The sequence below is a fragment of the Paenibacillus sp. J31R34 genome (genome assembly GCF_059383715.1).
The window spans coordinates 115343-173013 of record NZ_JBXENU010000001.1 but is presented as its reverse complement, the minus strand read 5'-3'; the positions used below and the strand labels follow the sequence as shown (position 1 = coordinate 173013).

The 57671-nt window shown below is 60.0% G+C and carries 9 protein-coding genes and 3 pseudogenes (2 of these 12 running past the window's edge); 1 reads left to right on the top strand and 11 read right to left on the bottom strand.

Translation table 11 applies throughout. The features are described from left to right. The 10 genes and pseudogenes from AC50YG_RS00670 to AC50YG_RS00625 form a co-directional block, all read right to left on the bottom strand. A protein-coding gene (locus AC50YG_RS00670; protein ID WP_494824027.1) for a PfaD family polyunsaturated fatty acid/polyketide biosynthesis protein crosses the window boundary here: on the bottom strand, positions 1-863 show its 5' portion. 11572 nt of this gene lie to the left of the window's left edge; 863 of the gene's 12435 nt are visible here — the first part of the coding sequence; its start codon is at positions 861-863; its stop codon lies off the left edge, out of view. A gap of 53 nt (positions 864-916) precedes the next feature. After that, positions 917-1666 (bottom strand): polyketide synthase, encoded by a 750-nt coding sequence (locus AC50YG_RS00665; protein WP_494824025.1) that lies wholly within the window; start codon positions 1664-1666, stop codon positions 917-919. Positions 1667-1688: 22 nt separating this feature from the next. Then, entirely contained in the window at positions 1689-2462 is a 774-nt protein-coding gene (locus AC50YG_RS00660) for an enoyl-CoA hydratase/isomerase (protein ID WP_494824024.1), read from the bottom strand. Further along, the gene (locus AC50YG_RS00655; RefSeq protein WP_494824023.1) at positions 2462-3721 is read right to left on the bottom strand and encodes a hydroxymethylglutaryl-CoA synthase family protein; all 1260 of its coding nucleotides are present in this window, start codon (positions 3719-3721) and stop codon (positions 2462-2464) included. Before AC50YG_RS00655 ends, AC50YG_RS00660 begins: the two co-directional genes overlap by 1 nt. Before the next feature lie 11 nt (positions 3722-3732). After that, complete coding sequence (locus AC50YG_RS00650) at positions 3733-4959, bottom strand: beta-ketoacyl synthase N-terminal-like domain-containing protein (protein WP_494824021.1); 1227 nt, start codon at positions 4957-4959, stop codon at positions 3733-3735. Further along, the gene (locus AC50YG_RS00645; protein WP_473757582.1) at positions 4937-5185 is read right to left on the bottom strand and encodes an acyl carrier protein; all 249 of its coding nucleotides are present in this window, start codon (positions 5183-5185) and stop codon (positions 4937-4939) included. The genes AC50YG_RS00650 and AC50YG_RS00645 overlap by 23 nt, the downstream gene beginning before the upstream one ends. Further along, positions 5182-21195 (bottom strand): SDR family NAD(P)-dependent oxidoreductase, encoded by a 16014-nt coding sequence (locus tag AC50YG_RS00640; protein ID WP_494824018.1) that lies wholly within the window; start codon positions 21193-21195, stop codon positions 5182-5184. Before AC50YG_RS00640 ends, AC50YG_RS00645 begins: the two co-directional genes overlap by 4 nt. 295 nt (positions 21196-21490) lie before the next feature. Next, on the bottom strand, positions 21491-29779 hold the full coding sequence (locus AC50YG_RS00635) for an SDR family NAD(P)-dependent oxidoreductase (RefSeq protein ID WP_494824017.1): 8289 nt from the start codon (positions 29777-29779) through the stop codon (positions 21491-21493). Positions 29780-29875: 96 nt separating this feature from the next. Further along, a pseudogene (locus AC50YG_RS00630) lies at positions 29876-45388 on the bottom strand (SDR family NAD(P)-dependent oxidoreductase); the annotation flags it as partial. A 1-nt stretch (position 45389) separates the two neighbouring features. After that, a pseudogene (locus AC50YG_RS00625) lies at positions 45390-56876 on the bottom strand (SDR family NAD(P)-dependent oxidoreductase); the annotation flags it as partial. A 182-nt stretch (positions 56877-57058) separates the two neighbouring features. Between AC50YG_RS00625 and AC50YG_RS00620 the strand changes: the two are divergent. After that, positions 57059-57262 (top strand): annotated as a pseudogene (locus tag AC50YG_RS00620) (IS110 family transposase); the annotation flags it as partial. A gap of 173 nt (positions 57263-57435) precedes the next feature. Here the strand turns inward: AC50YG_RS00620 and fabD are convergent. Beyond that, positions 57436-57671 carry the 3' portion of an ACP S-malonyltransferase gene (gene fabD / locus AC50YG_RS00615; RefSeq protein ID WP_494824016.1) on the bottom strand. The gene runs 3163 nt beyond the window's last position, so only the last 236 of its 3399 coding nucleotides appear in the window; its start codon lies beyond the right edge, outside the window; it ends in the stop codon at positions 57436-57438.

Sequence of the window (57671 nt, the reverse complement as noted above, 5' to 3'; positions counted from 1 at the left end):
TCCGGCGTGCCGATCCCTCCGCCGCAGCCGATGAGAATCTCCTCTTGGTAGCGATACTGCCGCTGGAGCTGGTCTTTAAGCGCGCGGATGGCGGGCAGGAGGGAGAACGATACGCCTTGGTTCGTGTGACCGCCCGAGTCCGCTTCGATCGCGAGGTCGTCGACCAGCGGAATCGTTTGCGACAGGGCGGCCTCCTCCTCGCTGATCAGGCCGTAGCGCAGCAGTTGCTGGACGAGCGGCTCCGGCGGCGGCGAGAGAAACACGCGCGCCGTGTCCAGATGCGAGCATTTGGCAATCAGACGGCGCGGGAAGATCAGCCGGCCGTTTTGACGGGACAGGCCCTTGAGGCGCAGATAGACCAGCGGGAGTGTCGGAGCGGAGAAGGCTGACACTTCGATCGCCTTCACGCCGTACTCGACATACAGTTCCGCTGTGCGCCGCTCTTCGTCCGGGTCGTTCAGGTTGGCGATTAAGCACATGCCATACGGCTTGTCCGAACCCAGCCGCGCCTGAATGCGCTGCAGCACGGGCTCCAGTTCATGCACCTGAAAACCGGCGCTGCCAAAAAAGGCCAGCAGACTAGCCTGCCCCATGCGCACCACCATCTCCTCAGATGCGATCCCTCGATACATCGAGCCGGCAAAGTAACTCCAAATGGTGCGGTATCTCGTTTGGAACAGAGGCTGGCCAAGCGATTCCGGCTGCAGGCGAACCGCCGGATCAACGAGCAGTTCGCGTACAGCATTCGCAAGGGGGACGGACATTTGCAACTCGTGGGATCGAGCCCGTGCTAGGGCCTGTTTGGCCTCTTCAGGGCTGATCTCTTTGGCTTCAAGCGTACGTAAGATCTCTTGTATCTTCATCTGAACCCCTCTTTTACAGCAAAATGTATGGTCGCAAGCACGGCGAGTGCTTGTTAATTTCCGAACAGGGAGATGATTCTGTCTTTCACTTCCGGCTCATGGAATGTCTTTTCATGCATGGCCATTTCTTGCTCAATCACGCGAGGCAGTTCCTCCCGGATCGGTCGGACCAGATGGTCCTTCAAGGTGATCAGCGACACTCTCGGTTTTTCTGCCAGTTGGCGTGCCAGCTGCAGAGCCCGGTTCATCACGTCTTCACGCGGAACGACGGGGAACGGCACGCCCCTTTTTTCCAAATCGGCGCCTCTGTAATTGTTGGCGCTCATCAGCATCTCTTCTCCGAGGGAAAAGCCCAACTTCTTCGGCACGATATAGGTAGCTCCCATGCCGGGTGTGAATCCAAATCGCATAAAATTGGTCGTGTACACGCTCTCACGGCTCAAGATCACAAAGTCGGCAAACAGCCCAACGACAAACCCGCCGCCGATCGCGTGTCCTTGCATCGCGGCGATCACCGGAACCTGGCACTCCAAGGCGAGCGCGTAGACGTTCGCATCGGTGAACCGGCCTCTTCCTTCATGAATCGCCAGCAGTCCTTCCATCGTGCCGCCGGAGCAAAAATAATTGCCATAGCCGGTGAGGATGACCGCCTTGCAGCGTTCATTCGCGGCGATCTCCTCGAACGCTTCGATCAGGCCGCGCACCAGCCCTTCGGTAAAAGTGTTCTTCTGTTCCCGATCCTGCAAGGTCACTTGCACGATCCCCTTCTCGATCTCTCTGCACTCCACCACTGGATTCGTCATGTTCTCCTCCACTCTCCGTGGATCAGCTCTCCCACGGGAATTGCCCCGTTTCGATATAACGGAAAATCAGCTCTTGGTTGCGTGGATCTGCAAACACTTCCCGGTTCGCTTCGAGCGCCAACGGCTTGGCGCGGTGCAGACCGTCCTGCAAGCTGTTCACCAAGCGCTTGTATCGCTCGATGCCGCGCCTCGGCACATAGCGCAGCCGCATGAGATGCTTGCGAAGCAAGGTCTCGCTCTCTGCATCGCAGGCATCGACAAGTCCCCACTCCACGGCTTGTCGGATGTTGACCGGCTGCGTCATCAGCGTCAGATAGTTCGCCTTCTGAAAACCGATTCGCCGGATCAAAAACGGCAGCACGCATGCCGGCAGAAGTCCGAAGAGCAATTCGGACAAGGAGAACTCCGCCGTTTCATCCGCCAGCACGATATCGCAGGCGGCGACAAACCCGACGCCGCCTGCGTTTACCTTGCCGCGAACGTGCGAGATGGTGATAAACGGGCCAGTCGCCAGATCGAGCCACAGGTCGTACAGCGGCTCCGGTGACGGGTCGAAGCTCTGCCCGCTCGCCTTTTTCTCATGCAGCTCTTGAAAATCGGCCCCGAAGCAGAACACGTCCGGCAACCCCTCCAGCACGAGGATCGAAGCCTGTTCCCGGCAGTGATCGATCACCTGGCGACACTCGTACACCAAGCGCTCGTTGATCGTGTTCTTCGCCTCGGGACGGTTGAACTGCAAAAAGCACACCGTGCCTTGCATCCGCACCCGGATCGTCTCGTAGGCGGCCGTGTTCATCAGCACCACCGGTATTCTCGATGGAATTCTGAGATCTCTTCCAGATACAGGCGCTGTCCGACTTGCCCGGAAGCGAGGGCGCCCGGGATCAGGTTCAAGTCCAGCTTGACATTGCGGGTGCCAAATTTGACGGTGCTGCTGCTGTGGAGAACCTTTTCATATTCGTCCATCGACAGTCGGTAGCGGTTGTTCAGTTGCTCCTGAAGCTTGAAGCCGCGCAGGACTTCTTGACTGCGAGAAGTGACGACGCCGCTGTAAAATTCGGAGCAGCAGCCCGAGCCATAGGAGAAGATCCCGATGCGCTTGTTCCCTTCAAACTGCCCGTTGTCGATCGTGCTCGCCAAGGAGAGCAGAACGGTAGCCCCCATGATGTTGCCCACGCGCTGGCAGTAGGTCAGACCCGGCACCACGCGCTGTTGGAAATCGGCTTCGATCTCCGGGCCTTTGACCTTGGCGATCTTGCGCATCATCGTGCGGTGCGCGCCTTTGACCATGCCGCCAAACGGCGTGTGGAAGGACAGGTACTGGAACGTGTCGCGGTAATCGACATCGGCGACGCGGCGCTGGTATTCCAGGAACGCATTCTCGCAGCAATCCAGATACGAGAGCAGGGAGAGGTCCGCGTCGCCCGCTTCGCTGTCGGCCACCGGGCGGCAGGTGTCCATCACCTCGTAGCCGTAATATCCGTTGGCTCCGACATCGACTTGGAACACATGCGGCTTGTCGCTGACCAGAAGCGCCACCGCGCCTGCGCCGCCGCTCGGTTCGGCGAACGACCAGTCTTCGCTGAGCGCATCTCCGCCTTCGACGGCCAGGAACCGGGAGATGTCCGTGGCGACTACGAGCGCTTTGGCTCCGGGCGAGACTTGGGAGAGGATGAAGTTGATCGCCATCTGTAATCCGGCTGTGCCTGAATAGCAGGCTTGCTTGATCTCGAACAGGCGGCAGGTACGGCTCAGTCCCAGATGATGATGCACGTAGGTGCTGAGCGACTTGCCGAAGTCGATCCCGGATTCCGTGCAGGTGATCAGCAGTTCGATGCGGTTTTTTTCTTCCTCGGACAGCGCATCGACCACCGGCTTGGCCGCGTTGACTGCAAATGTCACCGGGTCTTCAAACGGCAAGGCGACTGCCTTTTGCTTCATCAGCAAATTTTCAAATCTGGGGATGTCCAGATTTCGATGTCTGGCCAGATCCATGACATCGAGATACGCGGTCCCCCCGAACACATTCATCGCTTCGATACCGACGGCAACCATAGTCGTCCTCCTCATACTCGTTGTAAACAGATGGCGGTGTTAACGCCGCCAAATCCCATGCTCAGGCTCAGGGCTCTGTGCATGTCATGCAGCTCCGCTTCTCCACGCACCCAGTTGAACTCGACGTCCATCGGGTCCTCCAAGTTGCGGGTCGGATGCAGCTGAGACGCTTTCATCTGCAGCAGCGTGGCGACGATCTCCACAGCGCCGGCCGCCGTCAGCCCGTGGCCCGTGATCGACTTGGTGGCGTTGATGCGCGCCGCAAGCAGCCCGCATTCGCGCAGAGCCTGCAATTCGGTCTCATCGCCGATCCCCGATCCCGTTCCATGCGGGTTGATGTAGTCGATATCCTCGGGTGACAGGCCCGATCGTTCCAGCGCTTGTCGAATCACTCGAACCTCTCCCTCGCACGAAGGGTTCGGGTTGCGGTTGGCATCCATCGCCAGGCCCCAGCCGACCACGCTCGCGTAGGGTCGGACCTGCCGTTGGATCGCATGTTCGGCCCGTTCGATCACGATGACGCCGCATCCTTCCCCGTAAATGAACCCGTCGCGTCCCTTGTCAAACGGACGGCATGCCCGAGCTGGGTCGTCTGCATAGCGGTCACTTCCCATCGCGCCGAGTGCTCGTAATCCCTGAAGCTCCATGTAGGACAGATCCATCAAGCCTCCCATCGCGAGGCAGACATCAACTTGTCCCGAACGAACCGCTTCAGCGGCCTGCAAGACCGCCAACTGTCCGCTGGCCGAAGCCCCACCGATCGTGTAGCCGAACCCGCGTATGCCGAACTGTTCGGTACACAGACCGCTCAGGTCGCTGTCCAGAAAAGAGAGTCCGTAGGTCGGACGCAGAAAGTCGAGCTGGTCCCGGTAGGATTCATGCGTTTGCAGCAGTTCACGCTGCTGCAGGTTGGAGCCGCCTACCACAAGACCCATGCGGGACGGGTCGACCGTGCTGAGCTGCGCTTCGTCCCACGCCTCTTGCAAGGTGGCCAGCGCCACTTGCCCGGAAAAAGAGAGCGTGCGCAACAGCCGTTTGGTAAAACGCTCCGGAAGAGACAAGGAAGGAACCTCCGCTCCGAGAAAGGAGGTTCCTTTTTGTCTGCCTGGGCGTTGCATCACGCCGAACGCATGGCGGCCTGCCAGCAGAGCGGAGGTAAAATCCGACTTACCCTGCCCGATGGCCGAGGTGACGCCAAGGCCGGTGATGAGCAACTCAGGCGATCTGGAGCTTGCCATAGAGGACCTCGACCAGTTCACCGATGTTTTTCGCCGTGGACAGCTCGACGAGCGGGATCTTCAGGTCCAGCTCTTCGATGATGATCATGACGATCTCCGCGCGATCCACCGAATTCGCGCCAAGATTGGCCAGTTGGTCCGTCGGCTGGAAGGTGTAACCTTCCAGCTCCGGGAGCACTTCACGGGTATTGCGGACGACGACTTCAAAGATCTCTTGTTTGGTCATTTTACTTCCTCCTTGATTTTGAACTGCTGAAGCAATTGATCGGCTTGTTCGCTGTCGAGATTCCCTTCATACACCTGCAAGAGCAGATCGTCTACGGAGAGCTCCATTGCCGGCTGTTCCGCGATCGGATGCTTGTGCAGCTGCTTGCTCAAGTAGGCGGCGAATTCGCGTAGAGTCGGGTAGTCGTAGACTTTGGTCGCCGGGATGTCGGTGCCATGTTGCTGGTTGATTACGCGAATCCATTCCACTCCGACGATGGAATCCAGCCCCATGTCGACGAACTTTTTGTCGAGGTCGATGTCGGCCGCTTGCAGGAACAACGCGTCTGCGAGACTTGCGCGCAATTCTTCGTGTAGGGTGGCCGCCGAGACGGAAGGAGCCGCCTTGGGAGCTTCGATTTGCGGTGCAGGTGTTGGTGCAAGCGTCTGCGCTGGTATTGGTGCAGACGCTGGTGTCGGTGCAAGTGCCGCTCTTGGTGCGTTTTTGCTCAACACGTTTGCGATGTAGCCGGCAAACTCGCGGATGGTCGGGTAGTCATAGACTTTGGTTGCCGAGATGTCCGTGCCGTACTGTTGATTGACCACGCGAACCCATTCCACACCGACGATGGAGTCCAGCCCCATGTCCACGAATGCCTTGTTCACGTCGATGTCGCTCGGCTGCAAGAACAGCGCTTCGGCCAGGGTCGCTTGCAGCTCTTTTTGCAAAGACTCCGCCGGGATGGAAGCCGTAACATACGGTGCAGGCATCGCCACTTTGATCTCCACAGGGGCCGGTGCCGTCGTCGCTTGACCTACAGGTGACAGTTGGATCGGTCGACGGGGTGCTGACCGTTCCAAGGACGGCTCGCGGACAGCCGACAGCGGCAGCAGCGCGATCCCGTTCGTTCGGACGGAACGGTTCGACGACGCTTTGGCCGGTCCGATCGGCTTGAGTTCGCCCTCCGGTGCTGCCAGTGCTGCCGGTGCTACACGGATCGCCGGGAGCCAGATGCGTTGTTTGGCGAACGGGTACGACGGGAGACTGATCAGGCGGGGCTGGTGTGCACCATGCAGCTTTTTCCAATCTAAGGTCAATCCCTTGACCCACAAGGAAAGGAGTTTGCCGAACTTGCGCTTTGCAATCCACGCTTCAATCGTCAGCGCCATGTCTTCATCGGCGGCAAACAGCATCAGATCCTCATTGTTGCGTCTGAATTGCCCGCGATACAGGTCTTCTACACCCGTCTCGCCAGCTGCATAGCGCTTCAGCTTGTCAGTCATCTCTTGCAGAGAGCCAACGACCAGCGCCAGCCGCTCTTCCATCGGCTCGCGTCCCACCTGCAGCGTGTAGGCCGCATCGGACAGATTGGCCTCCTTGATTCGCCCGTCCTCGACGGCTACCAGCAGCTGCAGAGCCTGTTGGCGAAGCTGCTCTTCCTGGCGAGCCGACAGCACGATCACAGCCGGGTTCTGCGGCGTGACCCGCGCCTGCGTCCCAGGCGCTTGCTCAGGTCTGTACTCTTCGATGAGGATGTGCGCATTGGCACCCCCTGCACCAAACGAGGACAGACCTGCGATGCGCGGACCTTCCTGTTCTTTGCCGTCGATCTCTACCACCGGACGCTTCCAGTCGGTCAACTCCTGCTGCATCACAAACGGCGTTTTCCCAAACTGAATATTCGGGTTCAACTCTTGGGCATGCAGGCTCGGCGCAAGTTGTCCATGCTTCATCTGCATGACGATCTTCGCAAGTCCCGCGATGCCGGCTGCCGCTTCCAGATGTCCGATGTTCGACTTCACCGAGCCGATTGCGCAGAATCCGGTGTCCTTCGTATGGCGTCGGAAAGCTTGTGTCAGCCCAGTGATCTCGATCGGATCGCCGAGCTCTGTGCCCGTGCCGTGCGCTTCGATGTAGCTGACTTGGCGCGCGTTGAGTCCAGCCCGCTCCAAGGTCTCGAAGATCAGGTCGCCTTGCGCAGTCGGGTTGGGCACGGTGTACCCGTTGGTCTTGCCGCCGTGATTCACGCGGGAGGCTCGGATCAGCACATGAATCTGGTCGCCGTCCGCGAGCGCTTGCGACAACGGCTTGAGCAATACTGCGCCCACACCTTCGCCAGGCACGAATCCGTTGCCGTTCAACCCGAAGCTCTTGCACTGCCCGTCCGTCGAGAGCATGCGCTGCGCACTGAGGAACACGTAGGTGAAAGGATGCAGGTACAGGTTCACCCCGCCCGCGATCGCCATCTCGCAGTCCCCGCGATACAAGTGCTCGCAAGCCTCATGAATCGCGCTCAGCGAAGAGGAGCACATCGTATCTACCGGCATGCTCGGCCCGTTGAGGTTGAGGAAATACGACACGCGATTCGCAACGGAAGCAAAAGACGTGCGCGGGAAGATCTTCTCCCCTTGCTTCCACAGATCCGGCCCGTACAGCTCAAAGCCGGTTTTGGTCACGCCGACAAACACCCCGACACGGCCTTCGTGCTGGTCCGCGATGCGCTCCTTGGTATATCCGGCATCCTCCAGCGCCTTCCAGCTCTCTTCCAAGAAGAGGCGCTCCTGCGGGTCGATGTTGATCATCTCTCTGGGCGACAGGTTGAAGAACTGCGGATCGAAGTCTGCGAATCCGTCTACAAAACCGCCCCATTTGCTGTAGCTTTTGCCTTGTCTCATCGCTTCGTCTTGATTCGGATGGTAAAAATCATCCAGCGACCAGCGTTCGCTCGGAACCTCGGAGACGCAGTCTCGGCCCGCTTTTAGATTCTCCCAATAGTGCTGTAGCGAAGGCGACTTGGGATAGCGACCGGAGATTCCGATGATCGCAATCGGTTCGCGCTCGTTCGGTTTCGTCGGCAATGGCGCTATAGGCGCGATCCGTTCGACAGGTCTTGCCGGCGGTTGTGCAACAGTTGCATCCGCTGCGACGGGTGCTTCATACCCCGTCCAACGCTGGCAGGCCGTCCGTTCTTCCTCGACAAAATAGTCGGCCAACGCGCCCAGTGTGCGGTATTCAAAGAAGAGCGTCTTGGACAGATCGCCAAAGATCTCTGCGAGCTTCTGGTTGAGCTTGGAAATCATCAGCGAATCGATTCCGTAGCTCCCCAGCGGCTCTTCGGCATCCAACTGGTTCGCGCGGATGTCAGTGGTCTCGCTGAAGAGAACTTTTAGCGCATGCAAGGTTTTGGCGCGCAGTGCGTCGTCTTGCTCCTTGGCAGGCGTGACAACATCTTCGGCTTTGGCTGCGCGTGCCTCGATGCGTTCTAACACTTGACGAAGCGTGGTCTCATAGAGCGAAGCCGGCGTGAGTTCCAGCCCGTATTGACGGTTGATCTTCTGCGCCAGTTCGCTAAGCAGGTACGGATCGAAGCCGTATTCCGTCAGTTGGGCATCCGGATCAATCTCGTTCCCCTTCACGTTGAGCAACTCGGAAACCATGTGCAGCAGGGCTGCTTCCAGCGACGGCAGGACCGCCGTCGAGGAAGCGGACGTTGCGTGAACCGGTTCTGAGTGCAAGTTCTGCTTGATTTGTGCACGTTTGCCTTCCAACACCATCACCTGATCTTTGCCGGTTGCCAGACCGTGATACAAGGCCTGCAACCCGGTTTGAGTTCGCAGAGGGATCATCCCCATGCGTTGCAGCAGCAGCTTTTCCGTCTCTTCGTCAACGCGCATTCCGCCCTCTTGCCAGAGCGGCCAGTTGATGGACAAGATGCGTCCGCCGCGAGAGTTCGCAAAGGCATCCAGAAATGCGTTCGCCGTCGCGTAGTCGGCCTGTCCGAGATTGCCGAGGACGGCTGCGACGGAGGAGAAGAGCACGAAGAAGTCGAGGTTCAGGCCTTTGCTGGCCGCATCCAGATGCACCAGACCTGCAACCTTGGGAGCCAGCACCTCGGCCAGCTCCTCTTGCGTTTTCTTGAAAATGAAATGATCCCGGTTAACGCCCGCACCATGCAAGATGCCGTGCAGGGTGCCGTATTTTTCACAGATGCCTTCGATCAGGCGTGTAACCTCAGGAGCAGAGCTCACGTCGACTTGTCGATATTCCACGCATGCGCCCATGCCCCGTAGTTTCCGCAGACGGGCCTGACCAGCGTCCGACAGCGGGGATCGGCCCGCGAGAATCAGGGTCGGGTTGGCGGCCTGCCGTGCGATCTCCTCAGCGACGATCATCCCGATCCCGCCGGCGCCGCCCGTAAGCAGGTAGATGCCTCCTGAACGCCACGGAACCGGGGCTCGCTCTTGGTCGATCTCTACTTCGCGCCACCCGGCAACAAGACGGTTGCCGTTTTGATAGCGGACATGGTCTTCTTGCAGGGCGTGCAGGTTCTCTTGCAGTCTCGCTTCAAGCCCTGCGCCCGACTCCACTTCAATCACTTGCCCGATGAAGTTCGGGTTCTCCAACTGCGCCGTTCGCAACAGGCCGGACAGCGCGGTGAACAGCTGCGAATCCGCCTGTGACAGCACGGCGATCTGCATCAGCACCTTGCCCTTCGGCTTGTTCTGCAGAAGGGTCTGAATCTCCGTGAACACCTGTGCCGCATACGCTTGGAAGCGTTCTGCAAGCGCAGCGGAGCCGGCTTGCAGAACGCGATACTGCAACGAATCGAGCTTCGCCTCGACCTCGCAGAACAGCACAAGATGCTGCGCGAGAGTCGGCGGTGAAGATTGCGGGACCACTGCCTGCTCGGTCCAGATCGGTTCAAACAGCAGCGCTTCATAGACATCTCGCGCTTGCGAAATCCAGTGGCGCTCCTTCGCGAACGGATAGGTCGGCAGGCTGAGACGGCGCGGTCGGTTCTCGCCGTAGAGTTGGTTCCAGTCAGAAAACTGGCCCTTCACCCAGAGTTGGGCGATCTGTTCCGCCCCTCGCCATTCCGGATGAGCGGCCGCTTCGGCCGAGCTCGCCTTGCCGCGCTTGACCTGTCCTCGCCAGACACCGTTCAACCCGGTCTTCCCTTGCAAGAACGCCTGCAATCTGCGCTCGATCTCTTCAACCGACGTGACGACCAGCGCCAGGCGCTCTTCCATCGCATCGCGCCCAACTTGCAGCGTGTAAGCGAGGGATGCGAGGTCTTCGTCGGCAAACTCCTGCGCGACGAGGACGTTGCACAGTTGCCGTACCTGCTCCTGGAGGCGCTGTTCATTCTTGGCTGACAGCGCGATGACGACCGGGTTCTCAGTGGAGTTCTCCGTCTTCGATTTAGGCTGCTCCTTCGGCAGATACTCCTCGATCATGACATGCGCGTTGACGCCGCCGAACCCGAAGGAACTGACGCCCGCACGGCGCGGCAGGTCTTGGCCGGCTGCGTCTTGCAGAGCCTCCCATCGCTTCGCCTCCCGCACGAGATAGAACGGGCTGCCCTCCAGTTGGATGTAGGGATTGACCGTTTCGCAATGCAGCGTAGGTGCCAGCGTCCGGTGACGGAGCTGCAGCAGCACTTTGATCACGCCTGCGATGCCAGCCGCTAGTTCAAGGTGGCCGATGTTCGTTTTCACCGAACCCAGCCCGCAGTGAACGCTCTCGACCTCTTGCGTACCTGTTCTTCTGTACAACTCTTGGAATGCGCTCTTCAATCCGTTGATCTCAATCGGGTCGCCCAGTTCGGTGCCCGTTCCGTGCGCCTCGATGTAGGTGACTGTCCGCGGGTCGATGCCGGCTTTGTCGTACGCGTTGATCAACAGGTCCGCTTGGGCCTTTGGGTTGGGAGCCGTCAGCGAGTTCGCGCGTCCCCCGTGGTTGACCTCCGTCGAGCGAATCAAGCCGTAGATATGATCTCCGTCGCGCTCGGCAACCGACAGCTTTTTCAAAACGAGCATGCCGACCCCTTCGCCACGCACATAGCCGTTCGCTCCGTCCGAGAACGTCTTGCAGCGCCCGTCTTCAGATAGCATGCCAGCCTTATTGAAGCTGATGTGCGCCTCCGGGGTTACGATCGTGTTCACACCGCCGACGACCGCCATGTCGCAGTCGCCGTTTTGCATCGCGCTGACGGCGCGGTGGATGGCGACCAGCGAACTTGAACAAGCGGTCTCCACCGGCTCACTCGGGCCGTGAAGGTTCAGGACATAGCTCATGCGGTTCGGTCCGACCGACGGCACGACGCCCGTGGACGAGTACCCTTCAATCGGGAAGTTCGCCTGCGTGATCAGTCCGCTGTACCCGCTGCTTCCCGTTCCGACGAAAATCCCCGTCTTGCTGCCCGATAGGCTCTGTGCCGAATAGCCCGCATCCTCGATCGCCTTCCAGACATAGGTCATCAAAAGGCGCTGCTGAGGGTCCATCAGCTTGGCTTCAAGCGGCGAGATGCCGAAAAAGAGCGAATCGAACTTGTCGGTCTCGTCGAGAAAGCCGCCCCACTTGATGTTCGTTTTGTTGGCTTCCGTCTTCGGGTCGCCAAAATAGGCTCTCCAATCCCAGCGTTCCGGAGGAATCTCGGAGATACAGTCGATGCCTTCCACGAGGTTGTGCCAGTACTCCTGCATGTCGCGGGATTGCGGGAAGGCCCCGCTCATCCCCACGATGGCGATCGGCTCGGTCACCGCCGATTGTGCCTGTTGCACCACAGCGGTACCCGGGCGGCGCCTTTGTCTCGTCGCCCGGGTCGGAGTAGCTTCTTGCAGCAAGGCCGCTGCGACTTCCGCCCGTGTCGTTTCCGCTTGCACGGGGGCAGCCGGGGAGGAAGGAGCCGTCAAGCGCGAGGCGAACACATCTCGGAATTCGTCTGACAAATAACCAGCAAACTCATGCAGCGTCGGATGCTCGAAGAAGATCGTCGGCATCAGATCCAGCTTATACGCCTCATTTAGATCGTTGGCAAACTCGGTCAGCGTGATCGAATCAAAACCGTACTCGCTCAGCTCTGCATCCGCATCCAGCTCTTCTGCATCGACCTTGAGCAGACGGGAAACCATCTGAGTCAGCAGACCCAGCACACGCTCTCGCAGGTTCATGCTGTCCGCCTTGTCATCGACAGCAACAGCGACAGAGGACGGCGAGACGGAGACAGATGCCGGCAGCAGTTTCTTCTTGATGCGCTCCACTTTTCCTTCGATCACCAGCACTTGATCCAGATCCGATGCCAAGCCTTCGTAGAAGGCGCGAAGTCCGCTCTTGGTGCGCAGCGGGATCATGCCGAGGCTCTGCATCATCATCTTCTCGGTTTCCGGATCGACATGCATGCCGCCCTCTTTCCAGAGCGGCCAGTTGATCGACAGCGTCCGCCCAAGGCGCTCCCCGGCGGCCATCCGTCTGTTGCGATGCGCCGCGTACTGATCCATGAACGCATTAGCCGCCGCATAGTCGGCCTGCCCCGGATTGCCAAGACCGCTGGACAGCGAAGAGAACAAGACAAAGAAGTCCAAGGCCATGTCTTGGCTGGCGACATCAAGATTCACAAGCCCGCGCACCTTCGGTGCCAGCACTTGCGTCAGTTCCGCTGCTGTTTTCTTGATGATGAAGCTGTCTCGGATCACCCCGGCGCTGTGCAGGATGCCGTTCAGGGTACCATGATCCGCCCGCAGCTCTGCAAACAGCTTCTCGACTGCCGCTCGATCGGTCACATCCACCTGCTTGTACACCACGCGCGCCCCCAGAGACTCCAGTTCGGACAGGGCTTCTCGTTGAGGATCGTTCAGCACGGATCGACCTGTGAGCACCAGCGTTGCACCCGGCGTCTGTGTGACGATCTCCTTGGCAAACACCAGTCCAAGACCGCCCGCACCGCCGGTGAGAAGATAGATGCCACCCTCTTTCCACGGTGTCAAAAGGGCATCTGCATCTGCGGATGCGCGAACTTCGCGCCAGCCCGCCACTTGTCGCGAGCTTCCCTGATATCGAATGCGGTCTTCCTTCCCGCTGTTGCGATCTGCCAGCAGCTTCTCCTCAACCGCTTCGAGCTCATCGACTTCGATCAGCTGCCCGCTCAAGTTCGGATTTTCCATCTGGGCGGTTTTCAGCAGACCTGACAGCCCGGCGAGCAGAAGTTGTTCCTCATGGGCCGGCACGACGATCTGCACCAGCACCTTACCCTTGGGCTTGCCTTGCAAGATGCGCTGAATCTCCTCCAATGCCTGCATCGTGTACGCTTCAAAACGCACCTCGATGTCTCTCTCATCCGCTTGCAACGTCAGGCAGCGCGCCCCTTGCACGTCAGCTTCGAACTCGCAGGACAGCACGAGATGATCCGCATAGGCCGTCGCCTCTTGCTGTTCGTGCGCCTGTTCCGTCCAATGCGGTGCCAGCATGAGCGTTTCGAACGCCTTCGAGTCGGCCTGATTTTCCAGCACGCGAGAGGAAAATCCCTTCATGTGCGCACACACGTTGCCTTGCTCGTCACAAAGGCGAATGTCGAGCTTCTGCACGCTATCCCCCGGCTTGCACCCCTCGCTGTAGCGAACCTGCGCCCACATCGAAGACGTGCAAGGAGCATAGATGTCAAGCTCCTGCAACGCAAACGGAAGCGCCGGCTTCAGCGGTACCACGCCGAGCTGGAACCCGATCGCCGCCTGCAAGGCCGCGTCCATCAGGCTCGGGTGCAGGACGTATTGCAAATCGGTTCCCGTCACGCAAGGCGGCAGTGTCAAACCAGCCAGAATCTGCCCGTCGCCGACCTGTAACAGATCGAGCGCACGCTGCGCCGGACCATACTCCAAACCCATCGCGGCAAAGCTCTCATAGCACTCCGACACACTGATCTCACGCGTGCTGCAAGCTGCCTTCAACTCCTCAACAGGCAACTGCTCCACCTGTTTCTTGCCCATCACGACAGCACGCCCTTGGCTGTGTATGTTCGTGTCAACGCCGCTGAATATCTCGTAGGAGATCGTGCCATCTTCCTCTTCGCACAGTCCGATGTGTACCTCGACAGGCCGCTCGCCAACTGTGACAGGGTGCGTCCAGACCACATTTTGCAGACGAAGGAATTGCGTGTCCTCGTCGAGAGCTCCGGCCGCCAGTTCGACGGCGGCGCGCGCCATCTCCAGATAGGCGACACCCGGCAGAACGCGCTGTCCCTTCACCACATGATCGGCGAGGAAAAACTCCTGCCCCGTCAAGCTCGTGCTGTATCTCTGTTCGGAAAAATCGGACGTGTTCCGATGCAAAAGCGGATGAAGCGCAACCGTCGTCAAGCCTGCTCGAACGACGGACGGACGCTCAAGCTGTGGTGCCCAGCAACGCTGTTTGGCAAACGGATAGGTCGGCAGGCTGATGCGGTGCGGCAATTCCTCGCCCCACAGCTTGCTCCAATCGAGCGCCAGGCCCTTGACCCACAGGTCGGCCAGCTTGGCCAGCTTGCGGCGCTGAATCCATTTTTCAATCGCTTCCTGTAGCTCTTCATCTGCGGCGAAGAGCGAGAAGGTGTCTCGGTTGCCTTTGACCTGCCCTCGGAACAGTTTACTGATCTCTTCCTGTCCGCTGATAAACGCCTCCAGCTTGCGAACCAGCTGCTGCACCGAACCTGCAACTACGGCGAGACGCTCTTCCATCGCTTCTCGTCCCTCCTGCAAGGTATAGGCCATGTCCGCGAGATCTTCGTCGGCGAATCGTCCCTCCTGCAGTGCCGCGAGCAGGTTCTCCGCCTGTTGACGCAGGCGCTGTTCATTTTTGGCCGACAGCACGAGCAGCACCGGATTTTGCGGCGACACCTTGACAGGCGTGCGCAGCGGCTCTGCCGGAACGTACTCCTCGATGATCACATGCGCGTTGGACCCGCCCGCCCCGAACGACGAGATGCCGGCGATGCGCGGCACTTCGCGAACCTGACCGCCGATCTCCACCAGCGGACGCTTCCACTCCGCCAGCTCCTGCTGCACGACGAACGGGGTCGCGTCAAAGTCGATGTTCGGGTTGAGCACCTTGGCATGCAGCGAAGGCGCGAGTTGGCGATGCTTCAGCTGCAACAGCACCTTCGTAACGCCGGCGATGCCCGCTGCGCTCTCGCAGTGCCCAATGTTTGACTTGGCCGAGCCGATGGCACAGGATTGCAGTTTGGCGTTTGCCGTGGCCTGGAAGGCCTTAGTCAAGCCTGCGATCTCGATCGGATCGCCAAGCGAGGTGCCGGTTCCGTGCGCTTCGATGTAGGAGACCATGCTCGGGTCAAGTCCCGCCTGCCGCAGCGCCTGCTTGATCACATTCGCCTGCGCATTCGGGTTTGGGACGGTATACCCGTTGGTTTTGCCCCCGTGGTTGATCGTCGTCGCCTTGATCACGCCGTAGATCTGATCTCCGTCTTCAATCGCTTTGGACAAGGGCTTGAGCAGCACCGCGCCAACGCCTTCGCCCGGCACGTAGCCGTCGCCCCCTTCGCCAAAACTCTCGCATCGCCCATTGCTCGACGCGAACTTGCCTTGGCCGAGCAAAATGTACTTATTCGGGTGAATCGAAACGTTGACACCGCCGGCGATCGCCAGCTCGCAACCGCCTTGTTGCAAGCTCTGGCAGGCCAGATGAATCGCCGTCAGCGAAGACGAGCACATCGTATCGACGGCAAGGCTCGGCCCGTGCAGGTTGAAGAAGTACGACACCCGGTTGGCTATCGAAGCAGGACTTCCCGCCAGCGCAATTGGGCGGCCAAGCAGCGTCTCCTGTGCGCCGTACAGCTGATACTCTTCGTACATCACGCCGACATAGACCCCAACGTTGCCGTCAAGCCCCCGTCCGCGCTGCTTGGCGAGCGTCTCGCGAGTATAACCAGCGTCTTCCATCGCTTCATAGACGGTCTGCATGAACAATCGCTCCTGCGGGTCCATGATCTCCGCCTCGCGCGGGGAGATGTTGAAGAACAGCGGATCGAATTGATCCACGCCATCAATAAATCCGCCCCATTTGCTGTTCGTCTTGCCCGCCTTGTTTTTGTCCGGGTCAAAATAGAGGCTATGCTCCCAGCGTTCTTGCGGAATCTCCGTAATCGAATCCTCGCCGTTCCGCAGATTGCCCCAGAATTCCTGAAGGTTGCGCGCCCCCGGATAGCGCCCGGAGACGCCGATGATCGCGACGTCCTGCCTGCCGTTTTCCCCCTCTTCTTGTGCATGCGCCATCGAAGCGAACCGTTGGCGTCGACGGCTGACGAGCACCGTCCGATCCGGCGTCTCCTTGACCGCAGGCTTGCGGGCCGGCGCGGCGTCTTGCGCCGGTTCCTCGTCCCCTGTCAGCCGCACCAGCTGTGCTCGATGCGAGTCGAGGAAGTACCCAGCCAGGTCTCGGAGGTTCTGGTACTCAAAAAAGAGCGTCTTGGGCAGGGAGCCAAATGTTTTTTCCAACTGGTTGGTCAGCTTCATCACCAGCATGGAATCAATCCCGTACTGTTCAAGCGACGCATCCGCATCAAGGCGGCTCACCGGCCATTTCAAAACGGTGGACACCTGCTCTTTGAGATACGCGATCGCTCTCTCCTGCAAAGGGTCCGCGCTTGCAGCAGCTACCTCTTCACGGCTCGTTTCCACGAGTTTCTCCGGCACAGCAGCCTGCTCGTCTTCCGCAACCGCTCCAGCTTTCAGCACGCGGGAGGTACACCCTTTGAGACGGATGCGAACGCTTCCTTCCTTGTCGCAGAGGTCGACATCGAGCTTTTGCACCTTGTCTTCCGGCCGGCTGCCCGCGCTGTATCGAACGAGCGCCCACATCTCGGCTTCACACGGCCCGAAGACATCTAGCTCCTGCAGCGCAAACGGCAGTGCCGGCTTGAAAATCTCTTGCCCGATCAGTAACCCGATGGCCGATTGCAAGGCCGCATCTGCAAGGCTCGGATGCAGAAGGTAGTCGGCCAGAGAGTCGGTGACGACGGACGGCAGCCTCAATCCGGCCAGCACGTGCCCTTCGCCCACCTGCACCTGCTCGATGCCTTGATAGGCCGGCCCGTACTCCATGCCCATCGCACGGAAAAATTCATAGCACTCCGCTGCCCCGTACTGTCCCTGCACGAAGGATGCTTGCAGTTCCTTCAGGTCCTGCTTTGGCGCTTCTTCCACCGGTGCATTCCGCACGGCGCGTCCTTGGCTGTGTACGATCTCCTCCCCGTCTTGCAGGGTGTAGACCTCATATCCAACCTCTTCGCCCGCCTCTGGGAAGAGGGCGATGTGCACCTCGACAGGTTCTTCGCCGACGAGGATCGGCCGCGCCCAGACCACATTGCGCAGGCGAGCATCCTTCAGGCCAGCCGCCTGCTCGACCGCCTTGCGGGCCATCTCCAGATAGGCCACGCCTGGCAGCACCTTCTGCCCCTTAACCACATGATCGGCCAAGAAGAACTCCGTTCCCGTGAATGTCGAGGAAAAGCGCTGTTCCGCAAAATCAGACGTGTTCCGATGGAGCAGCGGATGCAACTGCGACGCCGTCGGAAGAGCGCTGACCTCCATCTTCTGTGCAACCCAGTATTCTTCCCGCGCGAACGGATAGGTCGGCAGGTTCGTGCGCGTTGGTCTTTCTGCGCCGAACAGCGCGTCTCCCGCGATCTCGCCGCCTTGGCAATACAAACCGGCAAGTGTACGAAGGTGCTCCTGATAGGCAGCAGGGTTCGTCGCCAATTCGCGGCTCTTCCCTGCCAGCTCCAACGCCTGCTCCTGCAGGGCCGACTCTCCGGTCTTCTCGCGCGCCACCTTGCCACGGAACACGCTGGCATCTTGCACACCTTCCCGCGCCTGTTTCAGAACGCGCAGCATCTCCTGCTCATCCTGCACCACGACCGCCAGACGATGGGCAAAATGGTGACGTCCCTCCAGCAACGTGTAGCTGATCTGTGCGAGACTGCCTGCAGCGCCCGGATCGGACTCCAGCATCGCGATCATGTCTTGCAGTTTCTCTTGCAGCGCCTCGTCCGTTTTCGCCGAAAATGGGAGCAGGTAATGCGAGTCCTCGGGACCGGTATTCCCACCCTTTTCAAAACTGCTGACGACCATGTGCGCATTGGTGCCGCTCATGCCGAACGAACTCAACGCTCCCACACGGCCTGCGCCTGCCCGCTTCGTCCACGGCTTGCTCGTCTTGTTCACATAAAAGGCACTGTTCTCCCAACGGATGTACTCGTTCTCCGTCTCGCAATGCAGGCTGGCCGGGATGGTCTCATGCCGCATCGCCTGAACCAAGCTGATCAGGTTGACCAAACCTGACGCCGCAAACGTGTGGCCTAGATTGGTCTTGGTCGAAGTCAGCGCACAGTACCCGCGCTTTTGCGTGCGGCGCTTGAAGACGTCCTGCAGCGCATGAACCTCAACCGGGTCCCCGAGCTTCGTCCCGGTGCCATGCGTCACGATGTAGTCGATCTCTTCCGGGTCTACCTCGTACTGCTCGTACACATCCTGTACGAGATTCGCCTGTGCGACGGTGCTTGGCGCCGTGATGCCGTTCGTCTTGCCGTCATAGTTCACGCCGCTGCCTTGGATGACCGCGTAGACCGGGTCGCCGTCCGCCAGTGCTTGCGAGAGCCGCTTGAGCACGACCACCGCCACGGCTTCCCCCGGCACCAAACCGTTCGCCCCGTTGTCAAACGCCTTGCATTTGCCATCCTCCGACAGCATGCCGGCCTCCGTCATGCCTAGGTAAGCGGCCGGCGTCAGCAGCAAGTTCACGCCGGCGACCACCGCCGCGTCACACTCCCCATTTCGCAGGCTCAAGCAGGCCTGATGGGCTACCACCAACCCGGAGGAGCAGGCGGTATTGATCGCCATCACCGGGCCGCTAAAGTTCAGGAAATACGGCAGGCGCGCCGCAAGAATCGCGTTATGGTTCGACGTGATGCTGGTGTCCTCGCCTTGAGACAGCATCTGATAGTCGCCTTCTTCCACGCCGACGAACATGCCGATCTTGCTCTCGTTCAGATGTCGCTTGCCCAATCCCGCATCTTCCAGCGCCCGCCACGCCTCTTGCAGGAGCAGGCGCTGTTTCGGGTCCATCGCTTCGGCTTCCATCGGCGAGATCTCAAAGAACAGCGGATCGAACTCCCGCACGCCCGGGATCGCACCCAGCCATTTGCTGCGGCTGCGGCCGCCATAATACTCCCGCCAGTCATAGCGGTCTTCCGGAATCTCGGTGACCGCATCCCGTCCTTCGGCGAGGATGTCCCACAGTTCGTCGATGTTGCGCGCCTGCGGGAAGCGCCCGCTCATTCCGATGATCGCAATCGGCTCCGGCCCTGCTCCCGAGGTCTCGGCCGCCGCCGTTTCCGCAATAGTGTCCTCAAGAGACGCTTCCGGCTGTCTCTCCACATGCTCAGGCTGCACTCGCTCCGTTGCGTAGAAGGCGCGCACGACTTCTCCATGCTCGCTCTCCAGATGCGAGACCAGCGCCTGAATCGTCGAATGCCCGAAAAACACCGCCGGGGAGATATCCACGCCAAAATGCTTCGTCATCGCAGCGGACAGCTCTGTCAAGCTGACCGACTCAAATCCAAAATCGACAAGGTTCGTCCCCACGTCCAACTTGGCCCGCGAGACCTTTAGAATTCCGCCGATCAGTTCTTGCAAATCGCACGTCAAGCATTGTGCCACCGTGAATCCCTTCATCTCCGGACATCTTCCGGAACCGGAAGAGAGGACCGCTTGCGAGGTCGGAGCCATCGAAGGCTCCGGCTGCGACGGGCAAAGGAAGCGCTCGACTCGACGGCGCTCTCCGGCCATGACCAGATGCTGCGTCCGCTCCTGCGAGAGAAGAAGGTCGAACATCGCCAGCCCTTCTTCCACCTCCAAGAAGCGCTGACCGCTCGTTTTCAGGTAGATCTTGGCGCTCTCCTCACCTTCCAGCCCCATACCTCCGTCTCTCCAGAGCGGCCAGTTGATCACCAGCGTCTTACCGGGAAGACCCTGTTCGTTTCGCATGGCTGCATAGGCCATCTGGAACCGATTCGCCAGCGCATAGTCACCCGAACCAAAGTCGCCGAGGACCGCCGAAGACGACGAGAAATAGCAGACGAACTCCAACGCCTCTTCGTCTGCGAGCAGCTCGTCAAGCACCTCAGTGCCCCTGATTTTCGGGTCGAGGATGCGCTTGAAACTCTCCTCATCTTTCTCAAGGATGCTCCGGTCGCTCGTGACACCCGCCGCATGCACAACGCCATGAATCGCACCAAACTGCTCACTCGCTTCATCAAGCCCTTCCCGCATCGCATCCGCATCGCAGACATCCGCTTTCACATACAGGACTTGGCTGCCCAGCTGTTCCAGAGCACGGAGCTTGGCCAGCTTCTCATCGTTAAGCGCAGATCGGCCAGTTAGGATCAGCTTGACCGGACCTTTTTTCGCAAAATATTCCGAAAATAAATACCCAAGCCCGCCGCATCCTCCGGTGATCAGATAAGTGCCCCCTGCTTTCACCTTCAAGTCACCCGCTTGCAAGACGGTCGGCTGAACGGAGCAGACATAGCGCTTGCCGGATCGATAGAGAACGCTGGAGAGCGATGGCGCTTGCAGTTCCGTCAAAATCTTCGGCAGGCACGCAGCGAGCGAGACCTCTCCCTCTTGAATGAACATGGCCGCCTGCGTTTGTGGCAGCACGAGCCGTAGCGAGCGGGTCAGCGCGATCCACGACTCCAGATGACAGCGCTCCAATTCGTTTGCATAAGAACCGAGGAGCAGCAGTCGCTTGGCCTGCACGTTCGACTTCGCCAGATCTTGGACAAGTGGAACGAGCGCAGCCGGGTCCTGACGGCAGCTCGCATCCTCCAGCGGACAGAGGTACAGCACGGCGTCCACCTCTTGCCAGTCCTGCCGCCCGTCGCCGAGCACGTCCTGAAGGCTCTCCCCGCTGGTGACGAACGCAACCTGTGCGCGATCATCGACAGCCTGCACCGCTTCCACGACCGCTTGCTGATGCTCCGGCTCTGTCAGGAAGCAGATCAGCTTGCTCGCACGAAGCGGCGTTCCCTCGGCCGCCTTTTCCTCATTCCAGACTTCTTCATAGGTCAACAATTCAGAAGCCGGCTCAGAAACGGACTCGTTTCTGTTTGCCACCTGTGCATTTCGAATCATATCTATCGCTTCGGATTTGGACAAACGATTTTGTTTCACTTCAGACAATAGTTGCTGCAGGAAATCTTTCATATGTACCTCCTCGCGCTTCGGCGTTCCTTTTCGAATTTCTCTCATAAAATAGAAAAAAAGAGAGGATCGCTCCTCCCTTTTCTTAGGTTCTGCTATGAAAATATGTCATGCGGACATACTCTACCCATGTCATCTGCCCACATGCACACGACACAATGCAACTGGATGTGCCCCTTACACCCGCCAACGCGCCGCAACATCGATTGGAAAGCAAATAAGGAGTTTGTATCAATCATGCCATCATTTACCATCTTCTACCTAATACTAATCTCGCAGCATTCATTTAGTCAAGAGATCAATTCGGGATCAGGGCGCTGCTGATTTTCAGAAGGGCTTCTTCGAGGGTGATCTCTTCGTCCACCATCTCGTCCAAAATCTGCTCATAGAACCCTTCGTCAAAATTCGGCCCCTCCACCGCCCAGCATCTCTCACGGGCAAACGGATAGGTCGGTAGCGAGAGGCGGCGCGGTCTCTCCGTGCCATACAAAGAACCGTACTCCACACGCAGACCCTTGACCCAGAGGTCGGCCAGCTTGGCAAGCTGGCCGCTCTCCCACCATTTCGTCACGAGCTCCTGCATATCTTGATCCGCCGCGAACGACAGCGAGCTGTCCGTCGCGCCTTTGACCTGACCGCGGAAGACCGCGCCAAGCGCCGGATGGCCTTGCAGATAAGCGGACAGCTTCTGCTGCAGGTCCTGTGCGGAGGTTGCCACCACGGCGAGCCGCTCTTCCATCACTTCGCGCCCCACCTGCAAGGTATAGGCCGCATCGGCGATCGTGTCATCCGTCACGACCTGTCTGTCGATCGCCGCCTGCAGGCGCAGCACCTGCTCGTGCAGGCTCTGCTCGTCTTTGGCGGACAGCACGAGCAGAGCCGGACGGTTCTGCTCGATACGGGCAGCCGCTCGCGGTGCTACCTCCGGCACATGCTCCTCGATCACAAGATGCGCATTGGAACCTCCCGCTCCGAACGAGGAGATGCCAGCGATGCGCGGAACCTCGCGAAGCTCGCCGTCCACCTCCAGCAGCGGCCGCTTCCACTCCTCCAGTTCCCGCTGCACGACGAACGGCGTCCGATTAAAGTCGATGTTCGGGTTCAGCACGTCTGCATGCAGAGACGGCACTAGCTGGCGATGCTTCATCTGCAGCAGCACTTTGGTCAGGCCCGCGATGCCAGCCGCACTCTCGCAGTGGCCGATGTTCGATTTGACTGATCCGATCGCGCAGAATTGCGTGTCTGCCGTGTCTTCTTGGAAGACTCTCATCAATCCGGCGATCTCGATCGGGTCGCCGAGCGCCGTTCCCGTGCCGTGCGCTTCCAAGTAAGAGAGGGAGCGCGGGTGAATGCCGGCCTTTTTGAACGCGCGTCCGATCACGCGAGCTTGCAGATTCGGATTCGGGACGGAGTAGCCATTGGTCTTGCCGCCGTGATTGACCGCCGTCCCCTTGATCACGCCGTAGATCTGGTCGCCGTCCTCTAGCGCCTTGGCGAACGGTTTGAGCAGCACAGCGCCGACGCCTTCACCCGGCACGTACCCGTCGCCTCCTTCACCAAAGCTCTCACAGCGCCCTTTGCTCGACGCGAACTTGCCTTGGCCGAGCATCAGGTACTTGTTCGGATGCAAGGACAGGTTGACCCCGCCGGCCACGGCCAGCTCGCAGTCGCCTTGCTCCAGACTCTGGCAGGCCAGATGAATCGCCGTGAGCGACGAGGAGCACATCGTATCGACCGCAAGGCTCGGCCCGTGCAAGTTGAAGAAATAGGACACGCGGTTGGCAATCGACGACGGGTTGCCCGACAAAGCCATCGGACGGCCCCGCAGCGTCTCCTCCGCTCCGTAGAGCTGATACTCCGAGTACATCACCCCGACGTAGACCCCGACATTGCGCTCCTCGCCCGATTCCCCGCCTGACACGAGCGTGTCGCGAGTGTAGCCCGCATCTTCCATCGCCTCATACACGGACAGCAGGAACAGGCGCTCTTGCGGGTCCATGATCTCAGCTTCCCGAGGTGCAATGTTGAAGAACAGCGGGTCGAACTTGTCGACATCGCGCACGAACCCGCCCCACTTACTGTACGTCTTGCCACGCTGGCTGGGATCCGTGTCATAATACGGGCTGTGATCCCAGCGCTCCTTTGGAATCTCGGTGATTGAGTCCCGACCCTCGCGCAAGTTGTTCCAGAATGCCTCCAGATCATCCGCCTGCGGGTAGCGCCCAGACAGGCCGATGATCGCGATGTCGAGCGCGCCGCTCTGTTTGGTCGGCTCCTTGACCGCAGCGCGAACCGGTGCGACGACCTTCCGCACAGGCGCTGCCACCGAAACCGATGCAGGCTCTGCCGGTCGCTCCTCGACCCCGAGCAGGTCGATCAGATGGGCAAGGTGATTTTTCAAAAAGTACCCGGTCAGATCGCGAATGTTCTGGTACTCGAAGAACAGCGTCTTCGGCAACCCACCGAACGTTTTTTCCAATTGACGGGTCAGCTGCATCACCATGATCGAGTCGATGCCGTACACTTCCAGCGGCCTAGACGCTTCGATGCTCTCAGCCGGAACTCCCAGGACGGAGGACAGCTGCTTTTTGAAAAAATCGGCCGCTGCGCTCGCCAGAACCGCCTCTTCCTTGGCAGTCGGGATCGGAGCTGCGAGAACCTGCTTGTCGGTCTCACCTGTCAGCAGGTCGATCACCTGCTGAATCGTCGGCAGTTCGGAGAAGGTGCTCGACTTCAGATCCAGGCCGAACTCCTCATTGAGACGATCGGCCAGCTCATTCATCAGAAACGCATCGATCCCGTAGTCCAACCACTCGGCCTCGGCATCCAGTTCATCAGGTCTGACCTGCAGCAAGTCCGAGGCGATCTGCAGCACTCTCGCTTGCACATGGCCAGCCACGCTGTGAACCGGACGGGCAGCAGGGGCAGGGAACAGCGGGTGCAGCTTCTCCGTGATCCGGGCGAGGTCGCCCTGCACCACCATCACCTGATCGCACCCGATGGCCAAGCCCTGATAGAGAGCCCGAATCCCGTTCCGGCTCTCCAGCGAGATCAAACCCGTATGCTCTCTCATCCATTGCTCCGTCTCTGCATCCACCTGCATTCCGCCGTCTTGCCAGAGCGGCCAGTCGATCGCAAGCGTGCGGCCTTGGCGTTGCCCGCGAGCGACCAGACGATTGCGCTCGGCAGCATAAGCATCCAAGAATCCGTTGGCCGCCGCATAATCGGCCTGCCCCGGATTGCCGAGGCAGCCGGCCACAGCGGAGAACAGCACGAAGAAGTCCAGCGGCAGCCCAATGCTCGAACGGTCGAGGTGGACCAAACCGCTCACTTTGGGAGCCAGCACCTCCTGCATCTCCTGCCCGGTCTTGCGGATGATGAAGTTGTCGCGGATCACGCCAGCTCCGTGCAGGATGCCTTGGAGGGTGCCATAGCGCGCCCGGATCTCCTCAAACAGTCCAGCGACCGCCTCTTCCCGCGTCACATCGACCTGTTGGTACTCGATGTGTGCGCCGAGATCCTTAAGCTCCCGCAGAGCCGCTTGCTGCTGTAGGCCCAAGGGGGAGCGGCCGGTGAGGATCAGTCGCGGAGCCTTGACTTGGCTTGCGATCTCTTGGGCAAAAATCAGGCCGAGTCCTCCCGCACCGCCGGTCAGAAGGTAGACGCCGCCATCGCGCCACGGGATGTGTAACGCCTGCTGCGAGACTTCCGCCACATCCCAAGAAGCGACCCAGCGCTGCCCGTATCGGTAGCGGATGCGGTCATCTTGCAGGGAATGGCGATTTTCCAAAAGCTTGTGTTCCAATCCTGCCGTGTCCTCGACCTCGATAAGCTGCGTGATCAGGTTCGGGTTCTCGCGGCGGGCGCTGCGAAGCAGCCCGGCAAGGCCGCTGAAGACCTGACCTTCTCCGTCGGCAGGCACCACGACTTGCACCAGCGCCTTGCCCTGTGGCTTGCTGCGCAGAAGGGTCTGAATCTCTTCGAACACGCGCACCGCATACGCTTGGTAGCGCTCGGCGATGTCCTGACGATCCGACTGCAGCGCCACGACCTGTCCACCGAGCACGAGAGGTGCCGTCAGCTCGCAGAGCAGCACCAGATGCTGCGACAGGGCAGGAAGGGCCGTCTTCTGCGCGATGCCCTGCTGCTTCCAGCTCGGCTGCAGCAAGTGCGCTCCCTGCGTGCGCCCCCCTGCTCCCTCTTCCAGCACGCGCGAGGTGTAGCCTTTCAAGCGCACGCGCACCTGACCATTTTCGTCACACGCGTCCACGTCGAACTTTTGCACCTTGTCTTCCGCTCTGCTGCCTTCGCTGCGGCGCACCACGGCCCACATCGAGGGCGTGCACGGACCGTAGATCTCGACTTCCTCAAATGCGAAGGGCACAAACGGCTTGAATGACGCAGTGCCGAGCATCAGGCCGATCACGGCCTGCAGCGCCGCGTCCATGAGGCTCGGGTGCAGAACGTAGCGGCTCTTTGTGTCAGCCACGCAATCGGGCAGCGACAACTTCGCCAGCACCTGCCCCGTTCCGATCGACAGGCTCTCGATCCCTTGGTGTGCCGTCCCGTAGTCCAGCCCGGCTTGGCGGAAGAGCTCGTACAGCTCGGAAGCGCTGATTCGGTTCTGCGAGCAGGCCGTCTGCAGAGTAGCGAGATCGACGGCAGGAGCATCTGCCTTACCCAAGCGTCTCGCCCGGCCTTGGCTGTGTACGACAGCCCCCCGCCCGTCTCTGACTTCAAAGGAAATCTCCTCGGCCTCTTCCGCCCGCAGCCCGACCTGAACCTCAACCGGCCCGTTCCCTACGAGGATCGGACTTGCGAAGCCCACATGCTGCAAGCGCCATGCGCTGCCTTCTTCGTTCGCTCCTGCCGCCAGCTCAAGAGCTGCGCGGACCATTTCGAGATGGGCCACGCCTGGCAGAATCCGCTGTCCGTTGATCACATGATCGGCAAGGAAGAACTCTTTTCCTGTAAAAACAGACGCATAGCGCTGCTCTTTCAGCACCGAAATGTTTTCGTGCAGCAACGGATGGAGGATGCGGGAGTTTGTGCCGCCCGCCTTCGCGACAGACTGCGCCGAACCCTCCGGCTTCCAATACCGCTCCTTGGCAAACGGATATGTCGGCAGCGGGATGCGCGCATAGGGCAGCCCTTCAAACAGGCGTCCGTACTCCAGCGCATAGCCTTGTGCATACAGATCGGCCACGGCCGCGAGCTGTTCGAGCAGGTCTGCCCCTTGGGCAGCATGGCGACAGTTTTCGATGCACTGGTTGCCGTAGCGTTTGAGCGACGGCTGTTCCCGAAGTTCGTTCTCAAGCAATTCGCCGTGATGCACACCAGCGACTTTTCCCGTCTCCAGCCATTTTTGCAGCGACTTGACCAGTTCCGGCACATCGCACACCACGCAGGCCAAGCGGTGAGACAGATGCTTGCGTCCGACGAGCAAGGTGTAGCTGATGTTGCCGCAGTCCGCATTCGGTTCCTGCTCGCAGAAGGCGATCAGATTCTGCACCTGCTTGCGCAGCTGTTCGGCGGTGCGAGCGGACAGCACGATCAGATGCCCCGCTCTGTCAATCGGCTTCCGAACGGTCTGCGGCGCTTCCTCGATCACCATATGCGCGTTGGTGCCGCTGAACCCGAAGGCGCTGATCGCCGCGCGGCGCTTGCTCCCCGGCTCGATGCTCCAGTCCCGCAGCTTGGTGTTCACATAGAACGGGCTGCCTTGATGCTCGATGTCTGCATTCCACGCACCAAAATGAAGCGAGGGCGGCAGTTGTTTATGTTCCAGCGCAAGCAGGATTTTGAGCACCCCGGCGACCCCGGCCGCCGCAGCTGCGTGTCCGATGTTCGTTTTGATCGAACCGATCGCGCAGTATTCCTTACGATCCGTGTAGGCGCGGAAGGCGCGGGTCAAAGCGTCGAACTCGATGGGATCGCCGAGCTTCGTTCCGGTGCCATGCGCTTCGACCAGTTGAATCTGCTCCGGGTTGATCCCATGCGTCTCATAGACTTCGCGCTCTAGGCGCTCTTGCGAATTGGCGCTGGGAGCGGTGATTCCGTTCGTCGTGCCGTCCTGGTTGAGCGCTGAGCCTCGAATCACGCCATAGATATGATCTCGGTCGGCGAGCGCGTCTTTCAGTCGTTTGAGGACGACGACCCCCACGCCTTCTCCAGGCACGAATCCGTTCGCCTGGTGATCGAACGTGTGACAGCGCCCCGTCGCCGAGAGCATGCTCGCACGCTCTGCCGTCAAGTAGAAACGAGGCGTGCTCTGGATGAAAACGCCGCCGGCCAGCGCCATGTCCGTCTCCCCTGACCGCAACCCTTGGCAAGCCAAGTGGATGGAGACGAGCGAACTCGAACAAGCCGTGTCGACCGCGACCGCTGGTCCTTGAAGGTCTAGGAAATACGAGATGCGCGCCGGAATCACAGAGGCGGCGTTGCCCCACATCGCTTGTGCTGGTGCCTGTTCAACCATCGACTGCTGGTAGTCGCCTCCGTTGATCCCGACATACACCCCGCAGGAGGCTCCTTTGACCGCGTCGCCGGCATAACCGGCCACTTCGAGCGCTTTCCAAGACTCTTCGAGGAAAATGCGCTGCTGTGGGTCCATGTACGTCGCTTCAACGCCCGAGATGTGGAAGAACAGCGGATCGAAGTGGTCGATGTCATCGAGGAAGCCGCCTTCGTTGCAAATACGTGCTCCCTCCGCATGATAAGAGCGAAGATCCCATCGCGTCACCGGGACAACGAGATCGTCTCCGTTCGCCAGATGCTCCCACAACTCGCCCAAGTCACCCGACTTCGAAAAACGCCCGCTCATGCCGATGATCGCAATCGCATCAAGATCTCCGCCTTGTTTGGAGATCTTTTTCCCCGCATCGTCTCGACCGTCAACTCGACCGCCTTCTCGAGCACTTTCTCGAGCGCCTTGCTGAACGTCAGCTTGAGCTCTTGCCGTTTGTACCAATGTTGCTGCCGATGCAATTGTAGGGTCATTTGCGATTGCAGTCGCTGAGGTCGTCGCCGATTTTTGAGGCTTGGCGGGAGCGAACGCTGTGGCAAGCGCTTCTTTGTATTGCCGGAGCATGTAGGAAGCGAGTTGGTTGACCGAGCTGTAATCGAACAGGTTCGTCGTCTTCAACCCGACCGGCAGCTTGTCGTTCAGCGCCTGCACCAGATGAACACCCGTGATCGAATCCAGACCGTAATCGGCAAACGACTTGTCGGAATCAATCCGATCCCTATCCACTTTTAACGAAGAGAAGAGCTGGTCCTTGATCGCCTTCTTCACCCGCTCCTCGATCAGCGCTTCCGTCACCTCGAATGCCGAAGCCTCTCCCGCTTCTCTCGACACAACGTGGGTCTCCGTTTTCGGCCACTTCGCTGCGGTTAAGGCCACCGTCGGCCCTTGCCCCTGTTTCTGTCGCACCACCCCGTCGCTTTCCGCCACGATGATCTGCTGGCCAAGATCGTGCGCCTTTTGCGCTGGATGATCGACCGCGCGGAATCCTTCCGCTTTCAGCACCGAGGACCAGGCCTCCGGAGACAAGCCCGGGCAACCCGGCATGCGCAGCTCCGCATCCTCATACCGCCACCATCCATCGAGCAGGCCAAAGGTCAGGTGTGTGAAAACCGAATTGCGGCTCATCTCATTGAGCAGCAACAGGCCGTTTTTTGCTAAAACAGCCTTGGCATTGCGCAAGGTCTGGCGAATGTTCTTGGTGGCATGTAGGCAGTTGGTCGCCAACACGAGGTCATACGCCCCCGCGTCCAGTCCCTGCCCAGCGATCGGCTCCTCCACATTGAACACTCGATAGGTCAGATACGGAGCCTTCGGAGCGTACTCCCGTTCGGCATGGAGCAAAAACGCCTTGGAGATGTCCGTGTAGCAATATTCTTCGACGTGCTGCTGATAAGGTTGTAGTTTGTCAAACACCATCGCGCTTGTCCCGCCAGTTCCGGCTCCGATCTCCAAGATGCGAATGCGCGCCGCCGGCTCGTTTTTCAAACGCTCCTGCAGATAGAGGACCACCATGTCGGCCAGCACTTCGTTGTAGCCGTCGGAGATCGCGTTGATTTTATATACGCCTTCCACCAGCTTCATCGAGGCATCAGGGAACAGGATGTCCGTCGCCGCCCGCTTGCCCGTCAGAATGTCCGGCAGTGCGCGCATCGTCGTCTCGACCAGCACGACCTGCGCCTTGAGCTCCGCTTTTTCCAGCCAGCGAGACTTTCTCGCCTCCCACTCCTGCCAGAGCGTTTCCGACGATTCGTCGAAGCTGAGATGCGCATAACGGGTTAAGAGGGCGAGGCTTTCTTCGTACCACTTGTTATATAAGTCGGTCAAGAACCCGCGAGCCGGTTTCTTGGCCGGATGCAGTCCCAGTTCGCGCAGGTGCGCCCCGAGCAGACGACAGAGGAGTTCATCCAGTTCCTCGCGATCACGGCTGCCTTCCGCCCAGACGCGAAGGAGGGTGGCGTCATCAGACACGAACTCCTTTCGGATCTGTTTTACAATGGAGGGATGCTTATGCGGATAAACGGTGATGATGTCTCCTGCTCTTGTCCCTAGATACCGAATCATGTTCTTGCCCCCTCAAGTCAGGTGATTTGCTTTCCTATGTTTTGCATAATAAAAAGCGCCCCCTTCCCGGACAGGAAGAGGAGCGCTTTTCATCTAGTTCAAAATCTTCATCAGTGCCATCTGATCCATCGGACCTGCCAGCAGCGTCTCCAGCGCCTGCATGCCCTCAGACGGCTCGATAGAGCCGATCCCCGCCTGGGTCATACGTTCCTGATAAGCCGGAGATGCGACGACCCCGACCGAGCCCCAGTAGCCCCAGTTCATCACTTTCACGGCACAAGGCCATTCCTGTGCGAGCCGGTGCGCAAACGCGTCGGTAAAGGTGCAGCCGGCCACATAGTTGCTCTGGCCTGCCGCTTTGAGAAACGCGTTCACCGATGAGAAGATCATCACGAAGTCGAGCGGTTCTTCGCCAAAAACCTGCGCCAAGCGGACGCTAACATCCACCTTGGCTGCGAACGAGGCACGGAACTGCTCCTCCTCCATGTTGGCCAGGCTGCTGTCGGCCAGCACGATCGCGGAGTGTATGATCCCATCGACCCGTCTGTAGCGAGCCTTGATCTCCTCATAGGCGTGCTCCAGCGACTGTCGATCCGTCGCATCCGCCGCGATGTAGTACGGTGCAGGCCCCAGCTTGGACAGGGAGATCCGTTTGGCTTCAATCGCGGCAACCTGCGAACGGCGGCCGATCCAGACGATCTGCGCCGCGTAAGTACGGATCATGTACTCGCTCCAGACTTCGCCGATGCCGCCGGCCCCGCCGATCACGACGTATACGCCGCCCGGCTTGTAGATCGTCTGATCCGGCTGTGGGCAACTCAGCTCCGCCAGTTGCTGGCGATGCCATTGCCGTCCTCTATAGACCCATGCATCCCCTTGCGGGTCTGCCGGGATCGTGAACAGGTCGGGCAGCGGCCATGCCTCCTCTGCGTCCAGATCGACTAGGCGAATGTTCCAGTTCGGATACTCCTTGGCCATCGAACCGATCAGGCCATACAAGCCGGCGTGAACCGGGTTGACCATCTCTTCGCGGTGCAGAGCCTGTGTCTGCGTCGTCAGCACCGTCCAGCCAAGGCTTCGAGCTCCGTACCCGAGATCGAGCACCGCTTTGATCAGGCGGAAGGCGAGCAGAACCCCTTCGTGCTGCCCGGCGATCACCGCCTCCAGCTCCAGTCCGTCAGAAGAACGGTCGGGCGCGATCCAGAAAATGTGATCGAGCGCACCGCGCGCCTGCAGCTTGCTGACGATGGCCTCCAAGCTCTCTCCCGGCTTGATGTCAAGTTCGCGCGCGTTCGGCAGATACTGCCGGATCGCTTGCTGCTGCTTCGGCGTGCCGCCTACGATGGCGATCTGATCGAGCGGGGATGGGTGCAAGGGGCCTCGCTCCAAGGGAACCGCATCCCAGACAGGAACCAGACTCACAACCTCGCCTTGCTCATCGTGCAAAAGGTTCGCTACTGCGCTTGAAGTCTGCGGTGCAAAGGAAGCCACTCCCGGATTCTCCATCAGCGGCTCCACCCAGCAGCGCTGCTTGGCGAACGGGTATGTCGGCAGGGAGATGCGTCGCGGTCTGTTTTCTTCGTAGAACCGGCTCCAGTCAAACGCCAATCCTTTGACCCACAGGTCGAGCAGCTTCGCATATTTGCGCTTGCTCACCCACGCCTCGATCGCCGCCTGTAAGTCTTCATCGGCCGCAAACAAGGACAGGGTCTCTTTGTTGCCTTTGAGCTGACCACGGTACAAGCCGTCGATACCATCCTCCCCATTCAGGAAGCCCGCCAGCATTTCCACCAACTCGCCGACGCTCGAAGCCGTCAGGGCCAACCGCTCCTCCATCGCTTCTCGTCCGACCTGCAAGGTGTAGGCAAGATCGATGAGGTCGGCTTCGGTGAACGCTTCCTCTTGCAAAACGGTCAGGAGATGCCTTGCCTGCTCGATCAGGCGCGGCTCTTCTTTGGCCGACAGCACAACGACCGCCGGGTTCTCTGCGGTGACCTTCCGCTGCAAGCGAACCTCCGCTTCGTGAACGTATTCCTCCAGCAAGAGGCAGGCATTGGAACCACCCGCGCCAAAGCTGCTTACAGTTGCTCTCCTCGGCACTTCCCGCCCGTCAATCACCGGCCGCTTCCATTCCGCCAGCTCCTGCTGGACGACGAACGGCGTGCGGTCAAAGTCGATGTGCGGGTTGAGCACAGCTGAATGCAGAGAAGGCACGAGCTGACGATGTTTCATTTGCAGCAGCACCTTCGTCAGACCGGCGATGCCCGCGGCGCTCTCCGAGTGCCCGATGTTCGATTTGACCGATCCGATCGCGCACCTCTGCCCGCCGACACGCGATTCTTGGAAGACCTTGGTGAGACCGGCGATCTCAATCGGGTCGCCCAGCGACGTTCCGGTGCCGTGCGCTTCCACATAGGAGAGCGTGCCCGGATCGATGCCGGCCTCTTTAAAGGCGCGGCCGACCACGCTCGCCTGCGCGTTCGGGTTCGGGACGGTATAGCCGTTGGTCTTGCCACCGTGGTTGATGGCAGTCGCTTTCAGCACGCCGTATATCTGGTCTCCGTCTTCCAGCGCTTTGGCCAGCGGCTTGAGCAGCACAGCGCCCACGCCTTCGCCCGGCACATATCCGTCGCCGCCTTCGCCAAAGCTCTCGCAGCGCCCTTTGCTCGACGCGAAGTTGTTCTGCCCGAGCAGCAGGTATTTGTTCGGGTGCACCGACACGTTGACACCGCCGGCAAACGCCACCTCGCACCCGCCATGCAGCAAGCTCTGACAAGCCAGATGAATCGCGGTCAAGGACGAAGAGCACATCGTGTCGACCGCCAGGCTCGGCCCGTGCAGGTTCAGGAAATAGGACACGCGATTGGCGATCGAAGACGGGTTGCCGGCCAGCGCCATCGGCTTACCGAGCAGCGTCTGCTGCGCCCCGTACAGCTGATACTCCTCATACATCACTCCGACGAACACCCCGACATTGCCGTCGAGCCCATAGGCGCTGTGCTTGGCGAGCGCATCGCGGGTGTACCCCGCATCGTCCATCGCTTCATAGACGTTTTGCAGGAACAGCCGCTCTTGCGGATCCATGAACTCCGCATCGCGAGGGGAGATGTTGAAGAACAGCGGATCGAACTTGTCCACATCTTGGAGGAAGCCACCCCACTTGCTGTTCGTTTTGCCCGGCTTGCGCTTGTCGGCGTCGTAATACGGGCTGTGATCCCAGCGATCAGCTGGAATCTCCGTGATCGAGTCCCGACCGTCGCACAGGTTTTTCCAAAACTCGCGCAGGTTCTGCGCCTCCGGGTAGCGGCCGGATACGCCGATGATCGCAATATCCAGCGGTTTTGCATCAGAAGTTGCTTCAACGGTCGGTACGTTTGCACGCACCTTTGAAGGAGCTTGTACGAAACGGCCTCTCCCTCGCTTGCTGAGCAAGGGCGCTTCCCGCTCTGCGATCGGCTCGGCTGCGGCTACCGGCTCAGCGGCTACCGGAGCCGGCTGATCTGTCGGCACCTCGACCCCGAGCAGCTTTTTCATCGGCTCCGGATAGGAGTCGATGAAGTACCCGGTCAGATCTTCGATGTTCTGATATTCGAAGAACAAGGTCTTCGGCAGCGAACCGAACGTTTTTTCCAGCTGGTTGGTCATCTGCATGACCATGATCGAATCGATGCCATAGTCCTCAAGCGGCGCATCCGCTTCGATGCGGGCCGTCGGTATCTTCAGTATGGTCGAGAGCAATTTTTTAAAAAAGAGAATCGACTTGTCCCGCAGGATCTCTTCCGACACCGAAGACGCGCTCAGCACAGAAGCCGATGCAGTTGGAACTGCCGTCTCTTGCGGCTGCTCCAACAAGGAAGCCCGCAGCTGTCTCATGTCACCGTGAAACACGACAACCTGATCCTGTTCCACCGCAAGGCTCTGATACAGCGCCTGTACGCCGCTCAAGGTCGGCATGGCGGTTATGCCTAGCTGCTCTTGCAAGGTTCGCTCCGTCTCGGCATCCAAGCGCATGCCGCCGTCCTGCCAGAGCGGCCAGTTAATCGACAGCGTGCGACCTTGGCGCTGCTTGGCTGCCACCTGCCCGTTGCGATACTGGGCATATGCATCCAAGAAGGCATTGGCCATGCTGTAGTCCGCTTGGCCCGGATTGCCGAGCACACCGGCGATCGACGAGAAGGTGACGAAGAAGTCGAGAGGCATATCGCCGCTCGCCTGATCCAGATTCACCAGACCCGCCACTTTGGGAGCCAGCACCTCGGCCAGTTCCGCTTCCGTTTTCTTCAGCATGAAGTTGTCGCGAATCACGCCGGCGCTGTGGACGAGTCCATCCAGCTTGCCGGAGTCGGCGCGGATGGCGTCAAATAGGCGCGCGACCTGTGCTCTATCGGTCACATCCACACGCTTGTACTCGATGCGAGCACCTGTCGCTTGCAGCTCCTGCATCGCGGTCTGCTGTACCGCTCCAAGAGCAGAGCGGCCGGTGAGATACAAGGTCGTGTTGCTGACTTGCTGCACGATCTCCCGAGCCACGATTAGGCCGAGACCGCCTGCGCCGCCCGTGATCAGGTACGTCCCGCCATCTTTCCACGGGATGTGCACCTCCTGCCGGGAGACCTCCGCTTCGCTCCAGCCTGCCACCCTGCGCTTGCCGTCTTGGTAGCGAACGTGACGGTCTTCCAAGCGGGCAAGATTCTCTTGCAGGCGAGCGGCCACTTCCGTCGCATCGGACGTGCGCTCCAGTTCGATCAGTTGCCCAATCAGGTTCGGATTCTCTTGCGACGCCGTTCGCAGCAGAGCGGAGAGTCCTGCGCTCAAGCGATGCTCCGGATCGGTGCCGACTGCGATCTGCACGAGCACTTGGCCTTTAGGCTTCTGCTGGAGCAGAGCTTTGATCTCTCGGAACGCTTGGGTCGCGTGCGCTTCATAACGCGCTGCCGGATCGGATGTCTCCGAGCGCAAAGTTATGCAGCGAGCGTCGTGCACGTTTGCCTCCATGTCGCAGAGGAGCACCAAGTGCTGGCTGTAGCTCGGCTGTTTTGCCGGCTCGCCGACCGGTTGCTCCGTCCAGTTCGGGAGCAGCATCAGCGTTCCTTCCCGGCCGCGCCCATCGTCCAGTTGTCGTGCGGAATAGCCCTTGATGCGAACGCGGACATCGCCTTCTGCGGAGCAGAGGTCAAGGTCAAACTTCTGCACCTTGTCCACCGGACGGCTGCCAGCACTGCGGCGCACGAGCACCCACATCTCGTCCGTGCATGAACCGAGGATGTCCACTTCCTCCAACGCGAACGGCAGAGCCGGATGCTTGATGTCGGCACCGTCGGACAGCAGGGCCAGCGTGACCTGCAAGGCCGAATCCATTAGGCTCGGATGCAGCACAAACGAGCTTTCCTGCTCAACGGAAGCCGGCAGCACAAGGCGGGCGAGCGCTCGATCCGTACCCAGATGCACGCGCTCGACGCCGCGATGTCCCGGCCCGTGGTCGATGCCAAGCGACTCAAACATCGAGTAGAACGCGGAGGCATCAAGCGTCTTCAGGGAGCACTGAGACTGCAAAGTCTTGAGGTCAAGGCTTGGCATGGCTTCAAACGACTTCCAGACCGCACGCCCTTGCGAGTGAATGACCAGTTCCTGACCTGCCTCCTCCTCGCGATAGACCTCAAACCCGATCTCGTCATCCGCTTCCGGGAACAGGCTCAGATGCACATCCAGCGGCTGCTCCCCGAGGAGGAGCGGGCTTGCCCAGATGACATGCTTCAGGCGCAGGCCGTCTCTTCCATCTTTCAGAGAAGCGGCCGCCAGTTCGACAGCTTCGCGCGCCATCTCCAGATACGCCACGCCCGGCAGCATGCGCTGGCCTTGCACGACATGGTCGGCCAAGAAGAACTCCTCCCCTGTGAAGGTCGAGGTAAATCGCTGCTCGGTCAGGTCGGACGTGTTGCGGTGAAGCAGCGGGTGAAGCGCCGTGTTCATCGCGTGCGACGAACGGCGTCCGCTGCCCGCCGTCCCCTCCTCCTTGGACATCCAGTAGCGCTCTTTGGCGAACGGATAGGTGGGCAGGCTGATGCGCTGCGGTAGGGTTTGATACAGCTCGTTCCAGTCAATGCTGCCACCAAGGACCCAGAATTCGGCGAGCTTGTCGTGCTGACGATTCTGCATCCAATCGTTTGCCTCGGATGCGATGTGGCCAAGGCTCGGCTTGTCCTTGCCGCGTCTGACCTGACCACGGTACAGCCCGGCGATGTTTTCCTGCCCTTGCACGTACGTTTCCAAACGGTCTGTCAGCTCTTGCAAGGAACGGACCACGAGGGCCATCCGCTCTTCCATCTTTTCGCGTCCCACCTGCAACGTGTAGGCCGCGTCCATTAGATTGGCATCCGTGAGGCGTCCTTCCGCCACGAAGGCGAGCAGTTGGTGGCTCTTTTCCTGCAGGCGCTCCTCATTCTTCGCCGACAGCACGACGATCACCGGCTGCTCCGGCGCCGTGCCTTTGGTCTGGCGTGCTCCGCTCGGGATATATTCCTCGATCACCAGATGCGCGTTCGAACCGCCGGCGCCAAACGACGAGATCCCTGCGATCCGCGGATATTCCAGGCGGACCCCATCCAGTTCCAGAACCGGACGCGGCCACTCTCCCAGTTCCTGCTGGACGACAAACGGCGTCTTGCCGAAGTCGATGTTCGGGTTAAGCGTCTTGGCGTGCAGGGTTGGCGCGATCTGTCCATGCATCATCTGCAGCAACACTTTGGTCACGCCTGCGATGCCTGAAGCGCTCTCGCAATGGCCGATGTTCGACTTGGCCGAGCCGATCGCGCAGAACTGCTTGTCCTCCGTGCCTTTTTCAAATGCTTTGGTCAGGCCAGTGATCTCGATCGGGTCGCCCAGCGATGTGCCGGTTCCATGCGCTTCGAGATAGGAAACCGTCCGCGGGCGAACGCCCGCCCGCTGCAGAGCGTCTGCGATGACGCGAGACTGCGCGTTCGGGTTAGGCACCGTGTATCCGTTGGTTTTGCCGCCCGCGTTTACCATGCTGCCCTTGATGACGCCATAGATATGGTCGCCGTCGGCGATCGCCTTGTGCAGCGGCTTTAGGAGGATCGCGCCGACGCCCTCTCCGTCCACAAAGCCGTCGGCCCCATCGCCGAACGCCTTGCACGCATCGGTCGCCGAGAGCATGGTCATCGCCGAGAGCCGCAGATAGTGCGCCGGATCAGAGATCAGGTTGACACCGCCTGCGATCGCACAATCGCTCGTGCCGCTGTACAAGCTCTCCAAGGCGAGATGAATCGCCGTCAAAGAGGACGAGCAAGCCGTGTCCACATTGATGCTCGGTCCTTGGAAGTTAAATAGATACGAGACGCGGTTCGCCAGCGACCAGAAGTTCGCACCCGTCGGGTAAAAAGCGTTCATGATCCCGGCGAACACCCCGACCTTGCCACTCTCCGCGAGAGTGCCTGGCGTGTACCCCGCATCTTCGATGCTCGCGTATACCGTCTCCAGGAGCAATCGCTCCTGCGGGTCCATCTTCTCCGCTTCGGCAGGGGAGATCTGGAAGAACAAAGGATCGAACTTGTCGATGTCCTTCAGGAACGCTCCCCATCGGGTGTACATCGTCCCCGCTTTTCCTTTTTCCGGGTCAAAATAGTCCTGCCAGTTCCAACGTTCTTGTGGAATCTCGCCCACGCTGCTGCGGCCCTGCTTCAGATTGTTCCAGAAGCTGTTCACATCGTCAGCGCCCGGGTAGCGCCCGGCCAGCCCGACGATCGCGATGTCCTGCAGGCGCATCGGCGGCTCTTCAGCTCTCACTTCACGGGGGACAGGTGCCTCTTCTTGCCGCTGCAGGTAGCGCTTGGAGGACGTGCGGAAGGTCAGGTTCGTGCGTGTTTGCACGGCCTGTGCAGGCACGGAAGTCTCCGTGCGCGGCGTCTGCTGCACCTCCGTCTGCCCGGCCAGCCCAAGCTTTGCGAAAAGCGCCTCGCGCTGCGTGTCGACCAGATGATCGGCCAGCGAGTCTAAGGTCTGGTATTCAAAGAACAGCGTGCTGTTGATATCCTCCCCGATCCCTTCGCGCAACGCATTGGTCAGCTGGACGACGAGGATCGAATCGATGCCATACTCCTCCAGCGATTCGGACGGGTCGATCTGGTCACTCGGAATTTTAAGCGTGTCACCGACAACATTTTGAAGGTAGGCGATGACGTTTTCACGCAGGCGTTCTTTCGTAACAGGAGCCTGCGCGACAGGCGCGACGGATGCCGGCTGCACAACCGCAATCGGTTCTGCTCTCACCGGTTCCGGCTCGAAGCCGATCGCCTTTTGCAAAGCGTCCTTGTGCGCCTTGACAAAATATTCGGCCAGCTCGCCGAGCGTCTGATATTCAAAGAACAAGGTGCTGCTGATCTCCCCAAACACCTCGCGCAGAGCATTGGTCAGCTGCACGACGAGGATCGAGTCGATGCCGTACTCCTCCAACGCTTCCGTCTCGTCGATCTTGTGTACCGGAATCTTCAGCGTGTCGCTGACGAGCTCTTTCAGATACGTCACGCTCTTCTCGCGCAGAGATTCAGGAGAAAGCGCGGCGACCGTCGCCTGCACATAGGCCGGCTTGATCGATACCGCTTGCGGTTTTGCTGCTTGTGGCTTGGTCGCCTGTTTGGCCACCGACTTGCTTTTCTTCGCCGCCTGCTTCTGGCGAACGACGCCGTCGCTCATGGAGACAACAACCTGCTGGCCGAACTCATGCGCCTGCTCTGCCGGATGGAACACGCCGGAGAAGCCTTCGCTCGCCAGCACCTTGCCCCAGACCTCCGGGAACAGGCCCGGGTTGCCCGGAATGCGCAACTCTGCATCTTCGTATAGCCACCAGCCTTCGAGCAGGCCGAACGTCAGATGCGTGAACAGCGCATTTTGCGAGATCTCGTTCAGCAAAAGGAGACCGTTCCGTCGAAGCACGGCTTTGGCGTTGCGAATCGTCTGCCGAATGTTCTTGGTCGCATGCAGAACGTTGGTCGCGATGACAAGGTCGTAGGCCCCCGCTTCAATGTCCTGTCCGGCGAGCGGTGCTTCGACGTTGAAAATCTTCGGTGCGAGATACGGATTGTCAGCCCTGTACTCACGCTCTGCATGCAGCAGAAACGCACGCGAGATGTCGGTGTAGCAGTACTCCACAATGCGATCCTGATACGGCCGCAGCTTGCGGAAAACCATCGCGCTCGTGCCTCCTGTGCCGGCGCCGACCTCCAGAATGCGCAGGGAGACGGCCGGATCGTCCGCCATCCGTTCCTGCAGATAGGTCACCACCGTGTCGGCGAGCACCTCGTTGAAGTAGTCGGAGATCTGGTTGTTCTTGTAGATCCCCTCCACCAACGCCATCGAGGAGTTCGGGAACATGATCTCCGTCGCCGGCACGCGGCCGGTAAGGATATCCGGCAAGGCGTGCAAGGTGGCCTCAACGAGCTGCACCTGGGCTTTCAGGTTCGGGTTGGTAAGCCAGTGCGGCTTGTTCGCTTCCCATTCCTGCCAGAGCACCTGTGGCGGCGTATCGAACTTGAGCGCAGGATCGCGCTCCAGAACGGCGATGCTCTCCGCCAGCCATTTGCGGTAAAATCCGCGCACCGCATTTCCGTCCTGCAATTGCAGCGCTTGCAGCTGCGCGCCGAGCAGACGAACCAGCAACTCCTCCATGTCCGTCTTGTCCAAGCTCTCGTCCGCCTTCATGCGCGCCACGCGACCGTTCTGATCCGGCAGGCGCTTTTGCAGCGACTCTGCAAGCGCAGGCAGAACGTCCGTCCCGATCTGCATCGTTTCGGTCGCGTTCACCCCTTCAATCTGCACGGCCTTGGTGGTTTTCATCAGCCCTAATTGGGCGATCGGACGCGTCAGCAGCGTCTCCAGAGCTTCCATCGCTTCCTTCGGCTCCACAAATCCGATGCCGACCTGCGATAACAGCTCCCCTTCTTTAGAATGCACGATCTCTCCGGCGTTCCAGTAGCCCCAGTTCATCACCTTCACGCGGCAAGACATCTCGTGCGCCATCTGATGGGCAAAAGCATCCATGAACGTGCAACCAGCCGCATAGTGGCTCTGGTTCGCATTTTTGATGAACGAGATGATCGAAGAGAAGAACAGGACAAAATCAAGCGGCTCGTCGCGGAACACCTGGGCCACGCGCAAAGAGACGTCCGCCTTCGCCGAGAATCCGGTGCGGAATTGCGCCTCATCCATGCGATCCAGTCCTGTGTCCTGCAACACCATCGCCGAGTGGATGATCCCGTCAATTCGGCCATATCGCTGCTTGATCTCGTCATGCGCCCGCTGGAGCGACGCGGTATCGGTCGCATCGGCGGTCACATAGTGAGGAGCCTTGCCATGCCGTCCGAGGACTTCGAGCTTGGCTCGAATGGAGGCATCCAGTTGACGGCGACCGATCCAGACGACCTGCGCCTCGTAGCGACGGATCATGTACTCGGTCCATGCTTCTCCGATCCGTCCGGCCCCACCGATCACCACATAAACGCCGCCCTGTCGGTACAGCGTGCCGTCAGCCCGCGCCGCTTGGAGCAAGACTAGCTGTTGGCGGTGCCAGGCGCCGCCTCGATAGACCCAAGAACGACCACGGCGATCCGTCGGGAGCTGCAGCAAGTCAACCAGCGGCCAGGCGCCCGCTTCGAGATCGACCAGGCGGATTTTCCAGCGCGGGTACTCCTTCGCCAGAGAGCCGACTAATCCGTGCAAGCTGGCGTGGGTCGGGTTGACCTTCTCCTGCGCGTGCAACGGTTGGGCCTGCGTCGTGAGTACCGTCCAGCCCAGCGGGCGGGATTCGTATTCCGCTTGCAAAAGAGCTTTGACCGTGCGGAAGAGCAGCAGCACGCCTTCTTCCTGCTCGCGGACCAGCGCCTCGTTCGTCACCGAGGAGAGAGCGCGCTCCGGAGCGATCCAGAAAATGTGGTCGAAGCTGCCCAGGCTCTGAAGCTTGTCCCCGATCTCTGCGATGGAATCGCTCGCCTGCAGGTCGAGCGATTCCACGTTTGAAAGGTGTAAGCACACGGAACGCTGCTGCTCCGAAGTGCCTCCGACCACCAGCACGCGATCGGCAGAAGCCGGGAAAGACGGCACGCGTTCCGGCGTGACGACATCCCATACCGGTGCCAAGGTCAAGTTGCCGACCAGCGGGTCGTTTTTGCCCTCCTGCCCGGACGGCGTTTTCGCATCCAGCTCACGGTACGTGAAGCCTTTGATTCGAACCGAAACGCGGCCTGCCTCGTCGCACAGATCGATGTCGAGCTTTTCCACCGCGCCGCCTGCTTGGCTGCCTTCGCTGTGGCGGAGCACCGCCCACATCTCAGAGGTGCAGGCTTGGTAGACCTCCAGCTTTTGCAGCACGAACGGCAAAATCGGGTTCGGCGAGAGGTCTCCGCGCGCGCCGAGCAGGAAGCCGACCGACGCCTGCAGTGCAGAATCCATCAGGCTCGGATGCAGAACATACCGGCTGGCGGACGCTGACAGCGCGGACGGCAGAGACAGTCGAGCCAGCACGAGACCTGCGCCGACGTAGAGCTCTTGAATGCCGCGATGACCTTCCCCGTACTCGATGCCCATCGACGAGAAGGCTTCATAGCAGGCTGCCGAAGTCAGCACCTGCGAGGACGCTTGCTTCTGGAACGAGGCAAGATCGACCGTCGGAGGAGCCGTGACAGAAGCGAGCAGCGCGCGGCCTTCGCCATGCACCACCGGCTCGGAGTCCTGCCCCACGGTGTATATCTCATACGCGACCTCGCCGTTCTCTTCCGGGAACAGTCCGATGTGCACCTGCACAGGCTGCTCTCCTACCGTGATCGGGCGAACCCATGCGACATTCTGCAGTTGCACCTCGCTCGGCCCTTCAACCAGCCCGCCGGCTGCATGCTCGACTGCGGCCCGCGCCATCTCCAGATAAGCCACGCCCGGCAGGACGCAATTGCCTTGCACCCGATGATCGCTCAGGAAGAACTCCTCGCCGGTAAAGGTCGATGAGAAACGCTGTTCGGCAAAATCGGACGTGTTCTGATGCAGCAGCGGATGAAGCACGCTCTGCACGCACGCCGTTTCAGCCGCGACCTGTTCCGTCGCTCTGTTTGCAGCCTTGAGAACCCAATAGCGCTCCTTGGCAAACGGGTAAGTCGGCAGGCTGATGCGCCGCGGACGCCCTTGACGGTAGAGGCGATTCCAGTCTATCTCCACGCCTTTGACCCAGAGGTCTGCCAGCTTGTCATACTTGCCTTTGGCGAACCATCGGTTCAGGAGTTCCCGCGAGTCCTCGTCTGCGCTGAAGAGCGCAACCGTCTCTTTGTTCTGCTTGACGGAGCCGCGATGCACGCCCGCCTGCCCGTCCTGGTCTGCCAGATACGCTTCGAGCTTTTGCTTCAGCTCCGAGAGGTCGCGGACGACAAAGGCCACGCGCTCCTCCATCGCCTCCCGACCGACTTGCAGCGTGTACGCGAGGTCGATCAGGTTAAGGCGTTGAAGAGCCTCCGCAGCCGGGGGGTCAGACTCTAGATGCAGGCCAGCCGCCACCGTTTCCCGTACCGCTCCCTCAAGCCCTGCCACGTGGGCCACCGCCGCCGCGATCGACTCTTGCTCCAGCAGTTCTTTAGGATCGACCTCCAGTTGGAAATCCGCTTGCAGACGCTCGCTCAGCTGGGCGAGGTGAATCGGTTCGATGCCATATTCGCTCCACTCGACATCCGCTTCCACTGCGTCTGCCTTCACGTGGATCAGCTCCGCGAGCATCTCCCGCATCACCGCTTCCAAACGCAGTTCAATCCCTTGCGCTTGCACAGGCTCAACAGCCTGCACAGCCACCCGCACCGGATTCTGACGTTGCGCCTCCTCGTTCTTGTTCAGAGCCGCCAGCAAGCGGTCCGCATAGGCGACCAGGCGCTCTTTGTTCTTCGCGGACAGAGGAATCAGCGCGGCACCCTGCCCTTCCGTACTCGTTACCGCTTGCGGCGGGATGTATTCCTCCAAGATCACGTGCGCGTTCGATCCGTACGCCCCGAACGAGCTCAGCCCGGCACGGCGAGGGTATTCGACCCGCTCACCGTTTTCGATATGCGTCGGACGCTGCCACTCTTCGGTCTTGTGCTGGACGTAAAAAGGCGAATTTTCCAGATCGATATAATGGTTGAGCTCCGCCGAATGCAGCGACGGCACGAGCTTTTTGTGATGAAGCTGCAGGGCGACTTTGTGCAGACCGCTGATGCCGGCCGCCGATTCGCTGTGGCCGATGTTGGACTTGACCGACCCGATCGAGCAGTATTGCTTGTCCGGCGTGAAGTTTCGGAACGCCTTGACCAGCCCTTGGATCTCGATCGGGTCGCCGAGCGACGTCCCGGTGCCGTGCGCTTCCATATACGAGATCGTGCGCGGATCGACACCCGTTTTTTCCAAACATGTCTGAATCATGTCCGCTTGGGCCACCGGGCTCGGGACGGTGATCCCGCTCACCGCGCCCACGTGGTTGGTCGTGCTTCCTTTGACCACCGCATAGATGTGGTCGTTGTCCGCAATCGCCTTGCTCAGCGGCTTGAGCAGCACCGCGCCGATGCCTTCGCCCGACACATACCCGTCGCCGCCCTTGCCGAACGTGTGGCAGTACCCGTCGCTGGAATGCATGTCCATCATGCCATACGTCATGTACTTGTTCGGATGCAGCGACAGGTTCACCCCGCCGGCCAGCGCCACTTCACACTCGCCGCGCTTGATGCTCTCCAGCGCCAGATGCACGGCGATCAGCGAAGACGAGCAGACGGTGTCGATCGCCATGCTCGGTCCGTGAAAATTGCAAAAATACGACACGCGGTTCGCGATCGATGCATAGCTGAGCGACAAAGGCTGCGGCTGTCCGTCGCGCACCGCTTCGGCTTGAATCAGCGTGTAGTCCTTGTGCATCACCCCGACGAACACGCCGACGTTGCGGCGCTTGTTCGGCCCTTTTGGCGTCACCACCGTCTTCGGGGTGTAGCCGGCGTCTTCCACCGCTTCCCAGCACGTCTCCAGGAACAAGCGCTCCTGCGGGTCGATCGTCTCCGCCTCCCGTGGCGAGATGCGGAAGAATTGCGGGTCGAAGCGGTCCGGATCATGGATAAAACCGCCCCACCGCGACATCGGCTTGCCGGATGGAGACTTGACGCCCTCCAGCCGCTCCCGCTCCCAGCGCGACTCCGGAACCTCCGTGATGCAGTCTTTGCCAGCCAGAAGATTCTCCCAGAACTCGTGAAGGTCGCGCGATTGCGGATACTTGCCGGACATCCCGATGATCGCGATGTCCTCTCCAGCATCCGGCACGCCATAGCTGCCGGTCTCCGGGAGTTCGCGCTCAGCTTCGTACAGCTCGTCCGTCGGCTCGCTCCACTCTGCCTCTGCCTGATTCGCTCCGCTTGCACCGCCGCCGAAGCGATCCGCATGATGCTCAGCGAGGTACTCGGCCAGTTCCGTGATCGTCGTGTACTCGAACAACAGCGTCGGCATGAGCTGCGTTTCGAGCTTGCTGCCGATCGCCGTCACGACTTCCAGCAGCATCGACGAGTCGAGGCCGATCTCGTAGTACCCGACATCTGTCGCCACTTGCTCTTCCGGTTTGCCCAGACTTTCGGCGATCAACCGGCGCAGGAATGAGGACGCCTCCTCGACCGCCGAACCGCCTCCAGACGCATACGCAGAAGGTGCGACCGGTGCGGAAGGTCGGGGCTGTGGTTTTGGCTTCGGCTTTTCTTGCACGGTGGCCTCCGCCTTGCGGGCCGGATTGATCAGCCCTGCCCCGCGCACCAGCTTGCCCTTGTAATTGAGCAGCTCCGCGATCTTCTTTCCGTTCGTGTCAAAAAACTCCATCGTCAGAAAATTGAGCTCTTTCTTCCGCTCAACCGGCTTGGCGATACGCGTCCAGCACTCCGTTCCGAGCAGAGCGGCGGCGCGAAATTTTTCATAAAACAGCGGCAGGAACAGCCGCTGCTCCTCCTCGTTCGTGTTGTCGAACAAGACACCGGTGCCAACGCCGCTGCCATCGATCAGCGTCGGGTGGAACATGAAGCCCTCCGCACTGCGGCGCGCCTCGTCCCCCAGCGCGATCTCAATGTAAGACGCCCCGTTCTCGCCCTCATAGACCACGCCGTCCGCCAGCATGAACCCGGTATGCACGAGCTCTTGGTGGCGACACTGCGCGTAAAACGAATCAAGCGATACCGAGCGCGCGGCCGTCTGCTTAATCTGGCTGATATCAAGAACCTCGTCGAACGTCAGCGGATCGCACAGATGCATCTCCGCCGTGATGTGCAACTTGCGCTCCGGGGACAAGACCCCCTTGCGCTGCTCCTGCCCTTCCACGCGAATCTGCCAGCGGCCGGCTTCCGTCTCGTCACACTGAACGCGGAGCAGGACGTTCAGATCCTGCTCCACGACCAGCGGGTTATAAATGGAAAGATTAAGAAGCTCCAGCCGTGCGAAATCATAGCCCCGCTCTCGATACAGCTGATAGAGCAGATCGATGTACGCAAATCCCGGAAACAGCTCTTGACCGTAGGCCTTGTGATGCTTGACGACCGGATGATCCTTGCCGATTATAATTTGATCTTCCATGTTACACCTCAACTCCAATTTGCTTCCAGATATTCATCGCGCTCTCTGCCCGTTCGTCCTGTCCGCACCCGCTCACATCGCGGCGCTGCAAGACAGGAAGCGGAATCGGCTTGCGAAGGATCGAACGCTCCTCAGACTCTTCCCAGCCTTCGAGGATCACGTGCGCGTTGGTGCCGCCGTCGGCAAAGCAGTTGATCGCCGCGATGCGAGCCGTGTCCGTCCAAGGCATGAGTTGACGAGCCATCTCAAACGGCGACGCCTGCAGATCATAATGCGTCATCGCCTCTTCGCCCGACAGGAACGGCACCATCTGCCGGCGCTGTAGCATCAAGACGACTTTGATAAATCCGGCGATCCCTTCCGCGCACAACGGATGCCCGATGTTCGGTTTCATCGACCCCAATCCCAGCGGGAGTTTCGAGGAAGCGCGATACACCGATTGGATCGTCTTCAGTTCCAAGAGGTCGGTCACTTCCGTGCCCGAACCGTTTGTTTCGATATAGCGAACCGCTTCAGGCGATACTCCGCCTTTTCGGAGCGCCGCCTGCAGCACTTGTTTCTGTGCCTCAAGGCTCGGGGTGGCAGGTCCGGCGGTCCGTCCGTTGTTGTTGACAGCGACCGCTTTGATGACGGCGTAGATCGCATCGCCATCGCGCAAAGCCTGCTCCACCGTCTTTAGCAAGACCATACCACACCCTTCCCCGACCACGATGCCGTCCGCTCGACGGTCAAAGAGGTGGAACGCCCCTTTTCGGTTCAGGATGTTGCGCTGTTCAAAGATGCGGTGTGTCTCATCGGTGGTCAGCAGAGAGACCCCGCCGACAATCGCCGACTCGATCTCCCGGCTCTGAAGCGCCTGCGCTGCCATGTTCATCCCCACCAGAGCGGAGGAGCAAGCGGTGTCCACTACGACACACGGGCCGCGCAAGTCAAAATACTGCGAGATGTTCGCCGCCAGATAGTTCTGTCCGACAGCCAAAATCGGGTTGCACATCTGGCCCAAATCCGCCGTGCTCGGCGAGTGCTTGCTGCGCGCCCCGAGGTAGACGCCGACCGAGCGGCCTTTGACCTCCTGCTGGGTGTAGCCGGCGTGGCACAAGAGCTTGAGGCTCTCTTCCAGCACCAGAAGGGCTTGCGGGTCCATCGCTTTGGCGTCTTCCTCCGAGAGATGGAAGAACGACGGGTCATACTGCGTGATGTCGTCGAGCAATCCGGCATCGAAGCCGCTCGAATACCCCCAGCGCCCCTGCGGCACCTCGCGAATGGCGGAACGGCCCTCGGACAGCAACTGCCAATACTGCTCCAGAGAAGCCGCCCCCGGCAGTCGGCAAGACAGGCCGACGACGGCCAGATCAGCGGCCCCAGAGGCCGGGGCCGCTTTGCGCATGGCTGCTTGTCCTTGCTTCGCGACACGCGGCTTGGCAGGACGACTCGGCGCACGATAAGAAGGTGCCGCCAGCTCTTCTTGCTGAACCTGCGTGGCCCCCGTCGCGTTGGCGAGGGCTGGCCCATGCAGAGCCTCCAAATGCTTCGCCAGTGATTCGATCGTCGGGAACTCCAGCAGGAGAGACGGGTCGAACTTCACTTGCAACGCCTGCGCGATCTGACGCAGCAATTGCACTTGCAAAATGGAATCGACCCCGTAGTCTGCAATCTGCGCATCGACCTCGATCTTGGCCGGGTCCATTTTCAACTCTTTTGCAAAAATCGACCGAACCCAAGCCTCCGCTGTCTGCCCTTGGCCGCCTGCCACCACGTTTGCTTTCTGCGCAGGGGCCGCCGGACGCTGTGAAGGAACCACAGGGGCTGTCGGGAGCGCCACCGTCTGCTTTTTGCGCTGCATCAGCGTTTGCGGATTCCAGAGCGATGGGTTGACCACGGCGGACATGACGACCGGGCCGATTTTTCTCGCCAGCACATAATCGAGGAACTCCAGCCCCTCGGCGTTGGTCATCGTCAGAAGGCCTGTCTGCTCGTAGGCTCTGCTCTTGACTTCGCCCATGCCCGCCTCTTTCCAGCTCGGCCATTGCACGCTGACGATCGGACATTCCGGGCGCTTCGCTTCCGCCAGATAATCCATATAGGCATTGGCCACGGCATAGTCGCTCAATCCCGCCGCGAGCGACGGGATCGTGGCCGACACAGACGAGAACGCGACGAAGAACTGCAGCGGCTCTGCGCGGAGACTGCGGTACAACGCGTCAAGTCCCGCAACTTTCGGCTCCAGCACTTTCTCGATGCCTTCGACCGTCTTGCGAATGAAGGCCGAGTTCTCTTCATCGAGCAGGCCCGCCGCATGCAGCACCCCCCCGATCGGGCCGAGGCTGCGGCGAACCGCCTGCACGCTCTCTTCGACTGCCTGAACATCGGACAGCGGCACAGACAGAACCATCACCTGCGCCCCTTCTCGCTCCAGAGCTTGGATACCCTGAAGCTTCCGGGAAACAGGCGTCTGCTCCAGAAGGTGCGCCGCCCACGTCTCGCGCGGCGGCAAGGTTTCCCGTCCGGTCAGCACCAGGCGCTTGACGCCATAGTGTTTGACAAAATGCTGCGCGTACAGATACCCAAGGCCCCGCGTGCCCCCGGTGATCCAGAGCACTTGATCTTCCGGGAACGGCGTTCGCGCTTGCTGCTCGCCTTTTTCCCATTCCTTGAGCCGCGCGCGATAACGCAGCCCGTTTCTCCAGCACGTTTCCGTCTCCTCATCTTCGACTAGGAACTCAGCGGCGATCTGCTCGGCCAGCCTCATCTCATCAGAGACCGGCTCCAGATCGAGATGGCGGGATTGCACATGGCCATATTCACTCTGCAGCATGGGATAGAGCGCCGCACGGGAGGCACCTGCGAGGTTGACCATCGCATTCTGATACCCTTCCAGCCCCTTAGTGACACCCAAAAGCATCAACCCCTCGCGGCGGCCGTGTTCGATCAGCAGCTGAAGCCAGCTCATCCATTCCACCGACTCCTTGCGCTCCTGACCGCAGCCGACCAGATCGATCAGGCCATCATACGCCTGCCAATCCAGCTCTTGCGGCTCTTGCGCCACATCGAATAGGCGGCTTTGCGGCAGTCTCTTCGTCAGCTCGGTGGCCAAACTGCGCGTCTCCGGCGTGGTCAGGATCGCAACCGCCAGGTTGACGCTGCGGCTTGGAGCTGCCGAACATGGCTCCCACACTTTTTTCAGTAAATACATCTTGCGCTCTGCCGCTGTGCTGTTTCCTTGCCACTCGCCTTCGACCGGCTCCAGCATCAGTCCGCGCATCTGCACGCAGACCTCACCCGTTTCGTCGCAGAGGTCGAGGTCATAGCTGGCCTCGCCGCTTCGAATCAGCGCCCACATCGCAGACGGGCACGGACGGAGGATATCCAGCGACTGCAGGGAGACCGGACGGGTCGGCTTGCGATCGGTCTGTTTAAGCGTAAAAGCGTTCACGGCCTGAACCGCAGCTTCCAGCAAGGTCGGGTGCAGCACATAGTCCGCTTCCGTGGCAAGAGCTGCTGACGGCAGGGCGAGCTTGGCCAGCACGTGGCTCTCTCCCAGATAGAGCGTCTCGATCCCTTGCAGGCTCGGCCCATAGGCCGTCCCCATCGCGCGGAAGGCATCGTAGCATTGCTCAGCCGTCAGAACGCCGAGTTCCGACTGCACCTGCAAGGCGTGCAGATCGAGCGGCGGTGCTGGATCGAACGCGCAGATCTCGACTTCGCCATAGCTATACAGCGTCGGAGCTTCCTCCCCTTGTGGGATGTCACCGCTGATCTCATAGGCGATCTCGCCGTCCTCCAGCGCATGGAGTCCGACATGCAGACGTATAGATTCGCCTGCTGCAACTATCGGTTGCGGCCAGACGACATCTTTCAAACGCATGGATGTCGGATCGTTCGCTTCAAGACCCGTCGCCAGCAAGGCAGCCGCTCGCGCCAGCTCCAGCTCTGCGACGCCCGGCAGTACCGGGTTGCCATAGACGACGTGATCGCGGAGGAAGAATTCGCGGCCCGGCAGCGTCGAACGGAACCGCACTTCGGTCAGGTCGGACGTGTTCTCGTGCACCAGCGGATGCAGCATCGCGGCCCGTCCTACGCCCGTCCCGCTCTGCACAGCTCCGTCGATCGGAAGCCAGTAGCGCTCCTTGGCAAACGGATAGCCCGGCAGCGAGATGCGACCTGGCTTGCCTGTTGCATATTGCCGGCTCCAATCGATCGACAGCCCTTTAGCCCACAGGTCGAGCAGCTTGCCGAACTTGCCTTTTGCCTGCCATACCTCGATCACCGCCTGCATGTCCTCGTCCTGCGCGAAGAGGGCCAGCGTGTCCTTGTAGTGCTTGACATGTCCGTGGAACAGGCCGTCGATTCCTCGTTTGCCGGACTGGAAATCTTGCAGTTTGGCACTCAGTTCCTTGAGCGACGAGGCCAGCACGGCCAGACGCTCCTCCATCGTCTCGCGGCCCAGTTGCAAGGTGTAGGCGATCGCCGGCATGTCCGCGTCGCTGTATGCACCGCTCTCAACAGCCTGCAGCAAGCGCTGTGCCTGTTCTTGCAGACGGTCTGCGTTCTTGGCCGAGAGCACGATGACGTGCGGAGCCGTTCCGAAATGGTCACGCTGTTGCTCTACCGCTTGGTATTCCTCGATGATCACATGCGCGTTCGCACCGCCGGCCCCGAACGACGAGAGACCCGCAAGGCGCGGGAACTCCATTGTCTGACCGTCGATCTCCACCAGAGGGCGCTTCCATTCCATCAGCTCTTGCGGCACGACAAACGGGCTGTTCCGGAAGTCGATGTTTGCGTTGAGCTGTTGAGAGTGCAAGGACGGAGCGATTCTGCGGTGCTTGAGCTGGAGCAGCACTTTGGTCAGGCCGGCGATGCCGGCGCTCGCTTCCAGATGCCCGATGTTTGACTTGACAGAGCCGATCGCGCAGAACTGCTTGTCTCGCGTGTACTTGCCAAACGCGCGGGAGAGCCCGGTGATCTCGATCGGGTCGCCCAGCGCCGTGCCGGTGCCGTGCGCCTCGATGTAGCTGATCGCGCGCGGGTTGATCTTCGCCCGCTCCAGCGCTTTCAGAATCATGTCCGACTGCGCCGTCGGGTTCGGCACCGTATACCCGTTGGTCTTGCCTCCGTGATTGACAGCGGTCGCCTTGATGACACCGTAGATGTGGTCGCCGTCCTTCACCGCTTGTTCGAGCGGCTTGAGCAGCACGGCGCCGATGCCTTCGCCCGGCACATACCCGTCGCCATCCGCGCCAAAACTTCTGCATCTGCCATCCGTCGCCAGGAACTTGTACTGGCTCAGGAACAGATATTTCCCCGCGCCGATCGACAGGTTGACGCCGCCGGCGATGGCGACGCTGCTCTCTCCGTTCAGAAGGCTCTGGCAGGCGAGATGCAGCGCGGTCAGGGACGAAGAGCACGCGGTATCCACCGTCAGGCTCGGCCCGTTGAAGTTGCAGAAATACGAAACGCGGTTGGCGATGCTGTAGAGCAGCGTGCTTGGGCTGAGCACATGGCCCTGCGCCTGTGCGAGCACACCAAGCTCTTGATACGGCTGCCACAGCGCCCCGACGAACACGCCGACCGACTGATCGCTGAGGCTCTGTCTCGTATAGCCGGCATCTTCGAGCGTATGCCAGACCACCTCAAGGAACAAACGCTCCTGTGGGTCCATCAGCTCGGCTTCACGCGGCGGGATGTTGAAGAACATCGGGTCGAACTTGTCCACATCATCGAGGAAACTACCCCATTTGCTGTACAGCTTGTCGTTTTGCTTGTCCGGATCATAGTAGCGCACATAATCAAATCGATTCGGTCGGATCTCTTCGATGCAGTCCTTGCCCGCTTGGATGTTCTCCCAGAATTCCGCCAGCGATCCGGCCTGCGGATAGCGCCCGGCAAGGCCGATGATCGCGATATCCCGCACAGCCGGAGCGTGCGGTGTCATCGCGACCGTCTCGACCACATCCGCGGAACGCGCGATTTCTTGAGCACTCGCCACAGCCGCTACTGTCGATTCAACTGCCACCTCTACAACCTCATCCATTTCAACCGTTTCCGGCAATTGCAGCAGCGAACGCAGCATCTCTTCATACTCCTCCAGGAAATAACCCGTCAGATCTTCCAAGTTGCGGTACTCAAAGAACAGAGTCTTGGACAGCTCGGTCCCGAACGCATCCTCGAATAGCTTGTTCAGCTCCAAGATCATCACCGAGTTGATGCCATACGCTTCGAACGCTTCCTCCGTCCGGATCATCGACGGCTCCAGCCCGATCGCCTCAGACAGCAGACCCCGCACGAATTCCTGTGCACGAGATCTCAGCACCGCCACTCCACGGTCGCGAGCCGCCTGCGTTTGGGCCGTCGACACCGGGGCTGCCACCTGCACCAAGGCCGATTTTTCATAATTCGTCGCCTTGATCAAGAAATTGACGAGCCGCGCCACCACGCGCCCCTCCTCGTCGCAAACGGTCAGGTTAAACTTCTTGATGTCCGGATTGTTCTTCGTCTTCGGGCTGACTTCACTGTAGACGTGGCATCTGCGCGGCACGATCCCCCACATCTCCAAGCTTTCGATCGCAATCGGGATAAAATCGCGCTCGTCATCGCCGTGGAAGCGGTTGTTGATCAGCGCCGTCTGGAACACGCCCGTTAGCATCGTCGGGTGCAGCAGGTACTCCTCATACGTGTCTGCGATCATCTCCGGCAGTTCCAGCGTCGCCAGCGCTTCCTGCTCGCTCAGCACCATCTCCTGCATCGGCATGAAGCTCTCCCCGACTATCAAGCCCTCCGCATGAATCTGCTGATAGACCTGCTCCCGCGTCCAGCTCGCCGTGCAGCGCTCTCGAATCGCTGCGAGATCGAGCGTTTCCACCTCGCTCTGCGCCAGCTGCCACGGAGCATATTGTAGCGCCCCGGTCGCATGCACTACGCGCTCGGCCCCTTCCATTCTGTAGATCTCGTAGTCGGTGCGCTCCCCTTTTGGTAGCAGTTGAATGAACACATCAAACGGCTCTCCGCTTGAAGACAATTGCTTCGCCCAGTAGCAGTTGAGCAGCTTGCTCACCCGCCGACCCGGAAGAGCGAGTGCGCCGGCCTGCCTGGCCATCTCGGCATAGCACGCGCCTGGCACATTGTATTTGTTGTCCACCACATGATCGACCTGATAGAACTCCGTGTTGTCATAACGTCGCTGGTACAGCCCCTGCTCGCCAGCGACCTTGTTCAGATCGATCAGCCCCGAGCTGCGATACAGCGGAGCCAGAGCCCCCAGCTCGGCATAGTGCGCCTCGATGACCGCGCGCTGCTTGTCTTGCAGCAGATAGTCCAGAATCTGTTGCGAGGTTCCATGTTCAAACAGCAACGGCGGTTTGAAATCGACGCCAAAATACTGCGAGATTAGGTTCGCAATCTGCAGCAGCGACAGCGACGCCACCCCGAGCTGCTGCAGCGGCTGGCTGGCACCGATCTCCGCCGGAGCCAGGTGCAGCGCTTGTGCGAGGATGCTGAAGAGATCCCGACGAATCATCGTCGGCACATCCAGTTCTCGCACTGTCTCCACCTTCTTGCGTATGCCAAAGTGCTGGTTGATTTTCATCTGGTCACCTTCGATCCCTACGATGTGAGCGAAACCTTCCTGACTTGCCAGATGCAGCGCTTCCCGGAGCAGGACCAAGCCCTGCGGCGTTTCCAGCGGCTGCATCCCGAACACCTTCCAGAGGTGCTCCTTCTCCTCCGGCTCCACGGTCATCCCGCCGTTCGCCCAGAGCGGCCAGTTGATCGCCAGCGATAGACCGCTGCGCCTGCCCTCGGCGACGAGCTGCTGCCGGTGCACCGCATACGCATCCATGAAGCTGTTGCCCGAAGAATAATCGCACTGCCCTTGATTGGGCATCAGCGCTGCAATCGATGAGAACATGACAAAAAAGTCCAGTTCGTCGCCGGCCGTCGCGTCGTCCAGATGGAGCGTCCCCGCGAGTTTGGGCTGCAGGACTTTTTCAAAAGACTCGGTTGTTTTGCGCAGGATGAAGCTGTCTTCAATCAACCCGCTTCCCTGCAAAACGCCGTGGATGCAGCCATAGGTCGCACGCGCTTGCTCCACCGCCGCACGCACTTGTCCGGCATCGCCGAGGCCCGCCCGAATGTACAGGCCAGAGCCCCCCAGACTTGCCAGCCTGTCAAGCTGTGCCGCGATTCTCTCATCCTGCTCTCTTCGCCCGAGCAACACGACCTTCGCCTTATATTCCTTGGCAAGATAGTCGGAAAAAATCTGCCCCAGGCCGCCCGTGCCGCCTGCAATCAGATACACCCCGCCTTGACGCAGCGCATAAGCCTGCTTCTGCAAGCCGCCCGCCACGGTCACCATCTCGCGCAGCTGCCTTGTCCCACCTACATATCTCACTTCATGCAGCGGGGACGGAGCACTCGCAAACAGCTCCTCTAGAAGCGCCCGGCCACAGTTTTCAAAGTGATCTGTGAACGCCGCCACCTCCAGCTGAAGGCGCGGGTACTCATACTTCAGCGTGCGAGCCAGCCCGCCGGCCGCATACAGGGCGGGCAGCGCCTCGGACAACATGCTCTCGCCGGCGTAGAGGATCTTGATCGGCTCTTTAAACCGGCTCTTAATCAGAGCTCCTGCCAGCACGAGCAGCCCCCGCAGGTCTTCCACCCCCATATGGACGGCCGGCACGAGAATCTGCCGCACGGGAAACCCGCTCGCCTTGACTTCCTGCAGCGCTTCCAGATAGCGATCCGGGTTCTGCTCGGCGATCGTCAAGCGCCGGAACGGCACCTCCTCGCCCAGTTTGCCGCGCATCCAATCGGCCAGCGACTCCGAACCGTTGAGGAGGAGCAAGCCCTTCGCCTCCGCTTCCGGACCGCAAGCTTCCTCCCGCCACTTCGAGGTGTAATAGAGCAGACCTTGTTCGCTCGGCGCTTCTTTTCTCGTTTCTTCGTTCCTTGCTTCTTCTTTTCTCACCAACGCCCGCTTCGTAAAATTCTTCACCGAAGCCAGCACGCGACCTTCGCTGTCGCAAAGATACAGATCGAACTGGATCGAACCGCTCTGCTGCACCTGACGCTGCTTAACATAGTAATAGCGCACAGCTTCCAAGCTTCCCGCAACCGTGAAGCTCTCTGCATAATACGGCACATACTGCGATTCGCTCGCCGTTCCGTTTCGCACGCTCAAGCACACCGCCGTCTGCAGCGCCCCGTCCAGAATGCCGGCTGCAATGCGCCCGTGATTCCGGACGTCCACCTCCGCAATCGCCTCATCAGCCGAGCAGTGCAGCGTCTCGATCACCTGGAACGAAGGCCCATACACCAGACCGTTTTCGGAAAAGAGACCATACAGCTCGGCCTTCGATTCCTTCGTCTCGCAGCGCATGCGAATCTCCTCCACCTCGATGCGCTCTTCCGTCCGCGCCACCTGCTTGAGCAGTCGGCCTTGGCAGTGCAGGTCCGCACCTGAACGGATGCGCACAGCCCGGTCGCTTCCTTCCTCCTTTACGTTCAAGAGGAGGGTGCGCGGCTCGTCGAGAACGGCCAGCGGCTTCAGCCAGTACACATCTTGGAACGTTACACCAGCTGTCCACTCTTCCTTCAGCTCTCCGACGATCAGGTCCAGATAGCCCACGCCCGGCAGCACTTTCTGCCGCTGAACGAGATGGTCTTGCACCATACGCTCCGTAGCAGGGAGCAGGATCTGCTTATCGCCGGAAGCCGTATTCGCATCCGCCTTCACCGTCTTCGGCTCAAACCAGCAGCGCAACCGCTCAAACGGATACCCCGGCACCTCGATGCGAGAACCGTGGAAGCTCGCCTGCTCCCATTCGATCCCCTCTCCCTTCACCCAAGCCTCGGCGAGCAGGAACAGATCGTCCGTCGACGTAGCGACCTGCACAGGCACGTCAGGCTTCGTCACCGCGACGCCTTGGAACAGCGACAGCGAGGCCTGCTCGCTCACATACCGCTCCAGTTCCTCCACCACCTGCTCCACCGACGAAGCGACCATCGCCAGACGCTCCTCGAACTCCTCGCGCCCGAACATCAGCGTGAACGTGAGATCATCCACATGCACAGACTGTCCGGCTTCGCTTTGCAAAAATGTGAGCAGTCGTTCAGCCGATGCCCGCAACTTCCCTTTTTTCGCAGACAAAAGCACCAACCGCTTCTGCGACGCGCTCTTGGCGCGAGGTCTGTTGCTGCGCGGCGGCTCTTCCAAAATCACATGCGCATTGACGCCGCCCATGCCAAACCCGCTGACCCCCGCCTGTCTCGGCAGCAGCTTGCCTTCGATACGCCGCTTTTTCCACGCGGTCGGAGCCGTGACGAGGCCAAACGCCGACCCCTCAAACGATATGTACGGATTGATCTCTGTAAAATTGAGCAGCTCCGGCAGCACGCCATGCTTCATCGCCAGCAGCACCTTGATGATCGAAGCCATCCCGGCCGCGCTCTCCAGATGGCCGATGTTCGTCTTGACCGAGCCGAGCAAGCAAGAGTTCTCGCGCGGCTGCAGGCCCCGCTCCTCATAGTACTGCCCGTATGCTTTCTTCAGCGCATTGATCTCGATCGGGTCGCCCAGCGGCGTGCCTGTGCCGTGCGCTTCTATGTAGGAGATGTTGCGCGGGTCCGCTTCGGAGCGCTGCAGCGCCGTGTAGATCACCTCAGACTGAGCAGTCACGTTGGGGGCCGTCAGGAAATTCGAGCGCCCACCATGATTGATCGCCGTCGCCTTGATCACACCCAAGATGTTGTCACGGTCTTCCACCGCCTTGTCCAGCGGCTTGAGGAACAGGGCCGCCACGCCTTCACCGCGCACATAGCCGTTCGCCGACGCATCAAACGTTTTGCATTGCCCGTCCACCGACAGCATGCCGGACTTGGCATGGGAGATGTACATCCGTGGGCTGAGCAGCGCATTGACGCCCCCGACGATCGCCGCCTCGCATTCCCCTTCCCGAATATCGCGCACCGCGTTGTGTAGGGCGACCAGAGAACTGGAGCACGCGGTGTCTATGGCTTCGCTCGGCCCTCTGAAGTTAAAAAAATACGACACGCGGTTCGCGAGGATCGAGTGTACCGTTCCTGTGGAAACAAAGGCGCTGATGTTCTCCCCCAACAGCTCGGCATAGTCGTTTTTCGAAACGCCCGCATAGACGCCGATCTTCCGGCCCGACAGACTCTTTGGGCTGTAGCCAGCGTTTTCAATCACCTGCCAGACCGTTTCTAGGAACAGGCGGTGCTGCGGGTCGATAAAATTCGCCTCTTTGGGCGAGATGCCAAAAAACAGCGGGTCGAATCGATCGACCTCCTCGATGAATCCGCCCCACTTGCTGTTCGTCTTGTTCTCTTCCTTTTGCGGGTCTCCGTACACATCCTCCCACTTCCAGCGGTCTTGCGGAATGACAGAGATGCAGTTGAGGCCTGCATTGAGGTTGTTCCAGAATTCCTGCGTGTTCTTTGCCCCCGGAAAACGACCGGCGATTCCGACGATGGCAACTTCTCGCTTTGGCGTTTGAGTCATCCAGCTCCGCTCCTCGTTTAGTATTTCTTGAATCTATTTCTAAGCCATTTTCCAGCGTCCTTGGGAGCTGGTGGCGACCTTCAAAACTTCGAGTAAGTTTGCTCCTTGAAATCTGAATTAGGGACTGGACTTTTCGGCATGCCTCTGGACAATTGGTTGAAGCTTCCAACTCAGTGAAGAACCGCGATGAACAATTCGGCGAGCATTACCTGAAGAAATACATGGAAGTCCCTGAGTACCAACACAAACGCGCCGTCGTCTTAACGGCAAGAAAACTTGTGCGTCTGGTCGATGTGCTGCTGCGCAACGGCCAACTCTACACGCCTCGAAGGAAGGTGAACACGGCGAAGGAATAACGCCCCTTTGCTAAAGTCCTTTGCGAATTCCTAGTTAAAATCTGGATATTACTTGATTTTCTACTAGGTCTAATTTGATGCGCCTATTTTTCGGAACTCCCAGCCGTTACAGCCAAGAAAATTTCAAGTTCAACCGACTCAGGGACTTGATATCATACTGCTGGACTTTTTGCTTACAATCCGACCAGTTCAGAGATGCGCCGGTTCAGCAGGTTTGCCGTTTCGCGCATCAGTTTTTCGCCGATCACATCGACATGGCGCGCTCTCCAGCTTTCCAGCGACGTGCCTTTCACCCAGCGGTTGAACGCCCCCAAGGCCGGGCCGCAATGCACCTGATAATCCACCGTGTGCTCAGCGTCCCCACTGAGCGCCATACGCGACGAATAGCCAAAATACCATTTGAAGATCA

What these genes read in the sequence shown, in the direction of transcription:
- AC50YG_RS00665 (WP_494824025.1), bottom strand. Translation starts at nt 1,666, where the DNA reads ATGACGAATCCAGTGGTGGAGTGCAGAGAGATCGAGAAGGGGATCGTG.
- AC50YG_RS00660 (WP_494824024.1), bottom strand. Translation starts at nt 2,462, where the DNA reads ATGAACACGGCCGCCTACGAGACGATCCGGGTGCGGATGCAAGGCACG.
- AC50YG_RS00635 (WP_494824017.1), bottom strand. Translation starts at nt 29,779, where the DNA reads ATGATTCGGTATCTAGGGACAAGAGCAGGAGACATCATCACCGTTTAT.
- AC50YG_RS00640 (WP_494824018.1), bottom strand. Translation starts at nt 21,195, where the DNA reads ATGAAAGATTTCCTGCAGCAACTATTGTCTGAAGTGAAACAAAATCGT.
- AC50YG_RS00655 (WP_494824023.1), bottom strand. Translation starts at nt 3,721, where the DNA reads ATGGTTGCCGTCGGTATCGAAGCGATGAATGTGTTCGGGGGGACCGCG.
- AC50YG_RS00650 (WP_494824021.1), bottom strand. Translation starts at nt 4,959, where the DNA reads ATGGCAAGCTCCAGATCGCCTGAGTTGCTCATCACCGGCCTTGGCGTC.
- AC50YG_RS00645 (WP_473757582.1), bottom strand. Translation starts at nt 5,185, where the DNA reads ATGACCAAACAAGAGATCTTTGAAGTCGTCGTCCGCAATACCCGTGAA.